At 46.9% G+C, this 57439-nt stretch carries 62 protein-coding genes (1 of these 62 running past the window's edge); 26 read left to right on the top strand and 36 right to left on the bottom strand.

The genetic code is table 11. The features are described 5' to 3' along the window. The 7 genes from L0665_RS03555 to L0665_RS03525 all read left to right on the top strand — a co-directional run. Positions 1–348, top strand: partial view of a DUF6920 family protein gene (locus L0665_RS03555; RefSeq protein WP_274924331.1) — the 3' portion only. Its footprint begins 513 nt before the window's first position; only the last 348 of its 861 coding nucleotides appear in the window; its start codon lies beyond the left edge, outside the window; the stop codon is at positions 346–348. Positions 349–507: 159 nt separating this feature from the next. Next, positions 508–768 carry a hypothetical protein gene (locus L0665_RS03550; protein ID WP_274924330.1) on the top strand — a complete coding sequence of 87 codons (261 nt, stop codon included), beginning with the start codon at positions 508–510 and terminating at the stop codon, positions 766–768. A 336-nt stretch (positions 769–1104) separates the two neighbouring features. Next, entirely contained in the window at positions 1105–2409 is a 1305-nt protein-coding gene (locus tag L0665_RS03545) for an NCS2 family permease (protein ID WP_274924329.1), read from the top strand. Between the two features lie 471 nt (positions 2410–2880). Then, a complete protein-coding gene (locus tag L0665_RS03540; protein ID WP_274924328.1) occupies positions 2881–4251 on the top strand; it encodes a cobyrinic acid a,c-diamide synthase CobB in 1371 nt (456 codons plus the stop codon). A gap of 96 nt (positions 4252–4347) precedes the next feature. Continuing rightward, positions 4348–4884, top strand: coding sequence for an agmatine deiminase family protein (locus L0665_RS03535; RefSeq protein WP_274924327.1), 537 nt, complete (start codon positions 4348–4350; stop codon positions 4882–4884). Between the two features lie 70 nt (positions 4885–4954). After that, positions 4955–8269 (top strand): PAS domain S-box protein, encoded by a 3315-nt coding sequence (locus L0665_RS03530; protein WP_274924326.1) that lies wholly within the window; start codon positions 4955–4957, stop codon positions 8267–8269. Between the two features lie 127 nt (positions 8270–8396). Further along, complete coding sequence (locus tag L0665_RS03525; RefSeq protein WP_274924325.1) at positions 8397–9605, top strand: peptidase U32 family protein; 1209 nt, start codon at positions 8397–8399, stop codon at positions 9603–9605. Positions 9606–9733: 128 nt separating this feature from the next. On the opposite strand, the gene L0665_RS03520 is transcribed toward L0665_RS03525, so the two are convergent. From L0665_RS03520 to L0665_RS03505, 4 genes are all read right to left on the bottom strand, one after another. After that, complete coding sequence (locus L0665_RS03520) at positions 9734–10663, bottom strand: glycine betaine ABC transporter substrate-binding protein (protein WP_274924324.1); 930 nt, start codon at positions 10661–10663, stop codon at positions 9734–9736. A 95-nt stretch (positions 10664–10758) separates the two neighbouring features. After that, on the bottom strand, positions 10759–11364 hold the full coding sequence (locus tag L0665_RS03515) for an ABC transporter permease (RefSeq protein WP_274924323.1): 606 nt from the start codon (positions 11362–11364) through the stop codon (positions 10759–10761). After that, entirely contained in the window at positions 11358–11996 is a 639-nt protein-coding gene (locus L0665_RS03510) for an ABC transporter permease (protein ID WP_274924322.1), read from the bottom strand. The genes L0665_RS03515 and L0665_RS03510 overlap by 7 nt, the downstream gene beginning before the upstream one ends. Positions 11997–12015: 19 nt before the next feature. Beyond that, positions 12016–13146 carry an ABC transporter ATP-binding protein gene (locus tag L0665_RS03505; protein WP_274924321.1) on the bottom strand — a complete coding sequence of 377 codons (1131 nt, stop codon included), beginning with the start codon at positions 13144–13146 and terminating at the stop codon, positions 12016–12018. A 335-nt stretch (positions 13147–13481) separates the two neighbouring features. Between L0665_RS03505 and L0665_RS03500 the strand changes: the two genes are divergently transcribed. From L0665_RS03500 to L0665_RS03485, 4 genes are all read left to right on the top strand, one after another. Next, positions 13482–14669, top strand: a complete 1188-nt coding sequence (locus L0665_RS03500) for a response regulator (RefSeq protein ID WP_274924320.1) — start codon at positions 13482–13484, stop codon at positions 14667–14669. 406 nt (positions 14670–15075) lie between these two features. After that, entirely contained in the window at positions 15076–15297 is a 222-nt protein-coding gene (locus tag L0665_RS03495; protein WP_274924319.1) for a hypothetical protein, read from the top strand. Between the two features lie 266 nt (positions 15298–15563). Next, a complete protein-coding gene (locus L0665_RS03490) occupies positions 15564–16268 on the top strand; it encodes a hypothetical protein (protein ID WP_274924318.1) in 705 nt (234 codons plus the stop codon). 413 nt (positions 16269–16681) lie between these two features. Continuing rightward, a complete protein-coding gene (locus L0665_RS03485) occupies positions 16682–18376 on the top strand; it encodes a response regulator (protein ID WP_274924317.1) in 1695 nt (564 codons plus the stop codon). A 350-nt stretch (positions 18377–18726) separates the two neighbouring features. Here L0665_RS03485 and L0665_RS03480 read toward each other — a convergent pair whose 3' ends face one another. The 10 genes from L0665_RS03480 to L0665_RS03435 all read right to left on the bottom strand — a co-directional run bounded on the left by L0665_RS03480 (position 18727) and on the right by L0665_RS03435 (position 22873). Further along, the gene (locus L0665_RS03480; RefSeq protein ID WP_274924316.1) at positions 18727–19056 is read right to left on the bottom strand and encodes a hypothetical protein; all 330 of its coding nucleotides are present in this window, start codon (positions 19054–19056) and stop codon (positions 18727–18729) included. Next, positions 19025–19366, bottom strand: coding sequence for a hypothetical protein (locus tag L0665_RS03475; protein ID WP_274924315.1), 342 nt, complete (start codon positions 19364–19366; stop codon positions 19025–19027). Before L0665_RS03475 ends, L0665_RS03480 begins: the two co-directional genes overlap by 32 nt. Then, on the bottom strand, positions 19363–19587 hold the full coding sequence (locus tag L0665_RS03470) for a hypothetical protein (protein WP_274924314.1): 225 nt from the start codon (positions 19585–19587) through the stop codon (positions 19363–19365). Before L0665_RS03470 ends, L0665_RS03475 begins: the two co-directional genes overlap by 4 nt. After that, a complete protein-coding gene (locus L0665_RS03465; RefSeq protein ID WP_274924313.1) occupies positions 19587–19892 on the bottom strand; it encodes a hypothetical protein in 306 nt (101 codons plus the stop codon). The genes L0665_RS03470 and L0665_RS03465 overlap by 1 nt, the downstream gene beginning before the upstream one ends. A 6-nt stretch (positions 19893–19898) precedes the next feature. After that, positions 19899–20300, bottom strand: coding sequence for a hypothetical protein (locus L0665_RS03460; protein ID WP_274924312.1), 402 nt, complete (start codon positions 20298–20300; stop codon positions 19899–19901). An 8-nt stretch (positions 20301–20308) separates the two neighbouring features. Next, positions 20309–20755: a hypothetical protein gene (locus L0665_RS03455; RefSeq protein WP_274924311.1), complete on the bottom strand. Its 447-nt coding sequence runs from the start codon at positions 20753–20755 to the stop codon at positions 20309–20311. 327 nt (positions 20756–21082) lie between these two features. Continuing rightward, positions 21083–21250 (bottom strand): hypothetical protein, encoded by a 168-nt coding sequence (locus L0665_RS03450; protein WP_274924310.1) that lies wholly within the window; start codon positions 21248–21250, stop codon positions 21083–21085. Further along, entirely contained in the window at positions 21244–21480 is a 237-nt protein-coding gene (locus L0665_RS03445; protein WP_274924309.1) for a hypothetical protein, read from the bottom strand. Before L0665_RS03445 ends, L0665_RS03450 begins: the two co-directional genes overlap by 7 nt. Before the next feature lie 59 nt (positions 21481–21539). Continuing rightward, positions 21540–22199 carry a class I SAM-dependent methyltransferase gene (locus L0665_RS03440; protein ID WP_274924308.1) on the bottom strand — a complete coding sequence of 220 codons (660 nt, stop codon included), beginning with the start codon at positions 22197–22199 and terminating at the stop codon, positions 21540–21542. A gap of 473 nt (positions 22200–22672) precedes the next feature. After that, the gene (locus tag L0665_RS03435; RefSeq protein ID WP_274924307.1) at positions 22673–22873 is read right to left on the bottom strand and encodes a hypothetical protein; all 201 of its coding nucleotides are present in this window, start codon (positions 22871–22873) and stop codon (positions 22673–22675) included. Between the two features lie 531 nt (positions 22874–23404). Here L0665_RS03435 and L0665_RS03430 point away from each other — a divergent pair. From L0665_RS03430 to L0665_RS03415, 4 genes are all read left to right on the top strand, one after another. Next, positions 23405–23665, top strand: a complete 261-nt coding sequence (locus tag L0665_RS03430) for an RNA recognition motif domain-containing protein (protein WP_062397365.1) — start codon at positions 23405–23407, stop codon at positions 23663–23665. 303 nt (positions 23666–23968) lie between these two features. Next, positions 23969–24670: a glycerophosphodiester phosphodiesterase gene (locus L0665_RS03425; RefSeq protein WP_274924306.1), complete on the top strand. Its 702-nt coding sequence runs from the start codon at positions 23969–23971 to the stop codon at positions 24668–24670. A 29-nt stretch (positions 24671–24699) separates the two neighbouring features. Continuing rightward, entirely contained in the window at positions 24700–25719 is a 1020-nt protein-coding gene (locus L0665_RS03420) for a hypothetical protein (protein WP_274924305.1), read from the top strand. Further along, on the top strand, positions 25720–26559 hold the full coding sequence (locus L0665_RS03415) for a mechanosensitive ion channel family protein (protein WP_274924304.1): 840 nt from the start codon (positions 25720–25722) through the stop codon (positions 26557–26559). It begins immediately after the preceding gene. A 308-nt stretch (positions 26560–26867) separates the two neighbouring features. Here the strand turns inward: L0665_RS03415 and budA are convergent, their stop codons facing one another. From budA to L0665_RS03360, 11 genes are all read right to left on the bottom strand, one after another. Continuing rightward, the gene (gene budA / locus L0665_RS03410) at positions 26868–27701 is read right to left on the bottom strand and encodes an acetolactate decarboxylase (RefSeq protein ID WP_274924303.1); all 834 of its coding nucleotides are present in this window, start codon (positions 27699–27701) and stop codon (positions 26868–26870) included. Between the two features lie 285 nt (positions 27702–27986). After that, positions 27987–28229, bottom strand: a complete 243-nt coding sequence (locus tag L0665_RS03405) for a DUF5320 domain-containing protein (protein WP_274924302.1) — start codon at positions 28227–28229, stop codon at positions 27987–27989. Positions 28230–28276: 47 nt separating this feature from the next. After that, the gene (locus tag L0665_RS03400) at positions 28277–28408 is read right to left on the bottom strand and encodes a hypothetical protein (protein ID WP_274924301.1); all 132 of its coding nucleotides are present in this window, start codon (positions 28406–28408) and stop codon (positions 28277–28279) included. A gap of 296 nt (positions 28409–28704) precedes the next feature. After that, positions 28705–28947: a DUF5320 domain-containing protein gene (locus L0665_RS03395; RefSeq protein ID WP_274924300.1), complete on the bottom strand. Its 243-nt coding sequence runs from the start codon at positions 28945–28947 to the stop codon at positions 28705–28707. A gap of 47 nt (positions 28948–28994) precedes the next feature. Continuing rightward, the gene (locus L0665_RS03390; protein ID WP_274924299.1) at positions 28995–29378 is read right to left on the bottom strand and encodes a DUF134 domain-containing protein; all 384 of its coding nucleotides are present in this window, start codon (positions 29376–29378) and stop codon (positions 28995–28997) included. Next, complete coding sequence (locus tag L0665_RS03385; RefSeq protein WP_274924298.1) at positions 29375–30250, bottom strand: ATP-binding protein; 876 nt, start codon at positions 30248–30250, stop codon at positions 29375–29377. The genes L0665_RS03390 and L0665_RS03385 overlap by 4 nt, the downstream gene beginning before the upstream one ends. Beyond that, the gene (locus L0665_RS03380) at positions 30247–31098 is read right to left on the bottom strand and encodes an ATP-binding protein (protein WP_274924297.1); all 852 of its coding nucleotides are present in this window, start codon (positions 31096–31098) and stop codon (positions 30247–30249) included. The genes L0665_RS03385 and L0665_RS03380 overlap by 4 nt, the downstream gene beginning before the upstream one ends. Positions 31099–31126: 28 nt before the next feature. After that, complete coding sequence (locus L0665_RS03375; protein WP_274924296.1) at positions 31127–31465, bottom strand: NifB/NifX family molybdenum-iron cluster-binding protein; 339 nt, start codon at positions 31463–31465, stop codon at positions 31127–31129. Positions 31466–31640: 175 nt separating this feature from the next. Continuing rightward, a complete protein-coding gene (locus L0665_RS03370) occupies positions 31641–31919 on the bottom strand; it encodes a ubiquitin-like small modifier protein 1 (protein ID WP_274924295.1) in 279 nt (92 codons plus the stop codon). Next, the gene (locus L0665_RS03365) at positions 31916–32668 is read right to left on the bottom strand and encodes a HesA/MoeB/ThiF family protein (protein ID WP_274924294.1); all 753 of its coding nucleotides are present in this window, start codon (positions 32666–32668) and stop codon (positions 31916–31918) included. The genes L0665_RS03370 and L0665_RS03365 overlap by 4 nt, the downstream gene beginning before the upstream one ends. Next, positions 32655–34457 carry an aldehyde ferredoxin oxidoreductase family protein gene (locus L0665_RS03360; protein ID WP_274924293.1) on the bottom strand — a complete coding sequence of 601 codons (1803 nt, stop codon included), beginning with the start codon at positions 34455–34457 and terminating at the stop codon, positions 32655–32657. The genes L0665_RS03365 and L0665_RS03360 overlap by 14 nt, the downstream gene beginning before the upstream one ends. 207 nt (positions 34458–34664) lie before the next feature. Here L0665_RS03360 and L0665_RS03355 point away from each other — a divergent pair, with 207 nt between their 5' ends. Together L0665_RS03355 and L0665_RS03350 are read left to right on the top strand one after the other, a co-directional pair. Then, complete coding sequence (locus L0665_RS03355) at positions 34665–35411, top strand: hypothetical protein (RefSeq protein ID WP_274924292.1); 747 nt, start codon at positions 34665–34667, stop codon at positions 35409–35411. Between the two features lie 266 nt (positions 35412–35677). After that, positions 35678–36148, top strand: a complete 471-nt coding sequence (locus L0665_RS03350; RefSeq protein WP_274924291.1) for a GNAT family N-acetyltransferase — start codon at positions 35678–35680, stop codon at positions 36146–36148. A gap of 66 nt (positions 36149–36214) precedes the next feature. Here L0665_RS03350 and L0665_RS03345 read toward each other — a convergent pair whose 3' ends face one another. Then, the gene (locus L0665_RS03345) at positions 36215–36595 is read right to left on the bottom strand and encodes a type II toxin-antitoxin system PemK/MazF family toxin (RefSeq protein WP_274924290.1); all 381 of its coding nucleotides are present in this window, start codon (positions 36593–36595) and stop codon (positions 36215–36217) included. A gap of 259 nt (positions 36596–36854) precedes the next feature. Between L0665_RS03345 and L0665_RS03340 the strand changes: the two genes are divergently transcribed. Together L0665_RS03340 and L0665_RS03335 are read left to right on the top strand one after the other, a co-directional pair. Further along, positions 36855–37712, top strand: a complete 858-nt coding sequence (locus tag L0665_RS03340; protein WP_274924289.1) for a GNAT family N-acetyltransferase — start codon at positions 36855–36857, stop codon at positions 37710–37712. 251 nt (positions 37713–37963) lie between these two features. Continuing rightward, positions 37964–39724, top strand: a complete 1761-nt coding sequence (locus L0665_RS03335) for a PAS domain-containing protein (protein ID WP_274924288.1) — start codon at positions 37964–37966, stop codon at positions 39722–39724. 175 nt (positions 39725–39899) lie between these two features. Here L0665_RS03335 and L0665_RS03330 read toward each other — a convergent pair whose 3' ends face one another. After that, complete coding sequence (locus L0665_RS03330) at positions 39900–40376, bottom strand: tetratricopeptide repeat protein (RefSeq protein WP_274924287.1); 477 nt, start codon at positions 40374–40376, stop codon at positions 39900–39902. A gap of 167 nt (positions 40377–40543) precedes the next feature. Between L0665_RS03330 and L0665_RS03325 the strand changes: the two genes are divergently transcribed. From L0665_RS03325 to L0665_RS03315, 3 genes are all read left to right on the top strand, one after another. Further along, positions 40544–41245 (top strand): vWA domain-containing protein, encoded by a 702-nt coding sequence (locus tag L0665_RS03325; RefSeq protein ID WP_274924286.1) that lies wholly within the window; start codon positions 40544–40546, stop codon positions 41243–41245. Positions 41246–41269: 24 nt separating this feature from the next. Further along, complete coding sequence (locus tag L0665_RS03320) at positions 41270–42088, top strand: PP2C family serine/threonine-protein phosphatase (protein ID WP_274924285.1); 819 nt, start codon at positions 41270–41272, stop codon at positions 42086–42088. Positions 42089–42251: 163 nt separating this feature from the next. Then, positions 42252–43922, top strand: coding sequence for a hypothetical protein (locus L0665_RS03315; RefSeq protein ID WP_274924284.1), 1671 nt, complete (start codon positions 42252–42254; stop codon positions 43920–43922). Positions 43923–43949: 27 nt separating this feature from the next. Here L0665_RS03315 and L0665_RS03310 read toward each other — a convergent pair whose 3' ends face one another. Together L0665_RS03310 and L0665_RS03305 are read right to left on the bottom strand one after the other, a co-directional pair. Further along, positions 43950–45185: a GntP family permease gene (locus L0665_RS03310; protein ID WP_274924283.1), complete on the bottom strand. Its 1236-nt coding sequence runs from the start codon at positions 45183–45185 to the stop codon at positions 43950–43952. A 1-nt stretch (position 45186) separates the two neighbouring features. After that, entirely contained in the window at positions 45187–46023 is an 837-nt protein-coding gene (locus L0665_RS03305; protein ID WP_274924282.1) for a DNA-methyltransferase, read from the bottom strand. A gap of 160 nt (positions 46024–46183) precedes the next feature. Here L0665_RS03305 and L0665_RS03300 point away from each other — a divergent pair, with 160 nt between their 5' ends. Further along, complete coding sequence (locus L0665_RS03300; protein ID WP_274924281.1) at positions 46184–46855, top strand: YkgJ family cysteine cluster protein; 672 nt, start codon at positions 46184–46186, stop codon at positions 46853–46855. 60 nt (positions 46856–46915) lie between these two features. Beyond that, complete coding sequence (locus tag L0665_RS03295) at positions 46916–48253, top strand: lamin tail domain-containing protein (protein WP_274924280.1); 1338 nt, start codon at positions 46916–46918, stop codon at positions 48251–48253. 401 nt (positions 48254–48654) lie between these two features. Here the strand turns inward: L0665_RS03295 and speD are convergent, their stop codons facing one another. The 7 genes from speD to L0665_RS03260 form a co-directional block, all read right to left on the bottom strand. After that, the gene (speD, locus tag L0665_RS03290; protein WP_274924279.1) at positions 48655–49068 is read right to left on the bottom strand and encodes an S-adenosylmethionine decarboxylase; all 414 of its coding nucleotides are present in this window, start codon (positions 49066–49068) and stop codon (positions 48655–48657) included. Positions 49069–49485: 417 nt separating this feature from the next. Beyond that, on the bottom strand, positions 49486–50544 hold the full coding sequence (gene wtpC / locus L0665_RS03285) for a tungstate ABC transporter ATP-binding protein WtpC (RefSeq protein WP_274924278.1): 1059 nt from the start codon (positions 50542–50544) through the stop codon (positions 49486–49488). 14 nt (positions 50545–50558) lie between these two features. Beyond that, on the bottom strand, positions 50559–51356 hold the full coding sequence (locus L0665_RS03280) for an ABC transporter permease (protein WP_274924277.1): 798 nt from the start codon (positions 51354–51356) through the stop codon (positions 50559–50561). Beyond that, the gene (gene tsaA / locus L0665_RS03275; protein ID WP_274924276.1) at positions 51346–51861 is read right to left on the bottom strand and encodes a tRNA (N6-threonylcarbamoyladenosine(37)-N6)-methyltransferase TrmO; all 516 of its coding nucleotides are present in this window, start codon (positions 51859–51861) and stop codon (positions 51346–51348) included. The genes L0665_RS03280 and tsaA overlap by 11 nt, the downstream gene beginning before the upstream one ends. A gap of 190 nt (positions 51862–52051) precedes the next feature. Next, positions 52052–52870, bottom strand: a complete 819-nt coding sequence (modA, locus tag L0665_RS03270; RefSeq protein ID WP_274924275.1) for a molybdate ABC transporter substrate-binding protein — start codon at positions 52868–52870, stop codon at positions 52052–52054. Positions 52871–53111: 241 nt separating this feature from the next. Beyond that, positions 53112–53957: a molybdate ABC transporter substrate-binding protein gene (modA, locus tag L0665_RS03265; RefSeq protein WP_274924274.1), complete on the bottom strand. Its 846-nt coding sequence runs from the start codon at positions 53955–53957 to the stop codon at positions 53112–53114. Between the two features lie 347 nt (positions 53958–54304). Further along, on the bottom strand, positions 54305–56056 hold the full coding sequence (locus L0665_RS03260; RefSeq protein ID WP_274924273.1) for a dipeptidase: 1752 nt from the start codon (positions 56054–56056) through the stop codon (positions 54305–54307). Positions 56057–56507: 451 nt separating this feature from the next. On the opposite strand from L0665_RS03260, the gene L0665_RS03255 reads away from it, so the two are divergent. Then, positions 56508–56711, top strand: a complete 204-nt coding sequence (locus L0665_RS03255; protein ID WP_274924272.1) for a methyltransferase domain-containing protein — start codon at positions 56508–56510, stop codon at positions 56709–56711. Positions 56712–56728: 17 nt separating this feature from the next. Further along, entirely contained in the window at positions 56729–57193 is a 465-nt protein-coding gene (locus L0665_RS03250; protein WP_274924271.1) for a class I SAM-dependent methyltransferase, read from the top strand. The last annotated feature ends 246 nt before the right edge of the window (positions 57194–57439 follow it).

Raw genomic sequence — 57439 nt, 5'->3', positions numbered from 1 at the left:
CCGTGGTTTCCCACGGCATTCCTGAATGAGGAGCATATCACCTGGGAGCCCATCGATTCCTCCCATGCCAAAGCCGTCATCACGGATGGAGAAAATGTGGCAAGCGTTGAATTCTCCTTTGATGAAGAGGGACGAATCACAAAAGTCACAACCGAAGAGAGATTCCGGACAGTTGGGAATCAGTTTTCTGCAGACAAATGGACAGGATATTATTATGATTATCAGGAGAAAAACGGGCTGAACGTCCCGATGGAAATTATGGGAGAGTGGAATCTTCCTGATGGTAATTTCTCCTATGTCAAACTGAGAGTTACTGAGATGGAGTATGATGTATTCTCCGGGTATTAGGTATCTTATATATTTAGGCTCTTAGTGAGTGAATCCCGTAAATATTCGGTCAGAAATGTTTCCTGCCAATATAGCGATTATTAAGAGATACTCTCTGATGGATAAATCTAACATATCGACAACTACCTTTATTTTTTTCAGAATCTGTATCTAATATATATGGAAGATACTCTCATCCAAAACTGTACAGTGATGGATGTCGTACTGTTCATTTTTGGGATTCTCCTTCTCATCGCGCTCGGAAAGGATGGTCTTGGCATTTTTGCGCTGATTTGTGGATTCATCCTCGTCAAAGCATATATTAGAAGAACGGAGATGTATCAGCAATTTTCCTCAATGACAGAGTCCGGCAGAAGATTGCAGGATGCTGAAGATGACTGGGATGATGATGATAATCTCGCAATAGGGCTGTATGACTGAGCTATTTTTTTCTGATAGTCTTTTTTAATTTCGGGGGGTGATCACCTGTCCTAATTAATGGATTGAATCCCCTGTATTTTTCGCGTGCATTTCCCGGATGCTGGTGCAGATACCGGAAACTCTGTCGTACGGTATGGACTCTGGTGTTTGAACGATTCTCAGAACTGTGAATCTATGGATTTATAATTGATATCTGCCGTCTGAAATGGGAACATTCTGGCATATGTCAGGTCCGTGTTTGGTTGTGCAAAAAACAAGTAATTTTGTGTTTACAAAAATTAATGCGAACATCTATCTCCTGAATATGAAAGACATTCAGGATACGGAACAGTAGATATGAGAATCGCAGAATATTTCAGATTTGATCAATACGGTACCGATTTCCGAACCGAAGTCCTGGCCGGGGCTGCAACGTTTATGACGATGGCATACATCATCGTCGTCAACCCTGCGATTCTCCAGGCGGCGGGAATGCCGTTTGGGCCTGCAATGGTTGCAACGATTTTATCTGCCATCTTTGGGTGTGCGATCATGGGCATCTATGCAAATCGGCCGTTTGCAGTGGCACCGTATATGGGGACGAATACCTTTGTTGCCTACACCGTAGTGGGGGTGCTCGGCTACTCCTGGCAGACGGCAATTGGTGCTGTCTTTCTTTCCGGTATCCTTCTCTTTCTTTTGACCATCACCGGGGGTCGCACCATCCTTGCCTATGCCGTGCCAAAAAACCTGAAATACAGTTTTGTGGTGGGTGTCGGACTGTTTATCAGTTATGTCGGGCTTACCACATCGGGAATAGTGGTGGGGGGAGAGGGAACTGCTCTTCTTCAGACCGGAGATCTCACGTCTTCAACCGTTCTTCTCGCCATATGCGGATTTCTCCTGATGGGTATTCTCATGGTACGTGGGGTGCGGGGTGCGATTCTGATAGGGATTCTTGCAACTGCCGCAGCCGCGTTTTCCACCGGAATTGCACCGCTGCCTGATGCCATCATCTCTCTTCCCCCAAACCCTGCGCCTGTTCTCCTGCAACTTGATATTGTGGGTGCTCTGTCATGGGGAATGGTTTCAGTGCTATTGACGATGTTTACCATGGACCTTTTCTTTACCATGAGCGGTTCTCTTGGCATTGCAACGCAGGCGGGACTGACCGATGGTAACGGTGACCTGCCGGAGATAGAAAAGACCTTTGCCGCTGATTCGCTTGCAACCATTGCAGGGGCCCTCTTCGGGACGACAACTGCAGGAGTATTCCTTGAGTCGGGTGCAGGGACGGCTGCCGGAGGACGAACTGGTCTGGTGGCGCTGACCGTGGCCGCTCTATTTTCACTCGGACTCTTCTTTTATCCACTCTTTGCAGCCATTCCTGCTGCAGCGACAGGGCCAGCACTTATTGTTGTCGGGATGCTTATGCTGAGCCCCCTTGCAAAGATCGACTATCACGATTACACCGAATTAATCCCAGCATTCGCGGTTATTACAATGATGATCTTTACCGGGAATCTGGGAGTTGGACTCTGTGCTGGTTTTGTGCTCTTCCCGGTCTTTAAGGCTGTTACCGGACAGGCAAAAGAGGTGTATCCTGCAGGCTGGGCACTGTTTATTCTTTGTCTGCTCTTTTTTGTATTCTATCCCTACTGATTTTTTAGGGATGGGCTTTTTTTTCTGCCCGGTAAAATCCTGCCATCCGGTTAAGCAACGGATAGATAGCCTTTAAATGGGCCTGCAACTCGAAAAAACTGGTCCTCACAGAAGGCCTGAGAGGGCCGATCTCAACCAGAGACAACCCATATGTCCTCCCGAAATGCCGGTCAATAACGACCCCGTATTAATCTGCAATAGATAGTAATTTCAGCAAATAACAGGTATTACAACCGTCATTTTCCGGCAACAAATAATCACAAAAAATATGCTCGTTTTGCCCCCCGATTCTCCTATATCTGGGGTCAAATAGGGTGATCCGGTATGAGAATCAGGCATGCTCCTTCTTCATCTCAGGTGCCGGTGTAGGGGGAGAAGGAGTTCGCCCTTCCCTCCCCCACGGAATCCTGTCGTTTTTTTATGACAAGAATGGGAAAAACAATCCGCCCCTCTCCAGGAGGTCAAAGGAAGATGAGACCAAAGGAACAGAAAAATAATTCTTCCAGCCAATACCTGATTACGATGATTCCCGCCATTATAATCGCCGGCACCCACAGCGGATGCGGTAAAACGACCATATCCGGAGCATTGATGGCTGCTTTCGTGAAACGGGGGCTCAGTGTCCAGCCGTTTAAAGTGGGCCCGGACTTTATCGACCCCACCCATCACACGGCCATATGCAAAAGACCGTCGCGAAACCTTGACCCGTATATGATGGGGGAACAAGGGGTCATTGACACATTCAGGCAGGCATCCAATGGTGCCGATATTGCAGTGATTGAAGGTGTCATGGGTCTTTTTGACGGACTTGAAGGGGAAGACACCGGCAGCACCGCCCATGTCGCAAAGATCCTCGGCTGTCCGGTCATTCTTGTCGTTGATGCAAAAGGCGCTTCACGCAGTGTCAATGCGCAGGTGTTGGGGTTTGCCACATTTGATCCGAATGTAAAGATTGGTGGAGTGATATTCAACCGGGTCGGAAGTAAACGGCACGGAGAGATGATTGCGGCGTCTCTTGCTGCTCCTGCGTTTGGGTATATTCCCTGGGATAGGGAGAAATGTGTTGAGAGCAGGCATCTGGGTCTCCAGATGGCACATGAAACCAGTTCAATTTCTGAATTCAGTAATATTCTGGAGGACAACTGTGATGTCGATGCTATAATAGGGATTGCAGAGAGTAATTTCGCTGTTTTAGGCAGTGAAACCGAAGGTCATGGTCAGGCACAATCTGTTCGGATTGGGGTGGCTTGTGATGCGGCCTTCAGCTTCTATTATGCGGATAATTTTGATATGCTACGAAGACAGGGTGCCGAACTGGTCTTCTTCAGTCCCCTCACCGACCACCTGCCCGAGGTGGATGCCCTCTACTTTGGCGGTGGGTATCCTGAACTTCACTGCGTTGAACTGGAAGAGTCACCCTGCAGGAATGAGGTGAAAAAGGCCGTGGAGAGAGGCATGCCCATCTATGCAGAGTGCGGTGGCCTCATATATCTCACCGATAGTATTGAGATGGACGGGAAAAAAGCAAAGATGTGCGGCGTCATACCGGCGGAGACCGTGAAGATGGATCGGTTTCAGGCACTGGGATACGTGGACGCGGAGTGCACCGCTGCAGACGCTCTTTTTCCCCGGGGCACCGCCTACCGCGGGCATGAATTCCACTATACCAGAGTGCATGCCGCCTCAGATGTCAGATATGCCCTCGAATTAAAGCGGGGCCGGGGTATTGAAGATGGCAAAGACGGAATTTATTTTCAGAATGTCCTGGCAGGGTATACCCATGCGTATTTCACGGAAAAAATGATATCAGAACTGGTGCATACCATTCAGTTTGTACAATGATGTCCTGAACGGGATATTGATCCGGATATAAAATCAGTCGCATTGTGTGGGAATCGGGCTTTTTCCCCCTGTATAATCCTGATTTTTGGAATTGGTTTGATTCTCTCCCTCTCTCTCCCCATGCTCTACTGGCGTGATTTTGGGCCGATATTCACTACCAACGGTGAGGGAGAGAAGCGGATTGTTGACTGTGCGTTTAACTGCTGGGGTTACTTCGCGCAAAGCAATGTGCAGGCACGCATGATGGAACGAATTGACCGCGATGTGGCAGCTGACATGGGGCTGGATAGTGTCATGATGCGGATCGTCAGTGAAGGAGGGGACTGTGAGTTCAATGGAAAGGGCATGCTCATCACCACCGAGGCATGTGAATTTCAGCGGAATCCGAATCTGGCCCGTGAAGAGTTTGAAAATGAATTTTGGCGGCTATTTGGTGCAACGAATCTCATCTGGCTAAAGCAGGGACTTGTCGATGACGACCGCTATGACACCACGATGATTCCCGGCCCCGATGGTGTCGGTGTCGCCTACCGCACAGCCGCTGCCAATAACCATGTGTGCCCTGTTCCTCTGTCTTACCCTCTCCTTACCCCATGTCAATTAAACTACTTTTACTGCAGAGTATTTTTGTGAATGCCTGCAAATGAAACGTTTAATTTACATTTAACCACCATTATAGTAATATTTCTGAGGTTAATTCATAATGGTAGATTCTGGCATCAAAATATCTATTTTATACGTCGATGATGAATCCATATTGCTTGACTCTACCAAACGATATCTGGAACGTCCCGGAGATTATGAAGTAGATACTGCGTCATCTGCAAAGGATGGGCTGAAAAAGATTCAGGAACAGGAGTATGATGCAATTGTTTCTGATTATCAGATGCCCGGGATGGATGGTCTTGCATTCCTGAGAGTGCTCCGGGCTGAAGGAAACACCACCCCTTTTATCATCTTCACCGGCAGGGGCAGGGAAGAGGTTGCCATCGAGGCGCTCAATGCCGGTGCTGATTACTACCTTCAGAAAGGTGGAAAGGCAAAAGTCCAGTTTAGCGAACTTCGGAACTTTGTCCGGAAGGCGGTTGAGAAGAACCGTGCAGAGAAGCGATTCCTTGAGCATGAGCGACGGATGGCAGATGTTCTCAACTTCCTGCCTGATGCCACCTTTGCAATAGATACAGAAGGCAGGGTGATTGCATGGAATCGTGCAATAGAGCAGATGACCGGTATCCCTTCATCAAAGATGCTTGGAAAGAGTGACTACGAATATGCTCTCCCGTTTTTCGGCAGGCGTTATCCGGGCCTCGCTGATCTGGTTCTTCATGAAGATATGGAGAAAGAGGTTCCATATCTGGTGCTGAACGGTGAAGACAGAAATAAACTGTGGGCTGAGGCATTGTCTCCACTTCTTCACGGGGGTGATGGAGCACATCTGTGGTTCACTGCCTCGCCACTCTATGACGCAGATGGCAATGTTACGGGTGCTATCGAGTCCATACGGGATATAACTGATTACAGGCGGGCAGAGGGGCTTTATCAGACAGTGTTTGAGAATACCGGAACCGCGATGCTGATTCTTGAAGAGGATAACACGGCATCTCATGTAAATGAAGAGATGATACAGCTATGTGGGTATTCCAGAGATGAACTGGAAGGGTATGTAATATTGTCTGAACTGATTGCAGAAGAAGACAGAAAAATAATGCTGGAATTTCACCGGCTTAGGCAGACCTGTCCTGATTCAGTATTAAAAAACTACGAATTCAGGCTGATTCATAAAAATGGTGATATAAGGACTATTTCTCTTACCGTCGCAATGATTCCGGGTACGAGGAAGAGTATAGTCTCCCTCATAGACATTACTGAGTCCAAAGAAGCGGAAAAAAGAACCAGATTCACCAAATTTACAACAGATAATGCCGCTGATGCCATATTCTGGACTGATTTTGATGGTAGGTTCATTTCAGTCAATAAGACTGCTGTTCATATGTTTGGCTATTCAAAGGAAGAACTCCTCACTATGTCTGTTCCTGAATTGGATCTCGATTTCTCTCCCCGGGATTTCAGGGAGGCATGGGATAAAACAAATGAGAATCGGTTTCTCACTTTTGAGACAAAAATTCGCAAAAAAGATGGAGTACCTGTCACTGTTGAAGTCAGCACAACAATTCTGAGATTTGAAGGTGAGGACTATGGTTGTGGCTTTATACGGGATATCTCTGAACGGAAGGAGGCAGAAAGGGCAGTTGTGCAGGCCAAGTGCAATTTTGAGACATTTTTCAATACCATTGATGCTTTTCTTTTTGTGATTGATGGACAGGGTTTACTTCTTAAAGTCAACGAGACATTCATCCAACAGTTTGGATACGCAAAGGAAGAACTTCTTGGTCAAACGGTACTGGCGGTGTGTCCCCCGGAACACAGGGACGAAGCAGGGCGTATCATTAGGGACATACTGGCAGGTATATCCGGTTCGCATCTGGTGCCGATTATGACAAAAGAAGGCCGTGTTATAACGGTGGAAACCACGATGAAGAGGGGCGAATGGGACAGAAAACCTGTTATCTTCGGTGCCAGTAAGGATATTTCCCAACTTAAGCTTGCCAAGGAGAAATTTTCTGCGGCATTCCATTCCAATGCGGCCCTGATGGGAATCTCGAAAAAACAGGATGGAACGTGGTTGGAGGTGAATAATACCTTCCTTCAGACGATGGGGTATACCCGTGAGGAAATTATCGGGAAAAATGCACGTGATCTGAATCTGTTTACGTTTCCGGAGGACAGATCTCATGCCCTGTGCACGCTTGAAGAGAAAGGGGAGGTGCGGAATATTGAGGTTCCGGTCATTACAAAGGATGGGGCTCTCCGATACGGCTTATTTTCTGTGGACAATATTATGGTTGGTGAAATTCCCTGCCTGCTGACAACGATGGTTGACATCACTGATCGGAAATATATCGAGGAAGAATTGCGTAATACCCGGGAGCGTCTGGAACTGGCAATGGATGCGGGCGATCATGGGTTCTGGGACTGGAACCTTGATACCGATGATGTCTATTTCAGTCCCCGCTATTACACAATGCTGGGATATGAACCTGGGGAACTACCCATGCACCTTTCGGCATGGGTTGATTTGGTACATCCGGATGACTATGAACAGATATTTCCTAAAATTCGTGAGTATGTGCAGAATGCTCAGCCATATGTGGAGATATTTCGCCTCAGGACAAAAAATGGTGAGTGGAAATGGATCTCAGGCAGGGGTAAGTCGTACGAAGTTGATGACGAGGGAATCCCCCACCGGGCAGTAGGGGTTCATGTGGATATTACTTGCCGGATTGAGGCGGAAAATACTCTGAAAAAAGTGAACAAAAAACTCAGCCTCCTCTCGTCCATTACTCGTCATGATATAATCAACCAGCTTTCTGCTATTACGCTGTATGAAGAAATGCTGATAGATGAGATCGATGAAGATACTCTCCGGGATTATCTTCAGCCGATGATTGAGGCCACTGAAACGATTGAACAATTAATTGCATTTGCCCGTGATTATGAGAGTGTCAGTGTACATAGCCCGACATGGCAATTGGTAGAATGTGTGGTTCATTCAGTTGCATCGCAGATAGCTGCAAAGGATCTAACGGTGATGGTTGACACCGGTGGAGTGGAAATTTATGCAGATCCGATGTTTAACAAGGCTGTCTATAATCTTTTTGAAAATGCAGCCAGACATGGGGGGCATGTGACTGAAATCAGCGTTTATTTCTATGAAAAGGAAGAACAGGGGTTTGTTGTGGTTGAGGACAACGGAGCAGGTGTTGCAGGTGATATGAAGGAGAGAATATTTGAGCGTGGCGTAGGGTCAAACACCGGTTTTGGCATGTTCCTGAGCAAAAATATTCTTGATATTACTGGTATTTTGATATCTGAGACAGGTACAGAAGGAAAAGGTGCACGTTTTGAGATTGTTGTACCAAAAGATGGCTACAGGTTCAGAAACAAAATGGGTGTCTGATTTTTATGCAGAGAAGAGGGCGGTCACCGCTGGCCCGGGCACTGGAGTCAGCGTCTGAAAAATGACTGCCGAACCTTTCAAATGACTGTGAAGACGATTATCTATCAAGTGTGTGTGATGCAAACCCATGAAAAAAACTGAACTGCTGGCACCTGCCGGTGACTGGTCCTGTTTAAAAACAGCGGTGGAAAATGGTGCCGATGCTGTATATTTCGGCATTAAAAATATGAACATGCGGGATAACGCAGGCAATTTTGAGATGAATGAACTGCCCGTTGTTATGCGGTATCTGAAGGAACACATGGTCAGGGGATACCTGACACTCAATACCATCTATTACAATCACGAACTGGAGAAAGTGGGACAGGTGGTATCGGCTGCCCAAAATGCCGGGGTGGATGCCATTATCTGCTGGGATATGGCAGTGTTTCGTCTGGCAAAAGAAGCAGGTGTTCCCATTCATCTCTCAACCCAGGCCAGTGTTTCAAATTATCAGGCATTCAGGTTCTATGCCGAATTAGGGGCACAGAGGATTATTCTGGCGCGGGAATGTTCTCTCACAGATATTGCTGACATCAGCAGACAGGCAGAATACGATGGGCTGGACTGTGTTATTGAGACCTTCATTCACGGTGCGATGTGTGTGAGTGTATCCGGCAGATGTTTTCTCTCAGAGGAGACGTTTAAGAAATCTGCAAACAGGGGTCAGTGTATACAGCCCTGCCGGAGACTCTACAGAATAACGGATGTGGAGGATGAGGACAATGCGTATATTCTGGGTCACAATTATGTCCTCAGTCCAAAAGATCTGTGCTCGATTGAGATCCTTCCTGAATTGATTGATGCCGGCATCCGGTCGTTTAAAATTGAAGGGAGAATTCGGCCTCCTGAATATGTGAAGACAACCGTTTCCTGTTACCGAAGAGCACTGGACGCAATAGAATCCGGCGAATATTCGCGAGAACTTGGTGCTTTGCTCAAAGAAAAACTGGCAAAAACCTATAACAGAGGATTTTCTGAAGGTTTTTACAAAGGCCTTAGTCCGGACTGGATTAGCGGGGGGCCTGCCACAAAAGCGTCAAAGTGCTATTGCGGCGAAGTGGTTAACTATTACACTAAAATTCAGGTTGCAGAATTTGCAATTCGTGCAGGTGAGTTGAAAATTGGTGATAAAATCTTAATCTATGGCAAAAAAACCCCTGCACATTATCATGTAATTGAGGAGATGCAAATAAATCATGAGTCTGTCCCGTCAGTTGGCAGAGGAGAACACTGTGGCATTAAAATATGTGTTCCGTTAAAGCCTGGAGACAAACTCTTCCGTATTACTGACTGACAGGGATTGTGACACCCGTCTGAACAGATAAAACAGGATATTAATCCTGACCCGTTTTTCCCTGTTCCATGGGTTTCCTGCAAAAAAGAGATGGAATCAGTGGCGGTTCTGAATAATACCATCCGGAATCAACCGGAAATAAGTCCTTCAGAAACAAGATAATCCCGTGCGATTGCCCGTGCATCACGTTTGTCGATATCAAACTCTGCATTGAGACTGCGCATCGTTTCGGTGTCGATTCTGTCTTCAAGAACGAGCAGTGTTGCCGTGATTTTCTCAATTTCTGCGATTTCATCACGCATCACAATCATTGTTTCATACGGCGGAAGCGCTGCTTTTGGATCTTCCAGCGTCTGAAGGTCATACAGGTCAACCCGTGAATCGGTTGTGTAGGGCGGAATCGCATCTACCTGTTCGTTTGCAATTGCCTCATACACCAGTGTCGGAGACATGGATTTTACATCTTTGAAGGCGATGCCGTATACTTCCTCAATTCTGGGAAGACCATCTTCCCGTTCATGGAACACAAGATCGCTTCCAAAGACCATGTCGCCTGCATATGGTACAAGATCTTCAATTGTCCGGACACTGTTTTCATCTGCCCAGTCCTGCCTGACAGCAATGGTATAGTCGTCCCTGAATCCCAGTCTGCAGAGAACGGTTATTCCATCTTCTGAAAGTCCGGATACAACGTCTGTATACACCACGTTCGGATCCCATGTTTCAAGGGGGGGGAGTTTCAGTAGTTGTGAATACGCGGTTCCGGTGTATTCGACATAGACGTCAATCTGATCTTTTTTGATGCCCTCATAGAGGGTGATATCATTCATTCCTGATTTGATCTCTGTTTTATATCCCTGTTCTTCCAGGAGCAGCCCAAGCATCTCAGCAAGGATGTACTGTTCATTAAATGGCTTTCCCCCGATGACAATGGTAGAGGTATCCTCTGGCCCTGCAATGTCTGTACTCCCTGCTGTCTCAGAACATCCTGCGGCAACACACAGAAAAATCAAAATGGCAGCCATCAGAATGCTTCCCCCTAATGCAATTTTCTTCACACATATCCCCTTTCACCGGATATGGAGATGAAGGCATATATGTGTTATTCTGGGAGGGAGATATTTGTGAGACCGGGCCACCCTCGTTTCCCGTATCATCTGCCTGCGGTCAGTCGGTATTCCAGACGGGTAAAAGAGACATCCAGAAAGATCGCAATAAAGATTGCCGGCAGGGCTCCCGCAAGCATCGTGGTGATATTGATGCCTGCAAGGCCTTCGAATACCAGCGTGCCAAGACCTCCGCTGCCGATGATTGCCGTTAATATGGCGACACTGTTTGCAAGAATAGCTGCAAATTTGATGCCGGCAAACATCGGGGGGTATGCATGCGGAAACCGGATGAATCTGGTGGTCTGCCACCTGGTCAGACCCAGTCCTGTTGCAGCATCAATGGATGCCGGGTCAACAGATGAGAGTCCAATCCAGGTATTTTTGACAATCGGCAGCAGGGCCCGCAGCATGATGGCAAAGATGGCCGGCCAGAATCCGATTCCCATCAGAGGGACGACAATTGCAACCACAGCAAATGTTGGGATTGCCTGCACCAGGTTTGCAAAGGTTATGATAATTTTTTCCAGCTTGTGGGAATTGAGTGCGACAACAGCAAGAGGTATTCCAAGTGTGATGCTCACTGCAAGTGAGGTATAAACGAGAATCACCTGTTGAATAGTGGCAGTCAAAACGGCTTCCAACGCTACCATTCACCATACCTCACTGTCAGCCGCTTTTCAATCATTCCTGCACACCCGTCAAAGATAACGGCAAGAATGCCTACCCACAGGCCGGTTACGATAATTACGTCCGGGAGGAGGAGGACGATGCCTGTCTGCAGGGGAGCACCCAGTCCCCCGGCACCGATGATGCCTCCCAAAGTGACGATCCCCATCGTAAAGACGATTGCAATCCGGATTCCTCCGGCAATCATCGGCAGTGAGACCGGGATTCGAATATTTCTGACAATGTCAGCCTCGGTCAGGCCGATGGCTGTTCCTGCTTCAAGGATTTCAGGCCGTACGGATACAAGCCCTGTATAGGTGTTTCGAGTAACAGGTAGCAGAGAATAGATGATGCAGGCAATTATGGTGGGAACTTCTCCGATTCCCGCAACGGGAATGAGTAAAACCAGTAATGCCATGTCCGGAAATGTCTCAAGGGCATTGAGGCCGTTTAATGCCGGTTCTGCATATTTCTTATGTTGGTAGAGTATGATTCCCAGGATGATGCCGAGGATAACTGATATGGTGAGGGCTATAGAGAACATCCAGAGATGCTCTATGGTTCTTTCTGTCAGGTTAAACTGATTCCAGACAGCGGTTACGTCATCAAAAATCATCTCCTCACATTTCCTCCGCTTAAATGATATGGAAGAGGACACTGTCCGGAATAAGCATTCCTGTCACCTCACCTTCCCTGTTTATCACAAGTGCTGATGATGCGTTTTTTGTCTTCATCTTCTGCAATACCGGGACTAATGCATCTTCCGGTGTGACAGTGATGGGCTCTGTTGTGATATCTCCCAGCAAAAGATTTTTTTTCCTGTTTCTGACAATGTTCTGCCGGCTGGTTGTTCCCCGTAAATTATTTCCTTCCATGACAACTGCAATCCCTGTTTCGTCTGAAAGAATCTTCGCCATGGCCTCTGAAACTGGCATATTAGCCTCATAGAATTCTCGTTTTGAAAGTGGTGACATCAGATCATGTACCGTGAAAGTTTCGATATGCCGGTATTTTCGGTTGGCATCGACGAGGTGCGCAACCTGATCTGTTTCCGGATGAAAGATCAGTTCTTCGGGTGTCCCTATCTGAACCAGTTCTCCTTCATGCATGATACAAATACGGTCACCGAGTTTGAACGCCTCATCAATATCATGGGTGACGAATATGATTGTCCGGCCAATATCGTATTTAATGGTGAGAAACTCTTCCTGCAGTTGTTTCCGTAGAATTGGGTCGAGGGCGCCGAAAGGCTCGTCCATTAAGAAGAGAGACGGATTCATGACAAGTGCCCGTGCGAGACCCACTCTCTGCTGCTGACCTCCCGAAAGTTCCCGTGGATACCGTGCTGAAAAAATCTCCGGCGGAAGATCGACCATCTCAAGCAGTTCGTGTACACGTGCATCGATTTGTTCTTTGCCCCACCCTTCAATTTTTGGGATGAGACCAATATTATCTCCGACATTCATATGGGAAAAGAGGCCTATTTGCTGAATCACATAACCAATATTTCTCCGGAGTCTGACTTCATCAAATTCCCTGATGTCAGTGCCATTAATTCTGACTATGCCCGAATCCGGTTCAATCAAACGGTTGACCATTCTGAGCGTTGTCGTCTTGCCTGACCCCGACCCCCCGATCAATACCAGGAGTTCTCCTCCGATGACATCAAGGCTTACATCTGATACTGCGGTGACATCCCCGTAGGTTTTCGTCAGGTGGGAAAGTTCTATCCTGTCGATTGTTTCAAACGGGTGTATGGATGTCATATACCGGTGTGTCCTTAGTATGATTCCTTTATCGTTGGTAATGCGTTTCTGCTGCCGGGAAAACCTGCCGTGGAAAAGGAGTCTGAATCTTTATTTCATGGGGAAGTATTTAAATGACCGCATGGGTTTTATACTGTTTTCTCTGAACCATTCTTTTTTCCTCATCTCCTGTTTATCATGTTTTCCTGAGTTTTCCTTCTTTTAGGTTGCAGACTGACGATTGTACGGTTATATCCCTGATCCTGTTTTTTTCACGAATGGATACATAATACTCCGGTTTGTGATGCCATCTTCCCAACTGTTAAGATGTGTGAATGGTGAACTGTTTGTACAATATGGCATCAGCGGGTACTGAATCACAGGCAATCTCCCTCTTATATGTGGATGATGAACCTGCACTTCTTGAAATGAGCAAAAAGTATCTGGAGCATTCCGGAACTTTTGCTGTTACCATAGCTTCCAGTGCAAAGGATGGTATCCGGGAACTTGTGGAAAATCCGTTTGACGCAATTATTTCTGACTACGAAATGCCTGACATGAATGGGATTGAATTTCTTCAATATCTCAGGGCTGAAGGAAATACCATCCCATTCCTGATCTTTACCGGGAGGGGTCGCGAAGAAGTAGTCATCGAAGCGCTCAACAATGGTGTCGATTTTTATATTCAGAAAGGGGGTGACCCCCGTTCGCAGTTTGCTGAGCTCATCAATAAGATACATTATGCCGTGTCCCGACGGAGATCAGAGGAGGCACTGCGGGTGAGCGAGGAGCGATATCGGTTTATCACAGATAATGTGGCGGATAATATCTGGATGTTTGATATGGAATTTAATCTGACATATGCCAGCCCGTCGGGTGAAATAATGCGGGGTTTCACGGCTGAAGAGGATCTGGCCCAGTCTCTTGAAGAGAAGATGACTCCGGCATCCTGCGAACGGGTAGTGCGACGGTTTCAGGAAGAACTGGCAATTAGTGCAGCCGGGACTGCCGATCCAAAACGAGTCATCCTCTTTGAAACAGAGGAGTATTGTAAGGACGGTTCCACCATCTGGGTGGAGAATTCAGTCCGTTGTCTTCGCGATTACAATGGGGAGTCGGCCGGAGTGATTGGTGTATCACGGGATATTACCTGGCGCAAGCAGGCAGAGGACGCACTGCGCCAGAGTGAAGAGCGCTATCGCTCCCTTGCAGAGAACTCCCCGGTCGGTATCGTCACCTGTGACTGTGAGGGAACCATCGACTATGTCAACCTGAAGATGCTTGAGATATTGGGGTCGCCTGGGATAGAGGAGACCCGAAATATAAATATTTTAACATTTCCACCTCTGGAAGACACTGGATTAACCAATATTCTGAAACGGGTTATCGAGACAGGTGTGCAGGAAAATTATATGCCTGTCAAATATCTGTCAAAATGGGGGAAAACGATCTTCTTCAGAGGCTATATTTCGCCGTTTTCCAGGGATGGGTCCGTTTTTGGTGCACAAATCATCGTTGATGAAATTACTGAGTCCGGAAAATAAGAATATACATTACTAATGCAGAGTGAGCCATGTGGTAATATTTGGAGAATTCTGTTTTCATAACCTTTTTTTTGGGATCTGAATTGAGGCCGCCCCATCACGGTGAAGGGTTGATGAATTATCCTTTTTGGATATCTGCTCTGTTTTATTATCTCGAATTTAAATTTAAAATCCCTGATATGCCGTTTGTTTCTTTTGTGCTTCGCCAGGGTTGTATTGGTACGCAGAGTGATTCTCCCTTTCTGATATGTGACTACTCTTTTTTTTGCAGGCTTTGATGATTGTTCTGCTTTTCTGGCAGGGTGATTAGGGGGTTATGCCTCAGATCTGTTATTTTGGGACATCCCGCCGCAACCTACTTATAGAGCTTTCACATTATACCCCTCTGGACAGCAGGTGATGTGTCATGGGATACCGATGGAAAAATAATACTGATGTGGATGAAGCAGTTGTCGTGATTATGAATTCGCTGGACAAAAAAGATGTTCTGCCGACCTGGTTGGTGCGGACAATCCAGCAGTCGATTGAAGATTCAGACCCGAAGTACGTAAAATACTTCTATAAGGAAGTTGGTCAGCATGTCCCGATGGGAATGAAATTCTTTGAAGACTCTGGTGGGGATGATTAGGTTTTTCTGAAGTTACTTCCCTTCCCCCCCGAATGAATGTTCAAATTCTGTTGTTTCCGCTTTGTTTTTCACACCTGTGATGGTAATTATCAAAGATTGCATAGAATTAGTTTTCTGTTTTTCCGGAACAAACTGCCACAAAAATATTCTTTCAAACTCATCTCTGTAATTTTCCATTGAGGTATTCTTATGTGAGAGTTACCTCCATTCAGGACATACATTTATTCACCAATAAGTCTGATGCAACTTCTGTCAGGGACGTAATAATGAAACCGGAAGATACACATGTGGAAAAACGCGACCGTCAGATCATGGATGCAGTCCTTGCGCGAGCTCTCATTCTTGGTGCGAGTGTATCGGGTGTTGTTCCGGCACACCTGCTCATCGACTGCCCTTCTGCACAACGTGCCGGTCTACAGGGGCTTGTACATGAATCAGGATCGGTTATTGTGCTTGGGCTGTATCATGACCCGAAATGCCCGGAGATGGACTGGTGGGAGGAGGGAAGAAGCACACCCGGAGACCGGATTCTTTATGGGATAACAACAGCACTCTCACGATGGCTTCATGAGGAATATGGCCGGGAGGCACATGACATTCCCTATGAAGTCTCCGCTGGTGGTATCTACCTGAAAGATGCGGCAGTGCTCGCTGGTCTGGGTGTATTTGGGAGGAATAATCTTGTCCTTGTACCTGGTTTTGGCCCGTGTATACGGTTCCGGGCGTTGTGGGCTGACCTTGAAGTAAAGGCAGGGGTCTCTTTATGCGTGTCTCCGTGCAGTGGATGCAGCCTCCCCTGTCATGAACACTGCCCTCAGCAGGCATTCCCTGGTGGACAGTACAATCGTGAACGGTGCCTCTCCCGGATGGATGCAGACAAGGCATCAGTTGCTTGTGATCATGGCAAAACACAAAATAAAGTGGTTAATCATTGTAGAAACTGTGAGATGTTCTGTGTTTATTCCGGGTGAATCTGTGCATCATTTGTGGAGCTTTTTTCCGGAATTTCATATCTGTTTTATGCGGTAACAGGCAAAACAGAGGATGATGTACTCTATATTGCAGGCGATATATCTGGCGAAAGAAATAGTTTCATTCATTTCTTTTTGACGATTTGCTCTGTGATTTTCGTTATGTCTGAGTGGAAAAGCCTGAAGTCAGAGGTGGACGTGATGGGATGGTCTTTTTTCGGCCACTTTATTCCATGAGACCGGTATGTTGGCGTATCTCATCAGAAAAATCATGTGCATTTAATTGGTGAATATTTTTCCATTCATGCCGTTTTTATCGCAAAATCTGTTCTCATTTGGCATAGGAAGCAACTTTCGGCATATTAAAATATGCCATTGAGCCTTTTTTAACATACGGAAATGATGGTGAAAAGATGTATGTCCTGATCGTCGAAGACAGTCATACTCAGGCTGAAGTCCTCAGAGATATGTTGAAGCGGCACGGATATGAGGCAGTGATCGCAAAGGACGGAAAAAGAGCTTTTGAATTGGTCAGAGTGAGGAAACCGTCTCTTATAATTAGTGACGTAATTATGCCGGTTATGGACGGGTATGAACTCTGTACAATTCTGAAAAAGAATATCACGTTCCGTGATATTCCGATTATTCTGCTCACTGCCCTCTCAGATAGTCGGGATGTTGCACGTGCTCTTCAGGCAGGGGCAGACAATTTCATCACAAAACCGTATCAGGAGGAATACCTCATTGGCCGGGTAAAAAGTATGCTATCAGCTCCAAAACGGTGTATGCTAGCAGAAAAAGATTCAAAATCCATCCCCTATTCCTATGATGGTAAAAATTACCATCTTCCTGCAGATCGCATGAAAACGTTTGACTTTCTCCTCTCTGCCTATGAGGCAGCCATCATGCAGCATACTGAACTTCAGCGGGCACAGGGAAAATTACGTATCTCTAATGAGAACCTCAGTCATCTGAACCAGATCATCAGTATTGGGAATGGATCAGGTCATCCGGATGAGATCCTTTCAGAACTTCTGGAAAAAACGGTAAATCTCCTTGGGTATCAGATGGGGGGTATATTATCTATGTCAGAAGGGGGGCATTCTGGAGAGTTTAGATATTTATACGGGAAAAATCCGGAAGATAAGGCGGTCATTCAGATGTTTGGCGCCTCGGATCTCAGGAATAAGTTGGTAAGTGATGCTTTTGCTATTGGTAATTCTGTCTTTATTTCCCGCGGTTCCGGAGACCCTGAATCAGCGGATTTCATCTTCCGTAATCCTGAGATATACAACGGAATAATTCTCCCGTTGATCTGTGATGCAGAGTTAGTCGGAGGCATTTTCCTTTTTAATGGCCGGAGTCATCCTGTTTCAGATGAAGAGAAGGCATTTTTGGAAACAGCCCGTTCTGAGATATCAACTGCGGTAGAGAGAGCTTTTCTACTCAAACGTCTCGAGGTGGCCAATAATGAGACTAACCTCTATCTCGATATTATGGCACACGATATTAACAATGCTAATACCGGGGCATTGGGGTACCTCGAAATTATCTCTGACTCCCTTGATGGGAAGGAAAAAGAGTATGCAGAGAAATCACTCTCCTCGGTAAATCAAAGTATTGATATCATCACGAATGTCTCCACCATCCGGATGCTGCATGAACGGACCACAGCCCTGCGTGAGGTTGGCCTGGATGCTGTCATCCGGATGGAGATGGTACGCTACGGGAATGTCATATTCCACTATTCAGGAACAGAAGTGTTTGTCCTTGCTGATGACCTTATTGGACAGATATTTATGAATCTCGTGGGGAACAGTGTCAAATTTGCAGCTCCGCATCCGGAGATCACCATCACCGTAGAACAGGACGGGTCTGATGTCAGAGTGTGTGTCGCTGATAATGGTCCGGGAATACCGGATGATATGAAACCCTTAATTTTTGACCGTTTCCGGAAAGAAGGGAGCAAGAGTGGAAAAGGGTTGGGACTATTCATCGCCCGGAGTCTGGTTGAAACGTATGGGGGCAGCATCCATGCGGATGATCGTGTATCTGGAAGTCCTGAAGAAGGTGCTGCAATCTGGTTTACCCTGAAGGTCGCAGAATGAGAGAATTGATTCGAAATAATTTGTGTCTGATATTCTGCCGGCAGGAAATGTGGGAATATGATACTGATGACGTTTATGGACGTTGTATGTTTCTTCTCCAAACGCACTGATCTTTTTCATACATATGGATTTCCGTGCCTTAATTATCCACCCTGCCTTTCTAAATAATCGAACAGGTCTTATTGCACATTCTTTGTTTCCATGCAGCGTTGTCTCTCACATAATTATATCAGTTATCCGATAGTGTGGGGGGCTGTCTCATCCGGATATCACGTAGTAAGTCAGGCTGTGGACCGATGCATTTTGGGGTGTATTGAAAAACGGGTATATGAGAGTCATCTCTCAGTCTGCTAATCCTCTTTTTCGGATAAATCAGAATGCAGTGGTTGTTGAATGTGAAGTTTATAGGTGCCATGGCAGGAGTTGCATACATAGAATTCCTGTGTCCAGCATGACGAACAAGACCATCTGCCACAGAGTGTACACTGGCGTAAACCGGTCAGGGGAAATGTGTCGTTGCAGAGATCACAATAATATTTTGAGAAGGATGATGGATCCTTTTGTGGAGGTTCGCCCTGCTTACGCAATGAAGGGATGTCCTTTCTGAGTCGTGAATAAAACGGTTCCGGCTCCGTTTCATGGACTCTGTTATTCACTGCTGTTTTCTCTTTCCAGAACATTGAGGCGCTCCTCCAGCCCCGCGAGGGTATCTGTCATTTCATGCCTGAAATCTTTCAGGCTACCCATTCGCATTTCTTCCTCGGTAAGTGCAGGATCATTATGTTCGCGAAATGTCCGCACCTGGTAGGTATCCATCAGGGACCATTCATCTACCATATGTTCAAAGTGGCGGTCCAGGTATTCATCCACCCGGCTTTCCATCGGCCGGCTTATTGAAATATGCCCGGCAGAGCCTTTGAAATAGTAATAGAGAATGAATGCGATAAGTGCAATGACGATGATTGTCAGGAGAATCTCAGCTGTGGTCATTGCTTCTCCTCCCTGACTTTCTCAAGTCTCTGTTCCATATTTGTGAGTTTGTCCTCCGCCTTCTGTGTGAAACTTCCCATTTCCAGTATATCAGCCTCAACGAAGCGTAGACGGGTCAGATAATCTCCAAAATCCGCTGTTGTGCCCAGATTCCACTCTGCAACGATATCCTTCATCCTGCGGTCAAGGTAGGTATTCATGTAATCGTCAAACCCTGCCATTATTTCTCCTCCACTTCGCGCAGGGCCTGTTCAAAGGCAGACGCTCTGTCTTTAAGTATGAGTTTCTCTTTTTCCAGACCACTAATCTCTGTACTGACCACATCAAGGCGTTGTTCCAGTTCTTCAAGGGTAAAGCGTGTAACAAGTCCCCACTCTGAGATGAGGGAATCCATATGGGAATCCAGGTATGTTCCCAGCCGATTATCCATTGATGGCAGATTTCTGCTTATCGATTGTGGGACTGATGCCAGCGACTGGGTAAATGAGGGCTTTTTCTCTCTCGCGTAAGCTTCTGTTTCATACATTATTCATCACCGGATTTTTCTCTCTTCGTCCTTTATTTTTTCAACCATGTGGTCCAGCTTTGTACTCTTCACCGAATTTTCCAGCCTCTGGATTCTTCGGTCAACAGCGTTCTGTTTTGCGAATATGTCAGCTTCCAGTCTGAGATTATCCTGATCAAGGGTGTTTATCTCCTCCAGTTTTTCCGGGGGAACCCTGAAGAACGGCTGACCCCTGTGAGCATAATCAAGTTTCATCAACTCCAGTTTCTCCTTCTCCAGTTCAATCTCCGCGAGTCGCGGCGTCACCTTTGCATCGTGTATCTCCTTGATGATGTAATAGAGGATGATAAGGCCAATGAAGATGAGTATGACCCATAATAGTGACTGAAACCACGACCACCATTCAAGAGTAAATGACTCTGTGGTCATTTATTTACTCACTCCTCTGGTTTGGGTTCGGGTTCGGGTTCCTTTTTTTCTTTGTCCGGTATGATCTTCGCACCAACATCTTTTGCACCTTTTTCGATACTTTCTCCCACGTGGCCCGCTCCTTCTTTGACTGCTTTTCCTGTCCTGTTTACCTTTTTACTGATCATTTCTGTTATGGGAACTTTTCGCTCTACATGCACCGTATCACCTTCTCCAGCTGCAAGTTTTGCGATATCTTCCGGACTTATCCGAATCATGCCTTTTTCAACCATGGTGTCGGCATAGATGGTAACAGTGATCCGTTTTGGTTTTTCTTCTTCACTCAGAGGGGGTATCTGTATTTCAACGGCGTCCCCTTCTTTTACCCCAAGAGCTGGCAATACTGATTCATGGACACGGGCTCGCCCATGGCTGGGAAATGCCCGTGTCTGAATGGATAACTCTATCCCTTCCATACGATGACGGATGATGGGTCAATTCTATTTATATCTATGCTGGATGACGGAGGCTGGATAATTGGGAATTGCTCTATATTCAGTCATTTTTGTCTTTAAATGGCTGATATGTCCTATTTTATTTGCGCTTGCATTCCCGGGTGGTAATTTCACTGTATATCATTACTATTAACAGGAATATGGGGCTTTTTTGGAAAAAAAGACTATTACATGGTACAATCGGAAACGATTCCACGATTTTGTATCAATTGAATCAGATTTGCCATACGGTCAGATAATATGGGAATTATTGTGAAAAAATTAATCTTTATGGTTATTCCTTTAGACTCAATACGATAATGCTGTGAAATTACCGTTTGTTGAGCACCCCACCAGGAGACCTGATTCCTTTGCTTTCCGGGCCAGGGTGAGGTACGAATAATCCGAGACGGTTGGGTCGTTCAGGCAGAAAACAATGCCAATACAGTCCTGTGCCTGAGCTCGTTTTATTACCATTTCAGGGGATGCTTTCTGAAGAGCACCTGCCACACAGCATCTGCATGGGAGGTCAGGGTCTCTGAGATACATCCCGGGCAGATAAAGGTACACCCGACGGTGCTCACCTGAAATAATTTCGACTTCGGAGCGAAATGCACCATTGGCATCGTCTCGATGGTTATGGGGAGCGTCGTCAGATATGATTCCGGAAAGCGTTCGACAATGGTGTTATTCAGGTTTAAATACATCTTACACCGGCCACTTCATCCTTCCGGTATTTCACATCCGTTTCCACAGATAGTGCATTTTATGCAAGTGCCCCGGGTTGTGTCTTTGAGATAACGATCCAGAATCCTTCGTCGCCGAGGATGATGTCGTACTCGGGGACGCCTATTTTATCGAGCATAGTGCGGAAACGTTCTACATTTTCCGGTGAGATATTCTTTCGGTTAAATTCCCTCCAGTCCGGATTCTTTTTGATCATGGTGGCTGATATTTCGTCCCGAAGCTCCTTGTTTCCAAAACCCCCGCCGATGTAGGTTTTTCCTCCCTGTTTTAAAACACGGTATATTTCACGAAAGGCGGTGTGGATGTCATCCCAGAAGAACATTGAACCCCTGCTGATGATGAGATCTGCTGAGTTGTCATCGAGAGGCATGGCGTGTACATCGCCACAGAGGAGACGGATTCGATCGGAAAGGCCAGCATCTTTGATATTGCGGGATGCCGCCTCATGCATATCATCTGAGTAGTCCAGTCCGATGACAGAAAGATCTGATTGTTGTGCAACAGAAATTGAAAGTGTTGCGGGGCCGCTGCCCAAGTCGATACAGGTACCCTTGGTAATGCCAAATCTCCTGATGAGGTTCTCTGCGATGACCGGGTATATCGGGGCGAAGATGCCCTTTGCTATTTCATCCATGCCACGTGCGCCTTTTTTATCGAATTTTTTCTTTGTATTTGACATAATAATTATCCTGTTTAACAAATTCGCCGAATTTATGGTTTCACACATTTTTTAAAGTTAACCTTTTGCTTATGTAAATGAGTAATTGTTGCGAATTTCCCATAATAGTGATGATGTGAACAGTAGAGTCCTTCTGTGAAATGATATCGTGAAATTCAATGAATGATTGTAGATGTGAAGGATTTTTCCGGTGAATGGATAGTGGGTTTCAATTTTTGTGTGTGTCACATGTATGATGTCAGGTGAGCACATTTCTTTGAGACCTCAGGATAACGAAGACATTCATTTTACACATTACCGGTGTTTCTGGCAAACGGGGAAAATGTTTTTATGTGGCGATTTCTTCAATCTGCCTGAGGGTTGCCAGCTATTTAGATAGTGAAAACGTGAATTTAGAAATGGAATCCTGACTGGTAATACCACAGTTGCTTTTTGAAAAAGAGTAAAACCGGAAAAATGGACGATTTTGATTCTTACACTTCGTATGCAACAAGCGAAAGGCCCAGATCTTTTTCAAGGTCTTTGATCTTTTTCATGTCGTCATCCCCGAGTTTAGAATAGGTAGGGACTTCATAGGCAAGTAATGTCACGCCCATCTCTTTCTCTACTGTTTTTACCTTCTCAATATCACCTTTTGAGAGGCTTGCATATCCCATACATACCATTGTTCTCACCGATCCCTGATGTTGTATCAATGCTTAAATAGGTTGCTGCTGCCTGGAAATAGATTTTGAATGATTCAAATTTGTCTGTAACCCCTTGCAAACCATTTTTTCCTGTATGGAAGGCCGGATACTTTCATGTTCATTTCGAAAATACGTTATTCTGTTTATCTTATGGGTTTTTGGACTGAATGTATGCAGATTCTGCCTGTCTGTGGTGCATCATCCTGTCTCCTCTTCCCAAATGTTCAGATGAATGTGTGGAATGGTATGTGCTCTCTCGATAATTATCCGGGATGCCTACACATTTTGCCTTCTAAATACATATATTCAAAAATTATACGGGAATTGTAGCGTTATTTGGGTGGAAATATTTTTCTGAAGTGTTGATCCTAATGAGAAAGATTCCGTCTGGACAGTGGTGGGGTGTTTCTTCTGTTCATTTTCTCTCGAAATATCATGGATCAGCACGACATAATATAACCGATGAGCGCCAAGATGGTATATACTATCTGAGATACTATCCCAGATTGGAGTACTTAAATGGAAAGCAGCAAGTTATACGTTGGCAATCTTACGTATTCAGTTACGGAAGCTCAACTCAAAGAAATATTTGAAGATTTTGGCGATGTTAAGGACGTCCGTGTCATTGAACGCAAAGGATTTGGGTTCGTTGAGATGGGCACCGTTGAAGAGGCAGAGAAGGCAATGGAAGCTCTCAATGAGACCGAATTCGAAGGTCGCACCCTCAGAATCGATGAAGCACGCCCTCAGAGGCCACGCACCGAATACAGAAGATACTAATCTTCTTTTTTTTGCCGCTCCGGTATCCGGGACACAACTATCGCGGATATCCTTCGGTAATCAGGTAGAGACGTTCTGACGGAATGTCTTTACAGTGATTGTGAAATCCCCCCCGGTAATGAGCCGGAGGTATGTTCAATTGTATATCGTCTATTTTCTGTAGGTTACCTGATATTTTGACCGGACCTATGTAATTATTTGCCTGATCTTTATCCCTCTGCTATTTCTCATATTCTGCTGTGTTGAACCTTTTACCCCTGTGGGCAGTCAGTTCATATGATTTGAATACACAATGGGGAGTGTATGTTTATTGTCGGGCACCGGGGGGCACGTGCTGTATATCCGGAAAATAGTATTACTGCCCTAAAAGAAGGGATGGGATGTGCTGAATTTGTGGAAATCGATGTACATCTGACAAAAGATGGCATCCCGGTGGTAATGCACGATGCCACTCTGGACCGTACAACAAACGGCAGTGGGTTGGTCAGTGAAAAGACTCTTCTGGAGATACAACAGTTGGACGCGGGGGACGGTCATCCAATTCCTACATTGGAGGATGTATGTACCATCTGCCTGTCGTCCTGTGGTATTGTGGCAGAGATAAAAGAATCAGGGTCTGAAGAAGCCATTTGTCGGGTTCTGTCAAAATATGATCCAGATTCCTTTTGGGTTGTCTCTTTTCAGTTGGAGAGTATCCGGGAAGTTAAACGTCTCCTCCCACGTGTAAAAACAGGTCTTATCTGTTCAACGGACTGTGAAAATCCTTTTTCTCCTGTTTTGGCTATTGGTGCGGATGCCATTCTTCCGCGTACTGACAATGTTACGCAGGAGATGGTTGCTGAGGCACATCGGCAGGGATTGTCTGTTATCATCTGGACACTTAACACCCCTGAAGCATACATGAAGGCAGCCGCTTCTGGTGCAGATGGATGGGTGACCGATGATCCATGTGGTCTTCGGGTCTGGGTGAACAGGAATCTGAAAAATAATAGCATAAGGATATAATCTTCGTTACCGTTATCTGATATATGGGCATGGACCCGGACTTTTCCGCTGATCTAACACATCCAATACTCTTTGAAGAGGAGTGGGACAGGATCACAGCTGTGGTAGATGCGTATGACAGTAACCGACCGTCTCACATTGCGGTCATTGCAGATCCGTTTGCCGGTCAGAATATTCTGATAGACGGGATACGGCGCCGGCATCCGGATCGTGTTATTCACATACCTTTCTTCTCTGTTGTAAAAAGCAGGGATTTTCTCACCCAAATTACCGGTCACAAAGATATTGTGGTGATGGATCATTGTCATTTTCTTGCTACGAGGAAGATTGGCGGGTTTACCATGCTGGATGCTTTTCTGGATTATTTATCCACATCGGAGCGGCTCTTCATCACACAATGGAATAGTTTTACCTGGTCCTATCTCAAGGCAACCCGGCATATAGATACTTTCTTTCCAGTCACGATTGAATTGCCTGATATTGATAGCAAAACGCTGAAACCATTAATCCTTTCACGGTATACAGATGAAATCGAATTTATTGGTGATGTAACTCCCCCTGAGGAACCTCTTTTTTCTGCTCCTCAACGGATGGTGAAGCTGCCATTCTCAAATACATCTCTCACTATACCGATTCCGCGTATTCGTCAGGGAAACGGTGGGGGGAATGGTCTTCATCCCGCGGATGCTGAAGATGCAGCGTTTGATAAAATAATCCGGATTGCAGATGGTAATTTTGGTGTGGCGGAACGGTTATGGGAAACAACATTTGATGGAAAGACAGTGCGGGTTGCCGATATACCAAGTATTCCCTGTGCGGTCAATCTTGATATTAATGAATCTTTCCTTCTCATGATTATTCTCTCCATGGAATCAGTCAGCACGGTAGACCTGGCTGAGATTGCAGGACCTGAGATTAATCTGAAACAAGCCCTGTTTCGGCTGACAAATCAGGGGCTGGTGGTTGAGGAGAAGGGATATTTTCAGATAAAACCCGAGGCACTTAGCTGTGTGAAGGGGTATGTAACACGTATCAGGATGGTGTGGTAAATGGCAGAGATAAATGTGACCTCTGCAACTGAAAGTTCGCTTATTCCATCCATCGTCCCGGATCTGGATGCTGTTATCTCTGTTGTTCTGATACTTGTTGTCGCATACCTCATCGTCAAAGTGGCCGATATTCTCCTGAGAAAGATATCTGAGAAGGCAGGGAGATACCGTATAACAGTAACGATGGTCATCCCCCTTCTGAAGATCATTGTCTATGTATCGGCTGTGTATTTCATCCTGAAGGTTTTCTTTGATCCAGGCCTGACGGAACTGGCATTATTTTCTGGTTTGTTCGGTGCTGCAATTGGGTTTGGGTTAAAGGATATCTTTGCTGATATTGTTGGTGGCGTTGTGATTGCCTTCGAGCGGCCATACCAAATCGGTGATAAGATAGAGGTCAGTGGAACGTATGGTGAGGTCACGGATATTGGCCTTCGGGCAACCCGGGTTGTGACTCCTGATGATTCGGTTGTCTCCATTCCGAATTATGCCATATTTCAGGAACCCACTGCAAGCCAGAATGCAGGAAAAACCGAAATGATGGTTATCATCGATATCTACATTGACCCCCGTTCAGATGCCGGCACGGCAATGAGTATTCTCAAAGATGCTCTCATCACCTCAAAATATGTGTATATTTCCCCGAAACGGCCGTATACTGTTCTCCTGCAGGATTATCCATTCTACCGGAGAATCCGTGGCAAGGCGTATGTCAATGATCTCAGGTCAGAGTTTGAGTTCGGGTCAGAGGTGACACGCAGAGCATGGGTCGAACTCACCCGGCAGGGAATTTTGCCTCCGCCACCGGCACATGTGCCCGGAGAGGTAACTGAAAAATAAATCAGAACTTCTCTCTGGTTTTCTGATTTACGGCTCATCGCTGTTTCATGTGAGTTCTTAAAAATGAGTTGAATCCATTTTGCACCTGAAACAAAGTCTTGTCTATGATTTCCGGATGGTATTATTTTCTGTTTTTTGAAAGGATAGTGAGGGGGGGCAGCCCTCTCCCCCCTCCACGTGTGGTGTATCAGAATGATTGGGTAACACCTGATCTGTGAATGGTGAGATATCCCGGAAGAATGGGTTCAGAATTTCGGTTATTATTTTTTTGATTATGGTGTTCTGATGCAATGGTAAAAAGGGGGGTTTTAGTTCTTCTCAACGGTTTCCAGTGCGGAGCCAAGGTCTTCTGTCAGATCAACCTGGTAAAAATCACCCTCTGTGGGAAGAACCATAAAGAAATCAGGGGTGATATCAAGTTTCATATCCTCATTTGTCATCTGGAGGTCAAGGACATGCCCCCCTCTGGTACGGTCAGCGGTAAGGAAGTGGATGTGGTACCCGGGAACATTGAGCCCGCTTACAAATTCCGGTGACCAGAATCCGACGATGGTTCCGGTTGTGTTATAGAATTCAAATTCACTCTGTTCTTTTATTACTTCGGCGAGTTTTGGGTAGGGACGGGTTTGTTTTGGGACACTCCGTGTCTTTACATAGTCAAATGTGCCGTCAATGCGTATGGCATAAAACATATTTGCAGACGGGAGCCCTGCTTCCAGTTGATCTTCAAACTGGCTGATATTTTCGGTTTTATCGGTATGGATGGTCAAATCCGGATCAAAGAACGTAGTAACGATAAACGGGGTGGTTGTAGTGTCTTCGAGTGGATATGCCACCCCATCTGAACGGATGGTATAATACTCTCCGTCCACTGCGATCAATTCACCGTCAAGTGCATCGATTGTTCCGATGGCAGTGTCTCCATGTTTTCTGACTTCTGATATGGGAACGAACCCGTCATATACACTCTGGAGGAGGGCGTCTATTGTTGATATCTGGTAGGCTGTATCACGGGTTTCCGGTGCTCCTTCACTGGGTTTGTCTGCGTATATTAATCCCGGGAGGAGTATAAGACTGGCAATGATAGCAATGAAGACAATAATTGCAACAATAGTAAGTATATGTGTGGTGCGTGATTCCATGGATATACGTACCTGGCACGTGTTCAGGTTTAATAATATGGAATTCGTCTGATTCAAATGAGTGCAATGATTGGCAGTTAATTCGGTTTATCTCGTTATGTTTCCCGGAATAATCCGATCGTGTGTGAATATGGCACCTGCTGCACAATTTCTGAAAATGAGCGTGGCGATTTCATGTGATTAGCCCTTCAGACGGTGAAAAAAAGTGAGAGGTAATGCAGATTTATTCTCTGCAAAATCCTGTTTTCAGGGAAAAAAATAGTTTTTCCCGGTTTTTAATTTAGATTATCTGCGTCCGAATCCACGGCCCATACCGCGGCATCCGCCTCTTCTGCCACGACCCATGCCGAATCCTCCTCCCATACCAAACTGGTAGGCAGGTGCAGGGGGTACAGTTCCCTGTGACCCGGCTACTGCTCCTTCTTCTGGTGCTATTGGTGCTACTGTTCCCACAGGGGGGCAACGCCCCATCCCGCGGCCTGTCCGTGACCCTAGTCCACCGGGCCCGGTTCCATCAAATCCTGGCATTTTTCTCGCTCCTGTTTAACATGTAATTATTACTCATATGTGCATAATTACTCTTCCGGTTGCGGCAGTGTTCCTGCCTCCTGATTTGAAAGAATGCAGGTATCCTGATCAGTCTGCCGACAGTCATAGATGGCAACGACTGCGGCAATGGTAAATATCTGTGTAGTGCGTGATTCCATGGATATACGTGCCTGGCACGTGTTCAGGTTTAATAATCTGGAATTCGTCTGACTGTACTATTTGTCTGAATGGAATGAGTGGCTGTTTTGGGTATTTCCTTCTCTTTCTTCCCTGGAATAGTGTAATCATATCTGGGTGTGGCACTGGTTCACAAATTCCTGAGAGCGGGTGTGCTCTCCCCCATAAAAAAAGTTCATGATAATGTGAAAAAAAAGATGAAAGGTAATGCAGATGCATTCCCTGCAAAATTATTTTGGAAGGGAGAATATTTCTCCCCGGTCGTTTTTAATTTAGATTATCTGCGTCCGAATCCACGGCCCATGCCGCGGCCTCCGGCTCTTCTGCCGCGGCCCATGCCGTATCCTGCACCCATACCAAACTGGTAGGCAGGTGCAGGGGGTACAGTTCCCTGTGACCCGGCTACTGCTCCTTCTTCTGGTGCTATTGGTGCTACTGTTCCCACAGGGGGGCAACGCCCCATCCCGCGGCCTGTCCGTGACCCTAGTCCACCGGGCCCGGTTCCATCAAATCCTGGCATTTTTCTCGCTCCTGTTTAACATGTAATTATTACTCATATGTGCATAATTACCCTTCCGGTTGCGGCAGGTTTCCATCTTCCTGTTCCGAAAGAATGCATACATCCTGATCGGTACGACCACAATCCTGGATGGCAATGATCTTTCCTTCTGAAAGAGCATCAGCTACCTTACTGCGGGCGGTATGGATATCACGCCAGAGTGTTCGCCGGGAAACATGCATCCGTTCTGCAGCAGATTCCTGATCCAGCCCCTCACAGTCTACCAGTCTGAATGCTTCCAGCTCTTCGGGGAGAAGGGTGACTGTCTCCCGGGGGTGTTGGCCCCTTCCACAGCAGGGAGCATAGCACCGCCACATCCCTTCGGTCTCAATAATTCGTGCACGGCGGGGGCGTCCGCGTCGACGGTTTCCTCCTCCGCCACCGTAACTCATTCTGATATCCCCATTGTGCGAGAGAGTCTCTTCCAGGATTCCTTCAGACTCACTGCAGCCGGAGTATTCATGCCTGCGACAGATTCACCGCGCCGCGCTGCTTCAATGATTGCCGGGTCAAAAGGAATGGTTCCGATGATCTCAATTCCTTCATCCGTACAGTACTCTCTGACATCCTCTGCCCGTTCCTCGTCAAGATCTGCTTTATTAAGCACCAGAAACATCCGGACGCCAAACTGTCTGCAGATGGTGACAAGCCGCCGGAGGTCATGGAGAGCTGAGATGCCGGGTTCTGTTACCAGGACAACGGCATCGACACCGCTGATGGCAGAGATCACCGGGCAGCCAATCCCCGGAGGCCCGTCTATCAGAAATGCGGGGGCCTTTGCGTCTTCTTCCAGTGCGTCTTTTTTGACTTCAAAGACCAGCCTGCCGCTGGTGCCGGAGCCAGAGAAGAGTTCTGCATGGAAGAGAGGGCCATGGGGTGTATCAGAATGGCAAACTTCTCCGCTTTGCCGTTCGGCAATAGTGATCGCACCCTCCCTGCAGACAAGGGAGCATACGCCGCATCCCTCACATTTCAGGGGGTTGATGGAAAATACTCCGTCATCACCCTGATTGATTGCAGAAAACCGGCAGTAAACCTGACATATTCCGCAACCGACACACTTGGTCTGGTCAATGGATGCACATTCCAGTCCCATGTACGGGCGGCATTCTGTATTTGATGTCTCCAGCAGAAGACTGAGATTTGCCGCATCTACATCACAGTCTGCAAGAAGCAGATTTTCATCAGAAAAGACGGAAAATCCGGCGGTGACCATAGTCTTCCCGGTGCCGCCTTTCCCGCTCATCACAGCGATGGTCTTCATGATATGTCTCCTGTGATAGCAATGGTATCCTCGTACAGCTGAGCAAATGCCTCTTTCCACTCCTCTTTTTCGGAGCAAAGGATGGCACCCCTGTTCTGTATTGCAGCGATTTCACGGTCAAATGGAATGGTCAGGAGAACCGGCAGCCCTTCTTCTTCGCAGAATGCGAGTGTCGGGCCGTCCTCCTTGTCACTTCGGTTGATGACAACTCCTGAAGGGATGCCAAGAGCCTCTGCGAGGTGTGCTGCCCGTCTGAGATCAGCAAGACCAGAGGGTGTTGATTCAGTGACAAGAATACAGACGTCAGCGCCTTCCATCGTCTCAATGACCGGGCATGCAGTGCCTGGCGGGCCGTCAAGGACTGATACGCCGTCCCATTCTCCTGCCTCTTTTGCTGCCTTTATAACAGCCGGTGCTGCAATCTCTCCTTCATCAAGGATGCCTGAGATAACCGTGAGTGTGGGCGATGGCTCACTTCGGGTAATCATTCCAATCCGTCGGGGGACTTCTGTGATAGCATCCACCGGGCAGGACAGCATACACCCACCGCATGAATGGCAGAGATGTGCCTGAAACATCACTGATTCTGTAAGGACAGATATTGCTCCATAGCGGCAGAATTCTCCGCATGCACCACATAAGGTACATTTTTCGCTGTCAACCTCAGGCACCTTCACGGTTACTGGTCCTTCATCCTTCCCGCCGGGATAGAAGAGGTGGACGTTTGGTTCTTCAGCATCGCAGTCAATGAGATGGATCTCTTGTGACTGTGATAATGCCCATGCGAGGTTGACCGCGACCATGGTCTTGCCGGTACCGCCTTTGCCGCTTGCTACGACTATCTTCATTCCGGTAGTAATGGAATCGACACTCCTTTTAGACGATACGGGTCAGTGTTCCTGCTTTGTATGCAGCATATGCATCTGCAACGGTCTTTGCTTCGCCGAATGCATAGGTGGGGATGCCTGCGACTTCAAGTCCCTTGTTGGCATTGCCGCCGACCTGTCCGGTGATAACCACGTTGACGCCCTTTGAGACAAGCATCTGGACAACCTTTGGCCCGACACCGCTTGCGTCATTGGCACTTGAATTGTTAATTGCCTCGATTACGTTTCCGGTTTCATCATCGTAGACGACAAAGAACGGGGTTCTTCCGAAGCGGTTTTCCGGAACTGATTCTGGCGAATCGCCTTTTGATGTAATACATACTTTCATAACTGATATTCTCCATCAATGAATTTTACTCATATGGGCATATATTTGTGCATCGGGACATCTCACATCAATACACCTGTGTTGCTCTGAATGTCCCTTCTCTCCGGTGTCACAAGAAGGGCAAAAATAGATTTTTTATTGGAACGGGGGTGTGAAATTCGCTTTTCATCTGCCATTATCCACCACCGGACGGAGGGAAGATGGCAATTAAATCATTTTCTTCAATTATCGTTTCAAGTTTGTTCAGAAAATGAATATTTCTCCCGTTCTTCAGGATGTTCACGTACTCACGGAGAACACCCGTCTCATCAAAGAGTTCGTTGTTGAGGCCGGGGTGTTCTTTTGTAAGCATCAAAAGGAGTTCCCCTGCTGTGGTGCCGGACTCTATGGTTACCTGTGATTCTTTCTCCATAAACCGGCGCAGGGTTGCAAATACCTTTACTGTCACTTTCATTTTTTCTGCTCTGTTTTCATCTTCCTGCATTCTCCACAGTGTGGACATTCCTTTAGAGGAGTGACCTCAATCGTATCCATTTCACAATGGAGGCCGTCCCACAAGAGAAGTTTGTCGGTAAGTAGTGTGCCCATCCCGAGAATGCATTTAATTGCCTCTGTTACCTGGATGCTTCCGATGATGCCTGTCGTGGCTGAGAGTGCCGGGACTTTCGTTCTGGGGGGGGGATGGGGGACAATACACCGCAAACAGGCGGACTGACCCGGTATGGTGGTTGCGACCTGCCCGTAGAATCCGTCAATGGCGCCATGAATGAATGGTATGCCGCGTTCTTCTGCCGCATCTGCAAGAATGTAGCGGGTGTCGTAGTTATCCATTGCATCAATGATGATATCCATGCCTGCTGTCATCTGCAAAACATTCTCTACAGTGATGACTGTGTTTACCGCTTCTGTGCAAAGATACGGGGTGACTCCCTGGATTCTCTCCACTGCCATGTCTGCTTTCATTCTCCCGATATCGGGCAGCCGGTACAGGGTCTGGCGGTTGAGGTTTGAGCGTTCAATTCTGTCACAATCTGCGATACGGACGGTGCCGAAGCCAGCAAAGGCACAGTGGAGGGCAATGGCTGTCCCGAGCCCCCCGGCCCCTGCCACCAGCACAGCGGCATTTTTGAGTTTTTCCTGCCCGTCTTCTCCCAAAATCGGGGTCTGACGGATAAACTGTTCTTTTTCTTCAGGTGTGAGCATGCATAATTCCTGGTTCACCAAGGCCAAGTTCTCTGATTTTTTTGGGTGTGGGCACTCCTTCGTTGTCCCATCCACGTTCTGCATAGTATTCGTCCAGCATTGGTTGTCGCTCCCAGACCCGTCCTTTTGGTGCACCATTCTGTAGAGGTTCGGTCAGGAAGCGGTCAGGAAGAGTGTCGTCATCTTTTGTGTATCCAACGGCGAGGTTAAAGAGTTTCTGAACATTCCAGATACGTTCCCCAACCCTGAGGAGCTCTGTTGCATTTATTTCAGTTCCTGTAGTTGCCGACATAATATCCGCATAATCATCTGCGTTCAGTGCAAAGGAAGTGAAGAGACAGAGGCCTGACGCATCAATAGCGGCTGTCAGGTCCTGGAAGACCTTCACCCATAGTGCTTTTCCCGTGCTCTCATAGGGGTCCAGTTTTTCCGGTGAACCCAACACTTCTGGTGATATCAGGTAGCCATAGACATGATCACCGCCCCGGACACTGGTTGCATAGGCAAGCCCGTGTCCCTGCAGGCCACGCGGATCGTATGCCGGCAAATCCTGCATTTTTACGCTCATTGAAAGTTCCGGGTGACCATACTTGACTGCAAAGCGAAATGATCCATCTGAAAGTTCGGCACCAAATCCTTCTCTGTGTCCAATTTGGTTGATAAGTTCCAGAAGGCCTGTTCCATCACCAAAGGTGGGGCCCTCGCTGATATAGCCTTTCTCTCTCATTTCCATAGCACAGGCAATACTGCCTGCGGTGCCAATGTTGTCAAGACCAAGTTTATTGCACAGCCAGTTTGCCTGTGTGATGAGTGGCAGGTCATCAATTCCGAGGTCCGGGCCAAATCCCCATACCCCCTCGTACTCCGGTCCCTCGTGCGTCTCCCCCTCAACTTCACAGACACGGCTGCACTTGACAATACATGCATAACAGCCCTTCTCTTTTTTCAGAATTGTATCTCTCATCCGTTCTCCTGAGACATCATCAGGATTCGGGAAGTCACAGCTCTGGAAGTTACGTGTGGGAAGAATGCCGTTTTCATGAATGATGTTGACAAGCACCGATGTGCCGTAGAGGTGCAGTGCATCACAGATTCCGTTTTCCTGAATTTTTGTGCGGATTCTCTCTTTCACTCCATCCATACGGTCCGGGTCTGCTACTTTGATTTGCTGGTCTCCTGTTGCGACAATTGCCTTCAGGTTTTTTGATCCCATCACGGCACCGGATCCCCCTCTGCCTGCAGCCCGGTCCCGGTCATTTATTACACAGGCAAGAAGGTCCAGGTTTTCTCCGGCGGGTCCGATGCAGAGTACCCGTGCTTTGGGATCATCCAGATCTGCCATGAGTGCATCAGTGGTTTCGTGAGTTGTTTTCCCCCAGTAGTCTGCTGCATTTCGGATTTCTACATTTCCGTTTTCCAGGTAGAGATATGTCGGTTTTTTTGCTTTTCCTGAAATAACGACTCCGTCAAATCCGGCTTTCTTCATCTTCCAGCCAAACACGCCCCCGCTGTTGGCTGACATAAGTGTTCCGTTCAGAGGTGATTTTGTGCAGACTTCATACCTGCTTCCAAGTGGGATGCCGGTGCCGGTAGTGGGCCCTGTCATAAAAGTGATGATGTTTTCAGGGTCCAGCGGGTCAGTCAGGGGGTCCATCTGTGATGATATGATGTGTGCGCCAAATCCTCTTCCCCCGATATACTGGCGTTTCATCTCGGCATCTGTTTCCTGAATGGAGATTTTCCCCTTCCCCAAATCCACCCAGGCGATTTTGTTGGTGTATCCATCCATCGTTTCTCACTGGCGGGGTATTCTCTGCTATCTGCAATATACATTTTCCTGTGCAGTGTTTTGCAAAAAAAAGGATTTATCCTGGCGAGTAATTCATCCATTTTAGAAGGAACGCATAAATAGAGTGAACCATGACATGGTGGATGTCTGTCATTTGTATATACCGAGATGAAATGATGGGAGATGAAGAGGAGGTTAAGTATTCACATGAATTATATTGGTCGTATCTGCTGTGTTTTTGGAGCAGTTTTTTTGGTATTTAGTATCTGCATTCCGGTTTCTGCCGCCGGAGGTGTTAGCATTGGTGTGGGTCCGGGTGCCGGTTCTGGATATGAGGGCGAGTCAGTTGGGCCAGAGAATGCCAGTATGGATCGTGACATGCTGCAGGATCCGGATGGTGATATGCTTGAGGATAGGGATCGTGTCACCGTGCGAGATCAGGATCGTGTGCGGGAAAGTGAATGTAACACGGATGAAGCCTGCAATGCAACACGCCTGAGGGCAATGATTTCCGAACGAAACCAGGTATATCAGGCCGATGCAGGCGGTATTTCTCCGCTTGGGAATGGGACGGAAAGGGCAGTATATGCATTCCGTGCAGCAGCTCCGCTTACCGGTGGGAGTGCATCTGATCTGATACGTCTTTCTGAAGAGATCAATGGTTCTGTCCGGACTACAGTGAAGAATGAAGAAAAAATACGCTCACAGAATGCGTTTATGGTTTTTTTGTTTGGTGGTGACCAGACATCCGCAGATGCCATTATGCAACATGTGGTCCAGAACCGTGTCCGCACAGAAGAGATTAACCGCCTTATAGATGGGTGTGAGTGTGATGAGGAGACTGCATCTCTTCTCAGAGAACAGGTGCAGGTGATGGAGCAGGAGCAGGCACGTTTTGAAGAGGTTGCGGCTACAGAAAAAGATAAAAAGGGAATATTTGGGTTCTTTGGTTGAATGAAATTATTGCCGCCGGCACTCTCCGGCATCATTACTGTTTTTTGTGAATGGATTATGGTATGATAAATAATCTGGTGTGCGCCAAAGATTCTGGCCCTTTTCGCTGAAGACATGACAATCTTATATAGGTTATTTCTGGTCAAAAACTGTCATTCTATTGGTGATTGCGGGAGATTTTTCCAAAATACTCATTGGTGTGGCAGACGATGTGTTTCTCCTGATTATTCATGATAGCTCCGGATGAAAAGAGTGGGGGAAAAGGCTTGCAGATCAGGTTTGCAGTGCCAGCTGACGGTGATTTGATTGCTGACCACAATGCTGAGATGGCATATGAAACCGAAGTGCGATTACTTGACAATGAAACTGGTCGGAATGGGGTTATGTCTGTTCTGGAAGATCAGGAGAAAGGGTGGTACCTGGTTGCCGAATCTGACGGAGCCATGGCCGGCCAGTGCCTGATCACGCTTGAATGGAGTGACTGGAGAAATGGGCATTGCTGGTGGATTCAGAGTGTTTATGTTGTACCTGAGTTTCGGAGGGCTGGGGTATTTTCTGCGATGTATGCGTGGATTTCTGCTGAAGCACGGTGTCGCCCGGATGTGGTGGGGCTTCGCCTGTATGTCGAACAGGATAATCTGCCTGCCCGTAAAGCATATCGCAGCCTTGGGATGAAGAAAACGCCCTATGTCATGTATGAAGAAATGTTTTCCGAAAATGGCGAAAAAGCAGAATAAATCCTTTGTTTCCGTTTTCATTCAAATAAGAAAGTGACTTTGTGAAGGATGTTAGTGAGTTAGTTCTCATCCCCACCTTTGTTGCTTCTTCGTTGTCTTCATGCAACTATTTTTAGGGCAGTTATTGAAATATGTGACGTTTTCCAGGACCGTTCTGAAATAATCGGGCTCAAGCGATCCCTTTTTGTGCCGGATGGAGCGTTCACTGATTGTCCCTTGTTTATGTATGAGGATATAACTGGATTCGAAGAGGTCCAGGCCACCTTCCCGGAAGTGCTGGATGGAGCATTCAAGGGCCGGGCTGTCTGACGGAGGACGGGATGTTACCGGGCATACATGTATCTCTCCTTTTTCTCCTACAGAGAGTATCACCAGGGGTCGTGTATATGTACTGTTTCCCAGACGGAATGGGGCAAGAATGATATCTCCCTGTCTGCAGCCTTTCATTACATAAAATCGGTTTTCCGAGATGAAAAAATCACGCATGGTGGGGGTAACGGCGTTAGCATCAGGGTGGGTTTTTGTATGGAAGATGGTGGCATTATGTCGTATAATCCCTGGATATATGTGGGCATATTTCAGAAGGATGATATGGCTGGTGACCCTTATCCTTTTCAGATATGCGTTATGTGCATCATCTGCAGATAATGCAGGATATGCTGGTATATGGTTGGGAGGGTTCGGATTATTTTTCGGACAATATGATATGACCAGAAGAGAAAGAATGGGTGTGCAGATCCGTAATGCCACAAAAGATGATGTTTCTATTTTTATCGATTGGGCACGTCAGGAGGGATGGAATCCCGGAATCCACGACGGGGAGTGCCATTATGCGGTTGACCCGGCCGGTTGGTTTCTTGCAGAGGAAGATGGGGAGATCACAGGCACACTGGTAGTGACAAATTATGACTCGTCATTCTCTTTTGGAGGGTTCTATATCATCCGTGAGGATGCCCGTGGACGCGGGGTTGGCTGGAAACTCTGGAATCATGGTATGTGCCACGCAGGAGAGAGAAATTTCGGTGGAGACGGTGTATTTGAGATGCAGAACAAATATGCTGGGAATGCCGGACTTATCTATGCATACCGGAATATCCGCTGGCAGGGTATTGCAGAAGGGTGTGAGCAGCAGGATCTGGTGCCCGTGCAGGATATTCCGCTGGATGCACTTTCAGCGTATGACAGCCTGCATTTCCCTGGAGAACGCAGAAAGTTTGTGGAAAAATGGATATCACGGGATGAAACGCAGGCACTGGCCTTTCTTCAGCCGGATGAATCCATTGGTGGATATGGTGTGATTCGCCGCTGTTTTGAGGGGTATAAAATCGGCCCGATCTTTGCGGATACACCTGATATTGCGAATTGCCTTCTTGATGGTCTCACAGGATCGATACCGGGAGAAGTATTCTATTTTGATACACCTGAACCAAACGCTGCTGCAGTGACAATGGCCTGCGAAAGGAATATGGATGAGGTCTTTGGAACTGCGAGAATGTATTCCCGATATGTTCCCGAACTTCCGCTTCAGGAGATCTTCGGTGTCACTTCATTTGAACTGGGGTGATGAAGAGACCTGATTCTGTTAATACAATATATTTGACATGATTTATGATTGCTAATAATTGTATGGATCAATTTCATTTTTAGATGGTATGGTGTAATAAAAATAGAATACTAATATATATTGTATGTATTTTGTTTGCAAACAATTATGGTGCGGTACACATAAGTACGTCTTGGGGCTGATGTGTCGTGCAGAGTTACTCGCCTGAACTTGACCGTATAAGGCAGATGCTCAAGTATAATCGTCGCGGAATGAGTATTACGGAAATATCACGTAAAATAGGGATAAACCGAAACTCTGTTGCTAAGTATCTCGATGTTCTTTTAATTTCAGGCGAAGTTGAGGTGAAGAAGGTCTGCACAGCAAAACTGTACTTTCTCTCAGAACGTGTGCCTCTCTCAGAAATGCTCAGTCTTACGTCTGATGGAATAATTGTTCTTAATTCCTCTGGTGTCATCGATTTTGCGAATGTCCGGTTTTTAAAAATTGAGGGGTGCCAGCTGGATGAGATCGTCGGTAAAAAACTGTCCGATGTTTCGTTTACTCTTATCGATGATGAGTTGATGGAGAAAGTGTTTTCATCCTCTCCCGGTGAAATTTCAGAAAAAGAGATTCATGTTGAAATGGTGGATGAATCGCAGACATTCAGAACGAAATGTATTGGAACGGTTCTTCCGGACGGTTGCAGCGCTACAACACTTATCTTTGAAGACATTACGAAGAAGCGTGAGTGTCAGGAACGCCTGAGGATTAAAGAGGCGCTATACAGGGCGGTAGTTGAAGATCAATCTGAATTTATTATCCGGTATCGTCCGGATCGTACAATCACGTTTGTGAACGATGCATACTGCAGGGCGTTTGGTATTGACCGCCAGGAAGTTATTGGCAGGGTATTTGCCCCCTCCATTCCGGCAAACTACCGGGAAAAAGTATCTGCACAGTTATTGAGTCTCACACCAGAAAATCCGGTTGTTTCATTTGCAAATCCTGTCGTCATGCCGGATGGGAATGAAGGATGGCACCAATGGACAAACCGGGGTATATTCCGTGATTCAGGGACACTTATTGGATATCAGTCAGTTGGTTGGGATATCACAGAACAGATGAGGGTTCAAAAAGTAAAATATGCTCTCCTTGAGGAATTTACGATTTTATCTGATTTTTCCGGTGGTCTTATGATGCTTTCTGAAGATGATGATATCTGGAGCTATTGTGCTGAAACTCTTGCGAAAGTTAGCCCTTCTTCACTAATGCTGCTTTTTTCATATCGTGATGGGCTTTATCACTTTCATGAAGCAGTAAGTGGTAAAAAATGGGGTGATAATGATGTGGTTAATACCCTGAATATAGCAAAAGGAATGCAATTTCCGTGCCTGATTGATTCTGCAAGGGAAATGTCATCCATGGATCTGCAGCCATTTTCCGAAGAATGGGCCGGTTACTTCGGTGAGGCTTTTGGTAATTCAGGAGGTGGAATCTTTGATGCAAAAATACGGTCATATGGCATTCGCTCTATGGGAATTATGACTGGAAATGATCTGTTGGGTGTCTGTCTTGTTGTCTCAGAGAACGGAAATGAACCACGTTCTGATTCTCTCATAGAGACTATTTTGAATCAGGCTGCGGTTATGATCCAGAATAGGTATATGCTGAATTCAATGCGTCTGACAGAGAAGCGTTATGAAAGTCTGCTTAACCATTCAGCCAGCATGATAGGTATTCATGTAGGGGGCAATATTCTGTATGCAAATCCGCGTCTTAGAGAATTATTAGGAATTTCCCCAAGTGAAGATCTGGATTATTTGCCCTTTACTGATTTCATCCATCCCGATGATCTGGAGTTTGTCACCCAAAGAATGATTCAGGTGTATTCTGAGGGGAAGGCTGCACCCCCCAGGAAAGAACGGTTGCTTGATACCAATGGAAATGTAAAAGAAGTTATGGTATTTAGTCTCCCTACAGTCTATCACGGAAAACTGGGGAGCCAGTTTATTGTACAACCCTTATCTTGAAACAGGAACTCTGCCCTTTGTGAATCTGTCAAGGGGATTTTTTGTCTTATGTTGGTGATATTCTATAAATAATTACTATTATCTGATTTTAAGGAAGCTGTAAGTTAAAAATCTGAAGGAATATGGGGTGGATATTTGGAAAATGAGTATTCTTATTTTTTTGAGCAAAACAATTCTATTCCTGTATGATTCCCTGTAGTATCCGGTTTTCCCTGTCTTCTTTCTTCCTGTACCTGTAGTAACTGATGAACAGTATACATCCTCCAAGGGCTGCTATGGTAATAGTGATTGGATTGATGATGTCCATTGTCAGAATAAACAGGTTGGTTTGTGCTTCGACGAGGTTTGGGTCAAGTTCAATTGCGGTTTTGTATTCTGAAATTGCCTGATCACGCAAGCCCAGATGTTCCAGGGCTACAGCTTTGTTATAATGTGTTTCTGCAATATCCGGATTTAGTTCAAGCGCTTTATCGTAACTGGCAATTGCACCTTGATAATCTCCGGCTTTTGCAAGTGCAGCACCATTATTTGCATATCCAGGTGCATTGAAGAGTGTTTCTGTCTCTGCTGCCACACCACCGGTACAAAATATGATAATCCCCAGTATTGCAAGGAATGTGCAGCAGCCACTCATTCTGGTTATGTATCTCATATTTAATCGCTGCTCTTCGTTTAGCATATATTTATATATAATTTTGTGGGGTGTGTGGATTCATATCAAAAGAGAATCATGTTTGGCGACAATGTGTTTTATAGGGGGTACCATCCAATATTCTGTCACCGGATATGGTATTTCCGGGATGGTGTTTGTGAGTATATATGAACAAATTAGAGGATTTGGTTGAGATTGCATACCCCGGAGAGCCCCATTGCCCTATAGTGCTGCTGCTTGATACATCGGGATCGATGTCCATTCATGGCAAAATAGAAGATATGAAAGAAGGGCTGCGAGCGTTTAAGGAAGAACTGAGTTCTGACGATCTTGCACGGAAACGGGTGGATATTGCTGTTGTCACGTTTGGTGAGGAAGTAGAGGTTACTCATCCCTTCTCTCTTGTTGAATATTTCATGCCGCCTGCGGTAATCGCTGCCGGATTAACCCCGATGGGAGAGGCGATACTGTGTGCTATTGCGCTGGTGAAAGAACGAAAGGAGCAATATCAGAATCTGGGGATTGATTCATACCGTCCATGGATCTTTCTTGTTACCGACGGGGAACCCACAGATATGTATGAGGGTGATTCCCTCTGGAAAGAGGCAACCGGTGCAATCCGGTCTGGTGAAGAGAACGGGGATTTTGTTTTCTTTTCTGTGGGTGCAGAACCGGCGGATATGAAGATTCTTGCTGCTATCTCTCCCCCCGGACGTGATCCGGTGCGGCTCAGGGAGAACCGTTTTTCCGATATGTTTGTCTGGCTCTCCCGCAGCCAGGCAAAAGTTTCCACGTCTGGTACGGGGGATCAGGTCATACTGGAAGACTTCTTTGGTCCTGAAGGGTGGGGAGAGATTCCCCTCTTTTAATCGATGTTCAGGTTGTGGTAAGTGATGTCAGTATTTCCTTCTGCAGGCTACCACTACCGTATATCTGGTGCTGCGGTTGCCGGCCCGTCCCATAAGGTTGATGGTATCCCCTGTGAGGATGCATGGGATGCGGTGGTCTTTGGCAGGGCAGGTGCGGCGGTTGTTGTTGCAGACGGACTGGGGAGTGCAGAGCATGCAAAAGATGGGGCTATGGTTGCAGTATCGGCAGCTATGGAGAGTATTTCAGCCTGTTTTGATCTCTGGGAGGATGGAGTCGGGTGTGATGCGGATATTGAGAAGAATGATCGAATGGTACGTGATGCATGCAGGGCCGCCCATGATGCGGTTGTTACCCATGCGGCCGCCTATGGGATTTCACTCCAGTCGTTTGCCACCACTCTTATTGTGCTTCTCTGGCACGGAAATACTCTTACAACAGCCCGGATAGGGGATGGTGCAGTAGTCTGCCTGCAAAATGATGAAATTATTCTGTTGTCAGCCCCGCAGGAACGCAGGTATGTGAATGAAGTGGTGCCGCTGACAGATGACAGTTATGAGGATGCCTGTGTGCTTTCATCTGATGTGCCTGACGTCACCGCGTGTTCAGTGTTCACTGATGGATGCGAACGGCTTATGCTGGAAAAAAAATCGGATGGGTATCACCCATATGAACCTTTTTTCCGGCCATTTTTTCCGGCTGTTCTCTCTCTTGCAGGTACACCGGAAGGTGACTCGGCTATCGCAGGCCTTTTGTCATCAGATAATTTCATTCGTTTTTCAGAAGATGATAAAACCCTTGTCGTTGTAGTATCAGATGAAGAGAGGGGTGAGTATACTGGGTAAACGTATTGTCTATGATGAGTCTGGTGGACCGGTTTGCCTGGCCAGGCTCCTGAAATCCGGAGGTGAGGGAGAGATATTTTATATTGACAGTACTCCCGGGTACTGTGCTAAAATATTTTATGAAAAACGAATTACTGCGTCTCTGTTTCAGAAAATAACTGCAATGGTGTCAAATCCTCCTGTTGCTGGTCTGATAAACTGCAGGGAGATACATGGGTCTGTCGTGCTGGCGTGGCCGGTTTCCCTACTCTTTGATTCACCTCTTGGGAGCAGGAATTTTATTGGTTTTACAATGCCTCTTGTCGATATGGGTCTCTTCCGGGAAGCACATTGTTATTATGATTCACAAGACCGCATCCGGGAGTTTGGGGGTGCGTTTTCCTGGCGATATCTCCTCACTGCAGCTTATAATTTAGCAACCGTAACTGATGATATTCATCAGCACGGGCATTGTATTGCTGATTTTTCCGGCAGAAATATTCTCATTGCCCGCACTGCTGCAGTCGCTGTCATCGACTGCGATTCATTTCAGATCCGAGACTCTACATCAGGTCGGATTTTCCCGTCTGTTGTGGGTACCGGGGAATATATGCCGCCGGAACTTATGGGGCATAATCTGGCAGAGGAACGCCCTGACCGTTATTTTGGTGATCTCTTTGGCCTTGCGGTGATGGTCTTCAAGCTTATCATGGGAGGTGTCCATCCATTTCAGGCAGGGGGCGAGGGAGTCTCTTCCTTCCCCGGCATTGAACAGAAGATACAAAACGGTGTGTTTGCCTTTGCCTCACCTGACCAGATGATATATCCCCCCTCTTTTGCTCCAGACTACCGCATTATTCCGCCCTCTCTCCGGCGTCTCTTTTCACAGTGCTTTGTGGATGGAATTGCAGAACCAAATTGTCGTCCTTCTGCCTCGGAGTGGAAGAACTGTCTCCTCTCGGAGGTTGTGGCAATGAAACACTGCAGGGTGAACGTGAACCACTGGTATGGTGGTCATCTTGCTGCATGCCCTTGGTGCAGACATGGAAAAAAGGACATCTTCCCAGCTGAGATTCCGCTTCCTCCTCGGAGGGTGCCGGTAGAGGTGGAGACACTACCTTCTGAAGGAGAGGATATGCAGTCCTTTGTATCCACGGATTCTCTGTCTTTCTCTCCTTCTCCCTCTGTTCCGGAAAATGGATGTGATCCGGTGAAATCCGATGGGCAGGAACATGATGTGGCTTTTGTGGATACGTCGTCTATTGCTCCTGCTATGGATCCATCTGTCCCTGATGAATTGTCTGAGGAAATCCCCTCCCTCTCTCCTGTTATGGACCCATCTGTCCCTGATGAATTGTCTGAGGAAATCCCCTCCCACTCTCCTGCTATGGACCCATCTGTCCCTGTTGAATTGTCTGCAGAAGATCCTCTTTTCTCTCCTTCGATGGACACGTCTGTCCCTGATGAATTGTCTGATGAAACTCCTTCCCTCTCTCCTGTGATGGACCCATCTGTCCCTGATGAATTGTCTGAGGTAATTCCCACTGCTCCTGCCATTCTCATTCCGGAACCTCATATGAGCATGCATGATGTGGCCCGGGGAATTACTATTCCCTGCCGTTTACCGGTGACGGTTACCGGAGATTCCCCGCTTCTTATTCACCTGACGACTGATGTTCCCTGGATTGAGATTCCCGATGTTGCGGTTCCTGTTGAGGGAGAAGGTGGGGTGAACGTGGTGCTCAATACTGGTAACATGAGCAACAAAGGGTTTCAGAATGGGCGGGTAATTTTGAATGCGGGCGATATAAGAACAGAGATTTATTTATTTATTTCTGTCCTTCCCGAATTCTGATTTACATCAGATTACTCATCTGATATTTTATCCGAAGATAATGAGCGTAATGCCGGCGGTTACTATTCCTGCACAGAGAAGTGGCACAGTGTAGTGCATTCCTACTTTTCGTATGTTTTCTCCTGTGGTTCGGCTTATTATCCAGAAAAAAGGGTCTGTTACGAAACTAAACATCATACATCCTGCTGCTGTCATCAGGACGAGAGGAAGTGCAGGGACTATTGTTGCGATCTTGGTCCCGGCAAGCATTGATGCAGTTATTACCGCTGATACAACTCTGGAACCCTGGGCCGCCTGAAAGAGTGCTGCGATGACAAAGGGTACGAGGATTGCCGGGAGGATGGTGGAAAGGGAGGGCAGGGTGGCAGCAATTCCTCCCTCTGCTGCAACTACTGCCCCGAGACCCCCTGCACCACAGAGATCAAAGATAATAATGCCTGCATGCCTGGTGCCAGATTCCAGTGCAGGAATGCGTGATATTGCGGGTGAGAGAACTATCGCACTGCAAAGACCTGCAAAGAGAGCGATATTGATGTTTGCAAGAATGGAAAGGGGAGGAATGAGGTGACCTGCCACAAGACAGGCGACCGGCAGGATGACGGGTGTCCATGCCTGCTTCCGACTGCCGGGAGTTGTCTCTTTACTCTCTGGACTGCCGGTGCTGCATGCATGATTCCGCCCTGCGAGGTATGTTGCAATGATGAGCGCCAAAAGGGAGAGGGGTAACGCGGCCTCCAGGTAACTGCCGGGGAAAAAATCCCCTGGTTGAAGAGTTTTTGTTATTGCATAGGTGACCGGAAGGGGATAGAGAAAAACAAATGAGATGACTGATCCACAGGCCGCTGCATAATAGAGTGATGTGGTGCAGTGCAGTTTTTTCCGGATACCCGCAAGCACAGGTGTGAGGACAATAAACGGTGTAATACAGCACATCATGGGTATTGAGAGCAGATATCCGGCGAGGGCTGCTGCGGTGACTGGCCGGTGAGAAATCCGTCCGATATCTTCCACAATGCGTTCTGCGCCGCCATCCCGTGCCAGAAATTTGGCGATGACAGATCCACAGTAGACTGGTATTCCGAGGAGTGCAAAAAGTGCCCCGGCGCCGCCTGTAAATGCTGCAATCGCGCTCTCGCCCATACCTGTGAGGAGTCCGAAAAAGAGGGCCCCCCCGGTGAGTGTGAGAAATGGCGGGATGGCATGTCGGGCCGCCAGAACAGCGATTATGGCTATTGTGAGAATAATTGCAATTATTGCGTCCATCTTATATTCCCGGTAAATTACGCCTTCGTATTCGTTCCTCTGCACAGTCGCAGTATTCATGGTCTATCTCAAATCCGATGTAGTGAACGCCGAGGGTGATGCATGCAAGGGCAGTATTCCCGATGCCCATGAAGGGGTCACAGACTACGGTATCAGGCGTCTTTCCATGCAGGCGGATACACATCTCAGGCAGTTTTTCCGGGAAACTGGTGGGGTGTGGCCGGGATGATCGGATTGTTTTGTATGGGATGAACCAAACGTTGCCCCTGTCGCGCAGGTCTTGTGTTGCCTGTTTCCAACGGCCGATATTTGTTTTGTCCTGATATTTTACCCCGACTGCAAGTTTATCCAGTTTCGTTGTGCCCGCCGGTGTGAAATGGAAGATATGTTCGTGGCACTGGCTGAGATACCGTTCTGAATTTACCGGTTGATAGTGCCCGACGGAGATGTCATCCCTGATGACATCATAATTGCCGGCGTCTTCCTTTGCAATGGAGATGGACTTCACCCAGTGGATAACATTCTGAAGGACGTAGTCTTCCCTGAATTCCTGCATGACATCATAGGGCACCCATGGTTCGCGTGGTTTTCCACCTATATTGAGAAAAAAAGAACCATCCTCGCGGAGGACACGACGCGCTTCATGCGCTATGTGGTGCATCCAGTCCAGATATTCGTCATAGGGCATGGTGTCATCATGGGTTGCGTACGGTTTGCCGATGTTGTATGGTGGTGATGTTACAATGACGTCCACGGTGCCGTTTTTCATCCGTTTCATGCCTTCAAGGCAGTCCATCCGGTAAATTTGGTTTGTCTCTATGGATGACGGTATTTTCATGCACACCCCTGAATCTATCTGATATATTCCCCCTCATCAGATTTATGGGGCATGATTGGTGGATGTCTGGCGTTCAAAGAAAGGTGCAAGTACTTTCAGGTGAAATATTTCCTCAGGTGAGAATATCTCAAAAGCAGTGCTTCAGAGACGGTTGAGTCAATTGGAAGAGGAACGTGCTCTTCTCGAAGAATATCCGGTTGATGAGTATGCTGAAATTGTCCGTGAAACCGGGTTTTCATGCACCTGCTGTGGCCGTTGCTGCACGAAGGAAGTTAATGACCATGTATTTTTACTGGATGATGATGTGCGCCGCATTCGGGAAGTGCACCCTGATGTTGTGGTGCCTGCACCATATTTTGAAGCGTGTGATCAGAATGGGCGGTTCTATGTTTCCGGGTATGCCCTCAAGACTAAGGATGGGAACGTCTGTACATTTTTGAATGAATCCGGACGGTGTCGTATCTATGCAGATCGTCCCCTGATATGCCGCGTCTATCCATACATGCTGCATAGTGAGAGAAATGCATCCGGAAAAATGCGGATGTGTCATATATCTGGTCTGAATACTCATGGTGAGTACAATGTCCCTATGACTCCTGAAGAGGCATTGGGAGTGGCAGAAGAGACTGCCTGCTATGAAAAGGCGTATCTGGATCAGCAGATTGCATTTTTCCGGGCGCTTATTTTTCTTTTTGAAAAAGAAGGACTCCGTTATGTCCGCCGAACATATGATCTTGCGATGCGGGACTTCTGTCAGGGTGATGCGGTGCCAATAATGGTCTTTTGTGATGGCCGGTTTGAAGAAACGGTTGTCTCTCGTGAGATGTATTAATAAGTGAAACCGGTAGAGACATGCACCCTTTTTTTATCTGCCGCTCTGATGTATGTATAGATGGGTAAACGTTCACGTCTGGGAAAGTTCGGCATCTTTGTAGTTCTTGTTGTGGGTATTTTTGGTGCCCTGAATTATAGTGAGGATATCCTGCAGTTTGTACCGTCCGGGATTGCAGGATCCGATGACGAGGGGCTTGTTGTCGGTGCATTCAATGTGCAGGTCTTCGGTACCACAAAGGCTGCCCGGGAAGATGTAATGGATGTGCTCGGAAAAACCATCCGTTCGTATGATCTCATCGCCATTCAGGAAATTCGTGACAGTTCCGGTACTGCACTTCCTGATCTCTTAGCTGAGGTGAACAGCGATGGATCACGGTATGCCTACGTGGCCTCAGAACGACTGGGCAGGACGGTATCAAAGGAGCAGTATGCATATTTCTATAATATGGATACGGTGAGACTCCTGGGCGTCCCACAGACCTATCCGGAACCGGAAGGGACGGATCCATTCCACCGGGAACCGTTTGTTGTCTGGTTTGAAGGCATCCAGGATCCTGTCAGTGCGGTCTGTGCAGTTATCCACACCGACCCTGATGAGGCAACAGAAGAAATTGACAGTCTCACTGATGTTGTGGAATGGATCTATACTGCCTATCCGTCTGAACCGGATGTGATTGTTATGGGGGATTTCAATGCAGATGGCAGGTATTTTGATGAGGATTCAGAATCTCCTCTTCGTGCATCAGGGTATCACTGGCTGATAGGAAATGAGTATGACACTACAACAGGCAGTACTGTGATGACCTATGATCGGATTGTCATTACACCCTCACTGGATGATGAATATAGTGGGAATGCTGGTGTATTCCGGTATGATGATCGGTTTGGAGTTGTCCCTCCCCTGCTGACGGGTGTCTCAGATCATTATCCGGTATATGCAGTCTTTACAACAGGTGATGTGATCGGTTCTTCACTGACAGCCCCTGCTACTATGACGTCTCTTTCCACGACTCCACCTACACCTCTGGTTCCTCCCGTTGCTCCCTCTGTTGCCCCGGGAGATAACTCAGGGGAATCTGTGTATATTGGGAATGTGGCAATCACCGGAGTCAGTCCGGCTGACGAATGGGTGACAATCCAGAACACCGGTAATCTTTCACTGAACATAACCGGGTGGGTTCTTACTGATGATACCGGAAGCAACCGTTTTATCTTTCCTTTTCACTACCTTGGACAGGGAGAAATGGTAACAGTGTATACCGGGACGGGCACACCTGCCACTGGTATGCTCTACTGGGGACGTGCACAGGACGTGTGGAATAATGATGGAGATACGGCATATCTGTATGAGCCCGGGGGCGAGCTTGTTTCATCTTTACACGTCGCTACTGCCTGAAAAATACTTTCACCCTGCACGGCGGGTGTTTTTGTCCTGAACGGGGCAATAAAGAGATGGGGAGGAGGACACCCCCATTCAACACCTCTGCATGCGAGGGGAATTCACCGCATATTAATTCCTCCCGTATGATTAAGTCTGCTCCAGACTTCCAATTCACAACTCCTTTCTTTTTATCCGGGCATGTATTTTGAATACAGATATAGTGATTCTGAATGTATATGTCCGGAATTGTCCTGTGAGAATTCAGGAGCATGCAAAGAATTCAGGACTGTATTGTGAAACGGGCCAAATATCTGTAATGTGAGAGTTGCAGGCTAAATGGTTTTTGGGCCTGACTGTATGTATCAAAGGTGACTACAGGAAAAAAGAAAAAGAAAAACCCTGTGACCGGGTCATACCTAATTTCTGAACAAAATCTGTATGTTACAGGACTCGGCTTCAAAGAAATCTTTGCAGAATTCAGCCATAATCTCTGGAGGATATTCCTTACAGCTGAAGATATCAAGATATGCCGCATTTGTTTCATTGGCAAAATGTCCTGATATCAGGGAGGTTTCAATCAGCTGGGTCATGGAATATCCGGCAACCCGATCATTTGGACCAAAATGGACGACCTGTGTCTCACCAAATGGTTTCATGTCAATGAGTTCACACAGCTGCGCTACGAACTCACGTATCTTTTCCGCATCCCGGATGGTTTCCGGGTTACATTTCTTGAGGTCGACTGCGGTCGCAAGACCCCAGGCATCCGACTCTCTGAACTGTCTGATGATTGCATCATCAGATGTGGATACTACTGTTACCTGTTCCATGTCTACTCCGACATAATGTTGTATCAATACATCGTTTAATTGAAGATTTAATAGTTTGGTAGATTCTAATCGTGCCGAAATCTGTTTATTCGAATTTATGGCTTTTAAATTTAAAAATAATGGCTAAAATCTTTTATTTTTTGAATTGTTCCAATTAACCGTGGTTTTAAATTTTAAATTTTATTATGAAAATTTTCCGATATATCTAATTTTGCCATAAATGAACCAGGTACGCCCCCCAGTGTTTTAAATTGCCTGCAGCATAGTGGCGATGCAGGTGGGTGCTCGTATGGGTCTGCGCAGATCGCGTTGCGTGGTGTTTGCATTTGTGGTCCTGTATGGGTTTTTTCAGGAACGACTCATGGGGGGTGCCGCACATTAGGAACATATGGGTAAAAAAGGATTGGAGGGGGAAATTTAGAAGATATGCACAGACTGTGCCATAATGGTAAGATATACTGTGTCGCCAATTTCAGCTTCAAGGGATTGCCATCCCTGTCGGGTAACTGCAGCAATGAAAGGGAGGCCGGTATCAACGCTGATCCTCACCATTGAGCCGTTATCTGCCACATCGGTGATGGTTCCCGCAAAGGAGTTCCGTGCCGTGGACTCGAGTTTTGTGCAGGAAACCATGATGTCTTCCGGGCGGATGGTGGCTGTTACATTGGTATTGCCCGTGCAGAGGGATGAACAGATGATATGAGTGTTCTCTGCTCCTTCAACTGAGATCTCAGAAAGTCCTTCGGTTGTTTTGCATGTGCCCCGGAAGATATTCTGCACTCCAACGAATTCTGCAATAAATTCAGAATTCGGGTGCCGAAATACCTCGTCTGGTGTCCCTACCTGCATCATCTTTCCCTGATGCATCACCGCTACCCGTGAGGCAAGGGAGAATACCTCCTCAAAGTTGTGAGTGATGTGGATGATTGTTGTCTTGTATTTGGCATGCAGGCGTCTAAGCTCAATCCTGAGACGGTCTCGTGTCTGCCCGTCCAGTGCACTTAGGGGTTCATCTAAGAGTAGAATGGATGGTTCAAGGACAATTGCCCGTGATATTGCCGCTCGCTGTTGTTCTCCTCCGGAGAGGGTGTCCGGATAGCGGTGGAGCAGATGTCCGATACCAAAAATATCTGCCACCTCAGCCACCTTTGTTGAAATTTCTTCCGCCGGAAGTTTCCGGTTCTTCAGGCCGAATCCGATATTTTCTGCAACGGTCAGATGGGGGAAGAGCATGTAGTCCTGGTAGACCATTGTGATGTTTCGTTCACGGGGAGGGACGAAGGTCACATCGCGGCCATCAAGGACGACAGTGCCTGAGTCCGGTGGGTATACCCCTGCGATTGTCTCAAGAAGGATGGTCTTGCCAGCGCCGGTTGGCCCGATGATAACAAAGTACTCGCCGTCTTCGACAGTGAGGGAAACATCGTCGAGGATGAACTCGCCTAAATCTTTTGAAATATGTTCTATTGTTAGCATGATGTTCACCCGGGTTAGAATTTGGCGGATCCTCCAAAGTATTCAAAGACGTAGAGAGATACCACCGATATCACCATCAGAATGATTGCAGCAGATATTGCCATCTCCAGTTCACCGCAGGACATGTTCAGGTAGAGCGAAATGGGTAGTGTTTCTGTCTTCATCCGTGTTGCGCCCGCAATCATTAGTGCAGCACCAAACTCACCTATGCCCTTTGCCCAGGTGATAACAGCACCTGCAAGAAACCCATGGGCTGCCATTGGAATGGTTACCCGCCAGATGGCCTGCAGATTCGTACATCCGAGTGTGCAGGCCACATATTCATAGCGTGGGGAGATGTCCGTGAATGTGGAACGCATAATTCGCAGCATAAACGGCATGTTCACGAAGAACTGTGCGATGATGATGCCAAGGGGGGTAAAGACAAAGACAATTCCTATTGATTCAAGGAAGTCACCGAAAGGTGTGGTTCCGAAGAGGAGCAGGAGTCCCACACCAGCAACAAGCGGTGGCAGTGCCAGGGGCATGTCGAGGATGGTGCTCACAAAACTTTTTCCCCAGAAGTTATACCGTGCCAGTGCATAGGCGGCAGGGACTGCGATCAGTATGCACAGGAGGGTTGATATGATGGATGTGGCAAGACTGAGGTAGATAGCAAATTGGATCTCCTTGGTCATCAGTGAATCAACCACTGCTGAAGGTGATGGGTGGGTTACCACCAGAAGCAGCAGAGCGATGATAAAGCCGGCAAGTACAAGACCTACAGCGATGCTGAGAATTTTTACCCAGTTACGTCGCAGGTCACTTTTCACGATTGGTTCTCTCCTTGTCTCTCAGGCCTTTAGGGGTGGCATTCCATGCACCGATGTCGTCCATGTGGGTGTTGTCCACCCATCCGTTCTCGACCTCCTCGCGGTGGTCGAACTGATGCACATAGGGTTTGATGTCAATAAGTGGTGTTCCGTCCAGGATATCCACCTGTTCGATCTCCAGGATGTTGTCATGCACATCCAAGAGTTTCACGATGGAAAGTCCAATGGGGTTTGGTCGGTTGAAGTGGCGGATGGCAAAGATGCCGCGTTCCTTTTCCCCGTCCAGAAATGGCTTTTGGGTCAGGTTCTTTCCGGTGGCCCGGTCAAAGTGATAGAGGAGAATCAGGTGGGAAAATGATTCAATATCCCGCAGTCCTTCTTCAAATTCTTTAAATACTTCAATCTGCCCACGTGAAGGGTTGAATATTCCCTGAATCGGGGTATCCTCATGTACTGTGTGTTCAGAGTGGATGATTCCAATTGGTTTGAATATAATGTCTGTCATGTAACGTACCTCTTGTTTATTTTTTGCCGGATGCAGCCATAATTGCTGGTGTATGGATAGATTTCGTTCATCCGAAAAGAGAGTGCCTGAACAATATTCCGGAAATGTGCCTCTGTTTGTCTCCCGATTTTTTAGGGAAGGAAAGGTTTTCTCCATTGTTTTATGGTATCTCAGCAAAAAAAAAGAAAAATCAGGCATCCCCATATTTTGCTGAGGGGTATGTCTCAAATCCATGTTTTACAAATATTGCTTTTCCTTCGTCAGATGCGACGAAATCAGCGAATGCTTTTGCTTCTGTCGGTTTTTTGGAGAATGAGAGTGTGGCCACCGGGACGACCTTGACAAATCCTTCTTCCTGGGGTATGTCTATCTGTTCGACATTGGGGCTGCCGAGGAGGTCCTCCCAGATAATAGAAGCATCGGCCTGACCCATATTCATATAGACAATCAGTTCGTTCACGGTGGCGGAGCGCACGATGATGTTGTCCTGCAGGTCTTCCCAGAGTCCTGCCTTATCATAGATCTGTTTCGTGGCCTTTCCGACTGCATTGGCGGTAGGTTCACCGATGGCGACTGTCACGCCGTCCTCAGTGAGATCTTTGAGGCAGGTGATGTTTTTCGGGTTGCCGGGTGCGACTGCAAAGGCGAGCACGTGGTAGATGACGTCCTCGCTTTCGTCAATAAATCCTTTTTCAGTGGCAGAATCGAGGTATGCCTTTGCACCGGGCATGTAGCAGTCCCCTTCCTGGAGCAGTTCCATCTGGGAGAGCAACTGCGCTGATCCAGCGTAGGTGTATTTGATCACAGTGCCGGTCTGTTCTTCGTAAACCTTCGCAATCTCATCCATTGGTTCACGCAGTCCAGCGCCGGAATAGACAATAAGTGATTTTTCTTCAGTGGTTATTTGTCCTGCATTGTCTGCAGGGGTTGCCTCAGATGTGCATCCGCATGCCATGCAGAGGCAGATGGCTGCAATGATGGCAACGAATGTCCAGTATTTATGACTCATATGTTCACAATTTGGGAGTTGATTATAAAAAAGAACGTTGATTTGTAGGCGAGTTAATTGGATGTGGTTAACTTGGTATTCTGGATGAATTGTCCGTTATTTTTTGAATACGGGGTTGATATGGGCTTTTTTGAAAATGGCACATTTCAGTGGGCGTTCCCACTCAATGGGTTTCGCGGAATTCTGGCCGGTATCATGGTCTGAGATCAAGATTGGATATTGGCGAAAAAAGAAAAAAGTGTTATGCATCCCCGTATTTTGCAGAGGGGTATGTCTCAAATCCGTGTTTCACAAAGATAGCCTTGCCATCGTCGGATGAGACGAATTCAGCAAAAGTCTGTGCATCTTCAGGGTTTTCTGAGAATGAAAGGGTACCAACGGGAATAACTTTGATGAAACCTTCGTCAATAGGGATGGCAACCTTTTCCAAGTCTGAGTTATCAAGGAGGTCTTCCCAGATGATAGCGGCATCTGTCTGGTCCATGTTCATGTAGACCAGCAGCTCGTTGACAGTACCGGACTGTACTACGATGTTGTCCTGCAATTCTTCCCAGTAGCCTGCTTTCTCCAGCATCTTCTTTGATGCCTTTCCAACAGCAGGTCCGGTTGGTTCACCAATAGCAACACGGACACCGTCATTGGTCAGGTCATCAAGGGTGGTGATATTCTTTGGGTTACCCGGGGCCACAGCGATGGCAAGCACGTGATAGATGGTTTCCTCGCTGGAATTGATGAAACCCTTCTCTGCTGCGGAGTCGATGTATGACTTTGCACCAGGCATGTAACAGTCTCCTTCCTGCAGGAGTTCAATCTGTGAGAGCAGCTGTGCTGATCCACTGTATGTGTACTTGATCTCAGTGCCGGTCTTCTCCTGATATACCTGTGCAATCTCGTCCATTGGTTCACGCAGGCCTGCGCCGCAGTAGACAATAAGGGATTCTGCGGACTCAGTCTCTCCTGCAACAGGAGTGGTGTCTGCACCAATAGTGGTGGTGTCTGCTGGTGTGGTATCGGATGTGCATCCGCAGACCATACAACAGGCAAGTGCCACAATTAACAGCACTGCCGGGAGGTAATTTCTACTCATATGTTCATATGTGTGGTTCCTGGAATAAAAATGGGGTTGACTTGTCCTGGAGTTAATTAAATTAGATTATCTTTTTTTACATCCGTAACAATGGTTTGGGGCAGAATGTTCGGGAAAATAAGCATTTTTGGAATTTTTAATGCCATAAAATCACTCATTCCAACTAAATGGCAGCAATATAGAATATAAGGCGAATGTGGGGGAGGAGGCCACCCTTGCCTGTGGGATTGTGTTGTTGCTTCTTGCTGTGGTATGTATCTGAGGTGCACTGCTCCGGATGTTTTCACCCAAAAAGGATCTCCGGAAATTTGTGGAAAAAAAAGAAGAATTCAGTTTTATGATGCATTTCAGATGATACTGAGAATATCTTCAAACGATGCATTTTTGGGAACCCATACAGTCTGTCCGGTAAAATTCAGGCCATCTGTATCCCTGAGTTGATCCAGTGCGTACACTCTGGGTCCATACTGGTAGTCTGCCTCCTGGGACCACCATGCCGGATAGCCGGACTCTTCAACATTCTCGTTTGTTGGATCGGTAATAAGACCGTTTGAATATTTGACCACAAGCATTCCGGAGAGTGCCTGCCATTCATCGATGATCGTATCGCCCCGTTCAACTGTGAAGGTGGTGAGAAGCTGGCGTGCTCCAGCCTCGTCTCCTGCCTGAATCAGTTCAACTGCCTGTGCATCTGTTACTTTAACCGCTTCGATTGACTCTGATTCTAGTTCAGACTGTTTTTGCTGAATATCAACAATCATTGCATCGTAGCGGAGCATTGCCCAGTTGGTGACAAAATCAAAGGTCCAGTAGGCAGATTCCGGATCATACACTTCTCTGTCGCCGGTGGCATAGGGGACTGATACGTTTTCAGCACCGGCATACATTGGTGCGTATACGGTTTCGTATGCGACAGCCGGGCCAAACCAGAGCACTCCGCCAACAGGATCGGGGAGGTCGGCACGTGCCTGTGCCACATAGCTGTAGGCACAGAATACTGCAGAAACAGGCCGTGGGTTTGCACCGGGACGGACTTCAATGAACGTCTCATTCTGGAAATCGGTGTGGGCGTCAGATGGCCCGAGATAGCGGTATGGATTGCCAAAGGGTCCTGCGGCAACGCCTGTGGTCAGATCAAATTCTGTCCCTTCGTAATGGTCACGGTAGAGTGAGAACGCGGTTGTCAGGTTGACTTTTTCGTCCGGTTTAATGGTAAATGGATATGCCTCTGTGTAGGAGTCCTCCACATACGGGCTCAGTTCAAGGGAGGGTGCAAGTCTGTTCTGAATGCTCCATACCCGCATGAGGGAATAGTATGGGTGGGAATACTCGCCATAGCTTGTTGCTTCCAGCCAGTCGAGTGTTCCGTCAGCGGGTGACCACATGCCATTTTCTTCGACAATACGGAAGAGATCTGTCGCATAGAGCATATCAGGGTCGTTTGGAACAATTTCACGAATTCGGAATTCATTTCCTTCCACAAAGACTTCTCCATCGGGTATCTTCTCTGCAACCCAGAGGCCGCCGGTGCCTTCCGGATTGGAACACATTTCAATGACCCATGCTTCCTTTGGGTCAGCGAAGATGAGTGTCTCGCCGGTGCCGTAGTAACCATATGACTCAATCAGTTCACCGACCAGTTCAACTGCCCCACGTGCAGTTGTGCAGCGTTCAAGGGCAATGTTGGAAAGTTCAGACGAATAGAAGATTCTCTTTCCTTCCTCTGCACCAAGCTGGATTTTGGCATAATCAGTGCATTCGCCGCTTAAAAGCTGATGTTCGTTCATCATCCCATAGGATGCGGTGTAGTAGGCATAGGTGTGGGGCACCTGGTCGATATATCCAAGGATTGTCTCGGAATTGCCTTGTGCTTTATTGCCGGCTGCATCAGAACCGCTGTTGGGATCGAATGCAATAGGCCGTTTATCGCCCGTAGCATGGTCTGCGGCAGGGATATAGATGAGGCTGATGTCGTCATAATTTCTCCAGTCAAAGCCGACACCGTCATTCGTGTGACCGACATACATGGAACCATCCTCTGAGGCACCGGGAGTAACAGCAAAGATTGTGCATGCGGATACGGGTGCTGATATTAGCATGAATACCAGCAAAATAGTGAATATGCCTGGTATAATATGTAATTTGGTTTTTAATTGATTCAGCATAATAGAAAATACGGAATTGACAGGTAAAATGGTATTCATTTATTTTGGGGTGTTTTGAGCGGCAATATGGGTTACTGTGTTCGTTCCTGTGCGTCGCTGAATGATTTATTTGCCGTGCAAATTAGGTGAAGACAGCACCTCGCTACTATAGTCAAAAGTCCACGTTGACTTTTATCGGTTTTATGTGATGGCTGCAGGTATCATGCTGGTTTTTTATGGAGTTGAACAATCTCTCCAGCGTCAGGATTATCCCTTTGGAATGTGAGAGAACAGACTGAGTAACCACAAAGATGAAGTGCCCCCTTTCTCAATCAGAAACCAATGGATGATTCATTATTTTTTCCATATTTGAGGGCCTGTCCAGACAGGGTCCTGGCGACGACAGATGCAAAAAAAGGCATTTGAACTATCAGAACTGAACACGGAAGGTGCTGAGATTCTGGATATTGGATGCGGAAGCGGGATGCAGACCATCGCACTCGCAAAACTATGCACAGAGTGCATCATTAATGCCGTTGATATTCATCAACCTTTTTTAGATGACCTGAAAACGAGCGAGCAGAGAAGAACAATCTCCAGTCACGGATAAGAACGGTCTGTGCTTCCATGGATGAACTTCCCTTCGAATACGAAAAATTCGATCTCATCTGGGCGGAAGGATCAATATTCATCATCGGAATAGGGGATGCAATTATGAAATGGAAGAATTACCTGAAACCGGGCGGAAAAATTGCATTTACCGATGCGGTATGGTTTTCCGATACTCCGTCCCCGGAGACTGAAACGTTTTTTAAGGAGACATATCCGGATATGAAACGGGAGGATGAGGTCTGCCGTATTCTTGAATCTGAGGGATTTTCAAATATTAAGACGTTCAGACTCCCTGAATCCGCATGGTGGGATGATTACTATGTCCCTCTTAAAAAGAGGATTCCGGAGTTGAAGGAACAGTATACCGGCACTGAAGAAAAAGGGATGCTGGATCACGTGATGACTGAAATTGAAGTGTTTGAAAAATACCCTGCTGAATATGGCTATACATTCTTCATTGCAGAAAAGAGCGGAATGTAATTGTTTGGATACATCCGTTCTTATCCATTTTTACGTGGGTGGTAATTGCTATAATGACTGAGGTATTGCCAATCTGAAATCCTGACCAATCTCTTCTTTCAGAATAATCAGGCTCAGATGCTGATGCAGGGAATAATTATTCTTTGAAAATTTGGAAGAATGGAGAGGTATATGAAAATTTCTGATGACGTCGATATAGTTTTTCACAAGATTGATGTACCTGTTCTCAGACAGTTTTTCGGAACT

It is taken from the genome of Methanogenium marinum, from assembly GCF_028912405.1.
Taxonomy (GTDB): domain Archaea; phylum Halobacteriota; class Methanomicrobia; order Methanomicrobiales; family Methanomicrobiaceae; genus Methanogenium; species Methanogenium marinum.
The sequence above is the reverse complement of the archived record's forward strand: the minus strand, read 5'-3'. Positions and strand labels throughout refer to the sequence as shown.

Bases quoted from the DNA above. Each gene is read 5' to 3' on its own strand.
- L0665_RS03550 (WP_274924330.1), top strand. From the start codon at position 508: ATGGAAGATACTCTCATCCAAAACTGTACAGTGATGGATGTCGTACTG.
- L0665_RS03545 (WP_274924329.1), top strand. From the start codon at position 1,105: ATGAGAATCGCAGAATATTTCAGATTTGATCAATACGGTACCGATTTC.
- L0665_RS03540 (WP_274924328.1), top strand. From the start codon at position 2,881: ATGAGACCAAAGGAACAGAAAAATAATTCTTCCAGCCAATACCTGATT.
- L0665_RS03530 (WP_274924326.1), top strand. From the start codon at position 4,955: ATGGTAGATTCTGGCATCAAAATATCTATTTTATACGTCGATGATGAA.
- L0665_RS03525 (WP_274924325.1), top strand. From the start codon at position 8,397: ATGAAAAAAACTGAACTGCTGGCACCTGCCGGTGACTGGTCCTGTTTA.
- L0665_RS03515 (WP_274924323.1), bottom strand. From the start codon at position 11,364: ATGGTAGCGTTGGAAGCCGTTTTGACTGCCACTATTCAACAGGTGATT.
- L0665_RS03510 (WP_274924322.1), bottom strand. From the start codon at position 11,996: ATGATTTTTGATGACGTAACCGCTGTCTGGAATCAGTTTAACCTGACA.
- L0665_RS03505 (WP_274924321.1), bottom strand. From the start codon at position 13,146: ATGACATCCATACACCCGTTTGAAACAATCGACAGGATAGAACTTTCC.
- L0665_RS03500 (WP_274924320.1), top strand. From the start codon at position 13,482: ATGGCATCAGCGGGTACTGAATCACAGGCAATCTCCCTCTTATATGTG.
- L0665_RS03495 (WP_274924319.1), top strand. From the start codon at position 15,076: ATGGGATACCGATGGAAAAATAATACTGATGTGGATGAAGCAGTTGTC.
- L0665_RS03490 (WP_274924318.1), top strand. From the start codon at position 15,564: ATGAAACCGGAAGATACACATGTGGAAAAACGCGACCGTCAGATCATG.
- L0665_RS03485 (WP_274924317.1), top strand. From the start codon at position 16,682: ATGTATGTCCTGATCGTCGAAGACAGTCATACTCAGGCTGAAGTCCTC.
- L0665_RS03480 (WP_274924316.1), bottom strand. From the start codon at position 19,056: ATGTTCTGGAAAGAGAAAACAGCAGTGAATAACAGAGTCCATGAAACG.
- L0665_RS03475 (WP_274924315.1), bottom strand. From the start codon at position 19,366: ATGACCACAGCTGAGATTCTCCTGACAATCATCGTCATTGCACTTATC.
- L0665_RS03470 (WP_274924314.1), bottom strand. From the start codon at position 19,587: ATGGCAGGGTTTGACGATTACATGAATACCTACCTTGACCGCAGGATG.
- L0665_RS03465 (WP_274924313.1), bottom strand. From the start codon at position 19,892: ATGTATGAAACAGAAGCTTACGCGAGAGAGAAAAAGCCCTCATTTACC.
- L0665_RS03460 (WP_274924312.1), bottom strand. From the start codon at position 20,300: ATGACCACAGAGTCATTTACTCTTGAATGGTGGTCGTGGTTTCAGTCA.
- L0665_RS03455 (WP_274924311.1), bottom strand. From the start codon at position 20,755: ATGGAAGGGATAGAGTTATCCATTCAGACACGGGCATTTCCCAGCCAT.
- L0665_RS03450 (WP_274924310.1), bottom strand. From the start codon at position 21,250: ATGGTAATAAAACGAGCTCAGGCACAGGACTGTATTGGCATTGTTTTC.
- L0665_RS03445 (WP_274924309.1), bottom strand. From the start codon at position 21,480: ATGTATTTAAACCTGAATAACACCATTGTCGAACGCTTTCCGGAATCA.
- L0665_RS03440 (WP_274924308.1), bottom strand. From the start codon at position 22,199: ATGTCAAATACAAAGAAAAAATTCGATAAAAAAGGCGCACGTGGCATG.
- L0665_RS03430 (WP_062397365.1), top strand. From the start codon at position 23,405: ATGGAAAGCAGCAAGTTATACGTTGGCAATCTTACGTATTCAGTTACG.
- L0665_RS03425 (WP_274924306.1), top strand. From the start codon at position 23,969: ATGTTTATTGTCGGGCACCGGGGGGCACGTGCTGTATATCCGGAAAAT.
- L0665_RS03420 (WP_274924305.1), top strand. From the start codon at position 24,700: ATGGACCCGGACTTTTCCGCTGATCTAACACATCCAATACTCTTTGAA.
- L0665_RS03415 (WP_274924304.1), top strand. From the start codon at position 25,720: ATGGCAGAGATAAATGTGACCTCTGCAACTGAAAGTTCGCTTATTCCA.
- budA (WP_274924303.1), bottom strand. From the start codon at position 27,701: ATGGAATCACGCACCACACATATACTTACTATTGTTGCAATTATTGTC.
- L0665_RS03405 (WP_274924302.1), bottom strand. From the start codon at position 28,229: ATGCCAGGATTTGATGGAACCGGGCCCGGTGGACTAGGGTCACGGACA.
- L0665_RS03400 (WP_274924301.1), bottom strand. From the start codon at position 28,408: ATGGAATCACGCACTACACAGATATTTACCATTGCCGCAGTCGTTGCC.
- L0665_RS03395 (WP_274924300.1), bottom strand. From the start codon at position 28,947: ATGCCAGGATTTGATGGAACCGGGCCCGGTGGACTAGGGTCACGGACA.
- L0665_RS03390 (WP_274924299.1), bottom strand. From the start codon at position 29,378: ATGAGTTACGGTGGCGGAGGAGGAAACCGTCGACGCGGACGCCCCCGC.
- L0665_RS03385 (WP_274924298.1), bottom strand. From the start codon at position 30,250: ATGAAGACCATCGCTGTGATGAGCGGGAAAGGCGGCACCGGGAAGACT.
- L0665_RS03380 (WP_274924297.1), bottom strand. From the start codon at position 31,098: ATGAAGATAGTCGTAGCAAGCGGCAAAGGCGGTACCGGCAAGACCATG.
- L0665_RS03375 (WP_274924296.1), bottom strand. From the start codon at position 31,465: ATGAAAGTATGTATTACATCAAAAGGCGATTCGCCAGAATCAGTTCCG.
- L0665_RS03370 (WP_274924295.1), bottom strand. From the start codon at position 31,919: ATGAAAGTGACAGTAAAGGTATTTGCAACCCTGCGCCGGTTTATGGAG.
- L0665_RS03365 (WP_274924294.1), bottom strand. From the start codon at position 32,668: ATGCTCACACCTGAAGAAAAAGAACAGTTTATCCGTCAGACCCCGATT.
- L0665_RS03360 (WP_274924293.1), bottom strand. From the start codon at position 34,457: ATGGATGGATACACCAACAAAATCGCCTGGGTGGATTTGGGGAAGGGG.
- L0665_RS03355 (WP_274924292.1), top strand. From the start codon at position 34,665: ATGAATTATATTGGTCGTATCTGCTGTGTTTTTGGAGCAGTTTTTTTG.
- L0665_RS03345 (WP_274924290.1), bottom strand. From the start codon at position 36,595: ATGAAAGGCTGCAGACAGGGAGATATCATTCTTGCCCCATTCCGTCTG.
- L0665_RS03340 (WP_274924289.1), top strand. From the start codon at position 36,855: ATGACCAGAAGAGAAAGAATGGGTGTGCAGATCCGTAATGCCACAAAA.
- L0665_RS03335 (WP_274924288.1), top strand. From the start codon at position 37,964: ATGAGTATTACGGAAATATCACGTAAAATAGGGATAAACCGAAACTCT.
- L0665_RS03330 (WP_274924287.1), bottom strand. From the start codon at position 40,376: ATGAGATACATAACCAGAATGAGTGGCTGCTGCACATTCCTTGCAATA.
- L0665_RS03325 (WP_274924286.1), top strand. From the start codon at position 40,544: ATGAACAAATTAGAGGATTTGGTTGAGATTGCATACCCCGGAGAGCCC.
- L0665_RS03320 (WP_274924285.1), top strand. From the start codon at position 41,270: ATGTCAGTATTTCCTTCTGCAGGCTACCACTACCGTATATCTGGTGCT.
- L0665_RS03315 (WP_274924284.1), top strand. From the start codon at position 42,252: ATGGTGTCAAATCCTCCTGTTGCTGGTCTGATAAACTGCAGGGAGATA.
- L0665_RS03310 (WP_274924283.1), bottom strand. From the start codon at position 45,185: ATGGACGCAATAATTGCAATTATTCTCACAATAGCCATAATCGCTGTT.
- L0665_RS03305 (WP_274924282.1), bottom strand. From the start codon at position 46,023: ATGAAAATACCGTCATCCATAGAGACAAACCAAATTTACCGGATGGAC.
- L0665_RS03295 (WP_274924280.1), top strand. From the start codon at position 46,916: ATGGGTAAACGTTCACGTCTGGGAAAGTTCGGCATCTTTGTAGTTCTT.
- speD (WP_274924279.1), bottom strand. From the start codon at position 49,068: ATGGAACAGGTAACAGTAGTATCCACATCTGATGATGCAATCATCAGA.
- wtpC (WP_274924278.1), bottom strand. From the start codon at position 50,544: ATGCTAACAATAGAACATATTTCAAAAGATTTAGGCGAGTTCATCCTC.
- tsaA (WP_274924276.1), bottom strand. From the start codon at position 51,861: ATGACAGACATTATATTCAAACCAATTGGAATCATCCACTCTGAACAC.
- modA (WP_274924275.1), bottom strand. From the start codon at position 52,870: ATGAGTCATAAATACTGGACATTCGTTGCCATCATTGCAGCCATCTGC.
- modA (WP_274924274.1), bottom strand. From the start codon at position 53,957: ATGAGTAGAAATTACCTCCCGGCAGTGCTGTTAATTGTGGCACTTGCC.
- L0665_RS03260 (WP_274924273.1), bottom strand. From the start codon at position 56,056: ATGCTAATATCAGCACCCGTATCCGCATGCACAATCTTTGCTGTTACT.
- L0665_RS03255 (WP_274924272.1), top strand. From the start codon at position 56,508: ATGCAAAAAAAGGCATTTGAACTATCAGAACTGAACACGGAAGGTGCT.
- L0665_RS03250 (WP_274924271.1), top strand. From the start codon at position 56,729: ATGGATGAACTTCCCTTCGAATACGAAAAATTCGATCTCATCTGGGCG.